A 56,945-nucleotide genomic window follows, 5' to 3' on the forward strand; every position below is an offset into this window, starting at 1 on the left:
GCCGTAACACCATCGCGCAGGGAAAGCCGGAATGCTTCGGTTGAACCTGTGGTCCTACCCCCGTGCTTTTTGTTGCACGGGACCCATGGGTGCAACCGGCACCCGGCTTTCCCTGCGCCCTCTGATCAATGAGAGGGTGGAAAGTGAAGCAAAGCTCGGGCGCATCACGCCGCGAGAACGCGAACTCACATCCTCTCACCACTACTCCACCGTCATGCCCGCGAAGGCGGGCATCCAGTATCCGGCAGCCTCTCGGCTCAAGCACTGCTGTTTCTGGAATACTGGATCGTCCGCCTTCGCGGACGATGACAGCGGAAAGCTGTTTGACAGTTGAATCAGAACCCACCCCGCGTGGGGCAGATGGCGCCCTAACCCGCGCCGACGGCTTTCTTGCGCCAGGCGAGATGGACGGCGCAGGTGCAGCCGGGTGGGTGCGAGGTGACGTCGTTGGCGGGAGTGGCGACCGGCGCGAGCGCCGGCGTTGCCTGCTTCGCGTCCTGCGAGGGGATGTAGTTCAGCACGGGCGCGAGCCAGCGCTCGATCTCGGCAACCGTCATGTCCTTGCGTGCGGCGTAGTCCTCGACCTGGTCGCGCTCGATCTTGCCGACGCCGAAATAGAAGCTCTCGGGATGGCTGAAATAGAGGCCGGAGACCGAAGAGCCCGGCCACATCGCAAAGCTCTCCGTCAGCGTCACGCCGGCCGTATTCTCGGCATCAAGCAGTGCGAACAGCGTCGCCTTCTCGGTGTGGTCGGGCTGTGCGGGATACCCTGGCGCCGGGCGGATGCCGTGATACTTCTCCAGGATCAGTTCGTCCGACGCCAGCGCCTCGTCGGGCGCGTAGCCCCAGAATTCCTTGCGCACGCGCTGGTGCATGCGCTCGGCAAAGGCTTCGGCGAGGCGGTCGGCCAGCGCCTTGCACAGGATCGAGGAGTAATCGTCATTGGCGTTCTTGAAGCGGTCGGCGACCGCGTCCTCGCCGATCCCGGCGGTGACGACGAACCCGCCGATATAGTCAGGCACGCCCGAACCGACAGGCGCGATGAAGTCCGACAGTGCGGCGTTGAAGCGGCCTTCGCGCTTCTCGAGCTGCTGGCGCAGCGTATGGAAGGTCGCGATCTTCTTTTTGCGTGTCTCGTCAGCATAAACGGCGATGTCGTCGCCCTCGGCATTAGCGGGCCAGAAACCGATGGTGGCGCGGGCCGTGAACCATTTCTCCTCGATGATGCGCTCAAGCATCTTCTGCGCATCATCGTAAAGCGAGCGCGCGACCTCGCCGACCTTGGGATCGTCGAGGATGGCCGGGAAGCGCCCGGTCAATTCCCAGGTCTGGAAAAACGGCGTCCAGTCGATGAATTTTGCAAGCTCGGCCAGATCGTAGGCGTCAAAGCTCTTGCGCCCGAAGAAGGTTGGCTTCTTCGGCGGCGCCTTGGCGAAGTCGATCTTCACGGCATTGGCGCGGGCTTGCGCGAGCTTCAGCCGCTTCTTGTCGGCTTGCGCGCGGAAATGCGCCGCGGAGATCTTTGCGTATTCGGCACGGATATCGGCGGCATAGGCCTGACGCTTCTCGGGCGAGAGCAACGAGGAGGCGACGCCGACGGCGCGGCTGGCGTCATTGACGTGCACGACCGGCCCGCCCGGATAGTTCGGGTCGATCTTCACGGCGGTATGAACGCGGCTGGTGGTGGCGCCGCCGATCAGCAGCGGCAGGTTCAGGCCCTCGCGCTCCAGTTCGCCGGCGAGAAAGCTCATCTCGTCGAGCGAGGGCGTGATCAGGCCGGAGAGGCCGATGATATCAGCGCCTTCGGCCTTCGCCGTCTCGATGATTTTTGCGGCCGGCACCATCACGCCAAGGTCGATGACCTCGAAATTGTTACACTGCAGCACGATGCCGACGATGTTCTTGCCGATGTCGTGGACGTCGCCCTTCACCGTCGCGAGCACGATCTTGCCGGCGGCGTTGCGGCCGTCGCTGGTTACGCCATTGGCGAGGTTGCGCGCCTTTTCCTCTTCCATGAACGGCATCAGATAGGCGACCGCCTGCTTCATGACGCGCGCCGACTTCACCACCTGCGGCAGGAACATCTTGCCGTCGCCGAAGAGATCGCCGACCACGTTCATGCCGGCCATCAACGGGCCTTCGATGACGTCGAGCGGACGGGAAGATGCTTGTCGCGCCTGCTCGGTATCGGCCTCGATGAATTCGGTGATGCCGTGCACCAGCGCGTGGCTGAGCCGCTTCTCCACCGGCCATTCGCGCCAGGCGAGATCGGCTTCCTTGCTCTGCTTCTCCTTGCCGCGGAATTTCTCGGCGAGCGCCAGGAGGCGCTCGGAGGCGCCGGGGTCGCGGTTGAGGATGACGTCCTCGCACACCTGCCGCAGCTCGGGATCGATGTCGTCATAGACGATCATCTGGCCGGCATTGACGATGCCCATGTCCATGCCGGCCTTGATGGCATGATAGAGGAACACGGAGTGCATCGCCTCGCGCACCGGCTCGTTGCCGCGGAACGAGAACGAGAGATTGGAGACGCCGCCGGAAATATGCGCGCCGGGGAGGTTCTGGCGGATCCAGCGCGCGGCCTCGATGAAGTCGACGCCGTAATTGTTGTGTTCCTCGATCCCGGTCGCGATCGCGAAGATGTTGGGATCGAAGATGATGTCTTCCGCCGGGAAGTCGAGCCGGTTGACCAGGATGTCATAGGCGCGCTTGCAGATTTCGGTCTTGCGCGCAAACGTGTCGGCCTGCCCGGTCTCGTCGAATGCCATCACCACGACGGCCGCGCCATGGCGCTTTGCGATCGTGGCCTCAAGGATGAATTTCTCCTCGCCCTCCTTCATCGAGATCGAGTTCACCACCGGCTTGCCCTGGATGCATTTCAGGCCAGCCTCGATCACGGCGAATTTCGAGGAATCGACCATAACAGGCACGCGGGCGATGTCGGGCTCGGCAGCGACGAGGTTGAGGAACGTCACCATCGCCTTCTCAGAATCGAGCAGGCCCTCGTCCATGTTGACGTCGATGATCTGCGCGCCGTTCTCGACCTGGTCGCGCGCAACCTGCAGCGCGGCCGTATAGTCGCCTGCGGTGATCAATTTGCGGAAGCGCGCCGAGCCCGTGACGTTGGTACGTTCGCCGATATTGACGAAAGGAATGGCGTCGGTCAGCGCGAACGGCTCGAGGCCGGAGAGCCGCAGGCGCGGCTCGATCTCGGGGACGACGCGCGGCTTGTGCGGCGCCACCGCCGCGGCGATCGCAGCGATATGGTCCGGCGTGGTGCCGCAGCAGCCGCCGACGATGTTGACGAGGCCATCGCGCGCGAACTCGCCGATCAGCCGCGCCATATATTCCGGCGTCTCGTCATACTGCCCGAATTCGTTGGGCAGGCCGGCATTCGGATAAGCGCACACCAGCGTAGCGGCGACGCGGCCGATATCGGCGATGTGGCTGCGCAGGTCCTCCGCGCCGAGCGCGCAGTTGAAGCCGATGGTGATCGGCTTGGCGTGCCGCACCGAATTCCAGAACGCCTCCGGCAACTGGCCCGAGAGCAGGCGGCCGGATTTGTCGGTGATGGTGCCCGAGATCATCACGGGCACGTCGATGCCGCGCTCTTCAGCGATCTCGGAGATCGCGTAGAGCGCGGCCTTGGCATTGAGCGTGTCGAAGATGGTTTCGACCAGCAGCAGGTCGGCGCCGCCGTCGAGCAGGCCGTTGATCTGCTCGCCATAGGCCTTGCGCAGATCGTCGAACGTCACAGCGCGATAGCCGGGATTGGAGACGTCGGGCGAGATCGAGGCGGTACGGTTGGTGGGCCCCAGGGCGCCTGCGACGAACCGCGGCCTGCCGTCCTCCGCACTCACCTTCTCGGCGGCGGCGCGCGCGAGTCTGGCGCCCTCGCGGTTGAGCTCATAGGCGAGGTCCGACATGTCGTAGTCGGCCTGCGCGATCGAGGTCGAGGAGAAGGTGTTGGTCGCGACGATGTCGGCGCCGGCGCGCAGATAGGCGGCGTGGATGTCCTCGATCGCCTGCGCTTGCGTCAGGATCAGGATGTCGTTGTTGCCCCTGATGTCGCGGTGGAAATCCTTGAAGCGTTCGCCGCGGAACGCAGCCTCGTCGAACTGGAGGCCCTGGATCATCGTGCCCATGGCGCCGTCGAGCACGAGGATGCGCTCGCGTGCAGCGGCGATGAGGGCGGTACGCTTGGGAGAAACGGGTACGGTCATTTGATCAGGCAGCTTTCTTCGCGCCGTTCGGACGGATGCCGAGCAGATGGCTGATCGCGAACACGAGATCGGCGCGGTTCATGGTGTAGAAATGGAAGGTGTCGACGCCGTGCTTGGCCAGCTTCTGCACCTGGCCGGCGGCAACGGTGGCCGCCACCAGTTTGCGGGTCTCGGGGTCGTCATCGAGGCCTTCGAATTTCGCGGCGAACCAGTCCGGCACCGTGGTGCCGGCGCGGGTGACGAAATTGCGGGCCTGCTTGAAATTGTGCATCGGCATGATGCCCGGCACGATCGGGATCTCGATGCCGCGAGCCCGCACCCGGTCGAGGTAGCGGAAATAGAGATCGTTGTCGAAGAACACTTGGGTGATGGCGCGCGTGGCGCCGGCATCGACCTTGGCCTTCAGCGTGTCGATATCGGCGTCGAAATTCGCGCTCTCCGGATGCTTCTCCGGATAGGCCGAGACGGAGATCTCGATATCGGGATGACGCTTCTTGATGCCGGCGACCAGCTCCGGCGAGCTCTGGTAGCCGTCCGGATGGGTGTAATAGGGCGTGCCGATGCCACCCGGCGGGTCGCCGCGCAGCGCCACGATGTGGCGGACACCGACCTCGTGATAGCGGTCGACGATCTCGTCGATCTCGCCGCGCGAGGCGCTGACGCAGGTCAGATGCGCCGCCGGCAACAGCGTGGTTTCGTTCAGGATGCGGGCGATGGTCGAGTGGGTGCGCTCGCGGGTCGAGCCGCCGGCGCCGTAGGTCACCGAGACGAAGGTGGGCGACAGCGGCGCCAGCCGGTTGATCGTGTCCCACAAGTTACGTTCCATCTCCTCGGTCTTCGGCGGGAAGAACTCGAAGGAAATGGCGGGAGTCCTGAACGGCGGGGCGGCAACCTCGGTCATGGCTCTCACAAACTCCACGGGACAATCGGCACAGGCTGGGTGGTCAAGACGGTAAGATAGGGCAAAGCGGGGCGGGCAAACAGCCCATCAGGAATGGGAAATGGCCCACTTTGAGTGAATCTGTTAGCTCAGTGCGAGAACTTCAATTTGCGGTGGGCAGGAGTATAGGTTTCGCGGCTTATCGCAAAAATCCAAAAATCATAGCCTGTTTCTATAACGTTCCGGTCAATTCGGTTCCCTCCTTGGGTGTGGGCAAGGAAGAATTGTTACGGATTAACGACGTTTTGTCCCACTGTCGACGTGGCCGCTCCGCTTCGGGGCGTCGCGGAGCTGATCTGCACGCGGAGGGGCTTTGTGGTTTCAATGTGCCGCCCTAGCTTACCGCGATGATTCCGCTTTCCGTCCTGGACCTTTCGGTCGTCACGACAGCCACAAAACCCGCCGCAGCGCTGCGCAACAGCATCGATCTGGCGCGCCATGTCGATGGGCTCGGCTATATCAGGTATTGGCTCGCCGAGCACCACAACCTCGCCTCCGTCGCGAGCCCCGCGCCGGACCTGATGATCGGGCAGATCGCTGCCGTCACCAGGAACATCCGCGTCGGCTCCGGCGGCGTGATGCTGCCCAACCATGCGCCGCTGGTGGTCGCCGAGCGCTTCAAGATGCTGGAGGCGCTGTTCCCCGGCCGCATCGACCTTGGCCTCGGGCGCGCGCCCGGCACTGACGGCGCCACGGCCTACGCGCTGCGGAGCCGGCTCGATCGCCGCGAGGGCGACGATTTCCTGGAGCGACTGCATGAACTGACGCTGTGGGAGACGCGCGAGTTCCCGTCCGGCCACCCCTTCAACAATGTGGTGGCGATGCCCGACGATTCGCCGCTGCCGCCGATCTGGCTGCTCGGCTCCAGCGGCTATTCGTCCGAGCTCGCTGCGCAGGTCGGCATGGGTTTCGGCTTCGCGCATCATTTCGCGACTCATGACGCGGTCGATGCGATGACCAACTACCGCGCCCATTTCAAGCCGTCGCCCTGGCGCCAGACGCCGCAGGCGATCCTCGCGGTGGCAGCCGTGGCGGCTGAGACCGATGAAGAGGCGGAAAAGCTGGCGCTATCGATGGACCTCAACCGGCTGCGCCGGGATCGCGGCCAGTATCTGCCGCTGCCGAGCGTGGAGGAGGCGCTGGCCTATCCCTACACCGACGCCGAGCGCGCTTCGATCGCCCGCAACCGCTCGCGCTTTTTCGTCGGCAGCCCGGCGACGGTGATGGCAAAGCTGCAGCCGCTGATCGCGGCGACCGAGGCGGATGAGCTGATGATCATCACTGCCGTGTATGACCACGAGGCGCGGAAGAAGTCGTACAGCCTGCTGGCGGATGCGTTCGGGCTTGCGAAGAAGGAAGCAGCTTAAGCCGTCGTCCCGGCCAAGCGAAGCTTCGTAGCCCGGGTGGAGCGGAACGCGTAACCCGGGACACCTGCGTCAATGTCTGCCAGCGGTCCCGGGTTACGCTGGCGCTCCACCCGGGCTACGTGTCCGTCCCGGGTGGACCTGGGAGAGGGCTTGCGCGCCTCAATCCGCCTTCTCGCTGAAGGTTGCGCGGAAGGGGTGGGCGGGATAGACGCCCACGATGCGGAATTCGCGGGAGAAGAATTTCAGCTCTTCGAGCGCGAAGGCCAATCCGCGATCATAGGGGTGGCCGTCGACGTCGGCATAAAATTGCGTGGCAAAGAAATTGCCGTCGACCATGTAGCTTTCGAGCTTGGTCATGTTGACGCCGTTGGTGGCGAAGCCGCCGAGCGCCTTGTAGAGCGCCGCGGGCAGGTTGCGCACCCGGAATACAAACGTCGTGACCAGCGGGCCCGAATCCTGCTCGGCCCATCTGGCTTCGCGTGCCAACACCACGAAGCGGGTGGTGTTGTGGGCCTCGTCCTCGATGTCTTCGGCCAGGATATCGAGGCCGTAGATGTCGGCGGCAAGGCGCGAGGCGATGGCGGCGACGCTTTTGTCGCCACGCTCGGAAATGTCCCGAGCGCTGCCGGCGGTGTCGCCGGCGACGATCGGCCTGACGCCGAGCTTGCGGATGATGCGCCGGCACTGGCCGAGCGCATGCACATGGCTCTCCACGCTCCTGATGTCGGCGAGCTTTGTCCCCTTCACCGCCATCAACTGATGCCGGACCGGCAGGAACCATTCGCCGACGATGAACAGGCCGGAGGCCGGCAACAGATGGTGGATGTCGGCGACGCGGCCGGCGACCGAGTTCTCGATCGGGATCATGCCGAGATCGGCCTCGCCGGAGGAAATCGCCGACAGCGCGTCCTCGAAGGTCGGGCAGGGCATCGGCTCGGCGTCGGGATAGGCCTCGACGATCGCGATGTGGGAATTGGCTCCGGGCTCGCCCTGGAAGGCGATTTTCAGCTTCTTGGTCATATCGTGTTCCTGGCGAGGTTTTAGATCATGATCCGATTCTTCGGAACCGGATCATGATCTCATCTCTTTGTTTGAGCCTGATCTTTTCGGAAAACCGGTTTCCACTTTTCCGGATCATGCTCTAGCAGCGGTTCAGGTTTTGGCCAGTATGCGCCGGGCGGTTTCGAGGTCGGCCGGGGTGTCGACGCCGCGCGGCACAGTATCGACGATGGTGACGTCGATCCGCATCCCGGCCTCCAGCGCGCGGAGCTGCTCGAGCTTCTCCTGCTGTTCCAGGGGCGAGGGCGTGAGCCCCACGAAGCGCTCCAGCGCGGCGCGGCGATAGGCGTAGAGGCCGATATGGTGGTAGCGCGGGCCGTCACCGAACGGCGCCGTGGCACGGGTGAAATAGAGCGCGCGCAGCCGCCGTGCTGTGATCGGCGAGCCGACCGCCTTCACCACGTTCGGGTTGACGCTCTCCTCCTCGGTGTGGATCTCGGAGGCGAGGGTCGCGATATCGACTGCGGGGTCGTCGAGCGGCGGCAGCACGGCGCGGATCGTGTCCGTCGTGATGGTCGGGAAATCGCCCTGCAGATTGACCACAATCCCGGCCTTGCCTTGCGGATCGAGCGTGGTTGCGGCCTCAAAGATGCGGTCGGAGCCGGAGGGGTGATCGGCGCGGGTCATCACCACCTCGCCGCCGGCCGCCGTGACGGCAGCGGCGATCTCCGGCGTATCGGTCGCGACCGCGACCCGGCCGATGTTGGCTTCTTCCGCCCGGCGCAATACGTGGACAATCATCGGCTGGCCGGCAATGTCGAGGAGCGGCTTGCCCGGCAGTCTCGTGGCCGCCATGCGGGCGGGAATCAGCACCAAAATCCGCGAGTCAGCCATCGTATCGAAACCCTGCCGGCGGCAGGAATCAGGGTGGGGACGGGGTCAAAGTCGGCGCGTTTATACGGGTTGCCAGAGCGCAGGCAAACCGATATCTCAACTCTGCTCGGGGGAGGCGCGACGAGGGCTGATTCCGAGGCTCACCCCCGCGGCCATTCGGCCCGCCTGAAGTCGACATTTTAGGCCTGGAGCCTGATCCGAAATGGACTCCTTCGAACTCAACAAAATTCTCGGTGCGATCCTCGGCACCTGCCTCATTGTCCTGGTGACGAGCTTTGGCGCGCAGGCGGTGTTCACGCCGAAGCCGCTGGAGAAGCCCGGTTTCGAGATCGCCGTGAAAGAGGCGAGCAAGGGCGGACCGGCGGAAGCCGCCGCACCCTCCGAGCCGATCGAGAAGCTGCTGCAGACCGCCTCTGTGGAAAAGGGCTCGGCGGCCGCCAAGAAGTGCGCAGCCTGCCACACCTTCGAAAAGGGCGGCCCGAACCGCGTCGGCCCCAATCTCTTTGGCATCGTCGGCGAGCCCCGGGGCGAAGGACGCGGGTTCAACTTCTCGGCCGCGATGAAGGCCAAGGGCGGCACCTGGACCTTCGACGACCTCAACAAGTTCCTCACCAATCCGAAGGGTTTCATCCCGGGTACCGCGATGGGCTTCGCCGGTATTCCGAAGGACAGCGAGCGCGCAGACGTGATCGCCTACCTGAATTCGCTGTCGGATCATCCCCAGCCGCTGCCGACCGCGTCGAAATAGCATTTCCCTCATGGATTCAATCGGAACGGCCAGGCATTGCCTGGCCGTTTCCGTATGGATCGCAGGTTGTCATCGGGACGTTTCGCCGCACACGTGATGGCCCCCAGGCTTCCAAGATGAGGAAAAAGCAACATAATCCGCCGAAACCTTGCCCTATATTACGCACTTAGTGCGTAACCCCGGTTCACGACAGGAAGCTCCCCTTGGCCATTACCCGACGACACCTTCTGCAGACCGGCGCGGTGGCCGCGCTGACCCCCATGATGGGCATGGCAGCCGGCATTCCGGCGATGTCGAGCGCGCAGGCGGACCCGGGAGGCAGTGAGCCGGCGTGGCGCCACGCGCTGTCGCTGTTCGGCGATATCAAATATCCGGCCGGCTTCCAGCGTTTCGACTATGTCAATCCGGATGCGCCGAAGGGCGGCGTCGCGCGGATCATCTCGCTCGGCACGTACGACAACTTCAACGTCGCGGTGATGGGCGTGAAGGGCTCGATCGCGCCGGCCGCGATCATGATCTATGAGACGCTGATGTCGCGCTCGCAGGATGAGATCGCGACCGAATATGGCCTGCTCGCCGAAGGCGCATCCCATCCCGACGACTATAGCTGCGTGATCTACCGGCTGCGCAAGGAAGCGCGCTGGCACGACGGCAAGCCGGTGACGCCGGAGGACGTCATCTTCTCGCTCGAGACGTTGAAGAAGCAAAGCCCGTTCTATTCCTCCTATTACCGGCACGTGACCAAGGCCGAAAAGACCGGCGAGCGCGACGTCAAATTCACCTTCGACGCTCCCGGCAATCGCGAATTGCCGCACATCGTCGGCGAATTGCTGGTGCTGCCGAAGCATTACTGGGAAGGCACCGACAGCCAGGGCCGCAAGCGCGATGTTTCGGCGACCACGCTGGAGAAGCCGCTCGGCTCGGGCGCTTATCGGATCGCTGATTTCGTCGCCGGCCGCTCGGTCCGGCTCGAGCGCGTGAAGGACTATTGGGGCGCCAAGTTGCCGGTCCAGATCGGCCAGAATAATTTCGACGAGCTGCGTTTCGAATTCTTCCGCGACAACGTCGTCGCGCTCGAAGCTTTCAAGGCCGACCAGGCGGACTGGATCACCGAGAACTCGGCGAAGCAGTGGGCGACTGCGTATGACTTCCCGGCCGTGACCGAGAAACGCGTCGTCAAGCAGGAGTTTCCAATCAACGATTCCGGCCGCATGCAGGGTTTCGTGCTCAACCTGCGCCGCGCTCAATTCAAGGACGCGCGTCTCCGGCGCGCCTTCAACTTTGCGTTCGATTTCGAGGAGATGAACAAGCAGCTCTTCTATGGTCAGTACAAGCGCATCAACAGCTATTTCGAGGGTACAGAATTGGCCTCTTCCGGCTTGCCGCAGGGGCAGGAGCTCGAGCTCCTCGAGACCGTGCGCGACAAGGTGCCGCCGGAAGTCTTCACGACGCCGTACACGAACCCGATCGGCGGCAACCCCGAAGCGGTGCGCGCCAATTTGCGCGAGGCCACCAGGCTGTTGAAGGAGGCCGGCTTCGAGGTGCGCGAGCGCAAGCTGGTCGATCCGTCGGGCAAGCCGGTGACCGTGGAGATCCTGGTGCAGGATCCTTCCTCCGAGCGGATCGCGCTGTTCTTCAAGCCGTCGCTGGAACGCATCGGCGTCACTGCCTCGATCCGTGTCGTCGACGACGTGCAGTACGAGAACCGCATCCGCAGTTTCGATTTCGACATCATCACCGACCTCTGGGGCCAGTCGCTCTCGCCCGGCAATGAGCAGCGCGAATTCTGGGGCTCGCAGGCCGCGGATCAGCAGGGATCCAAGAACACCATCGGCATCAAGAACCCGGCAGTAGATGCGCTGATCGAGAAGGTCATCTTCGCCAAGGACCGCGCCAGCCTCGTCGCCGCGACCAAGGCGCTGGACCGGGTGCTGCTCTGGAATTTCTACGTGGTCCCGCAGTTCGGCTATCCCTACGCGCGCTATGCGCTCTGGGATCGCTTCGGCCACGCGGAACTGCCGAAATACGCGCGCTCCGGCCTGCCCTCATTGTGGTGGTATGACGTGGACAAGGCAAACCGGATCGGCAAACGGTCTTGAGGGATTTTTCGGGTATGCCGCTATTCACCCGTCGGCACGCGCTCGGCCTCGGCATCGGTGCGTTTTGCGCGACGCGGCTTCGTCCGGCAGCCGCCGATAATGGCGTCGAGATGCACGGCATGTCGGCGTTTGGCGATTTGAAATATCCCGCCGATTTCCACCATTTCGACTATGTCAACGTGAATGCCCCCAAGGGCGGCATGTTCTCGCTGATCCCGTCGGTCCGCGCCTACAACCAGTCCTATTTCACGTTCAATTCGCTCAACGCCTACGTCCTCAAGGGGGAGGGCGCGCAGGGCATGGATATGACGTTTGCGACGTTGATGGGGCGCGCCACCGACGAGCCCGATGCGATGTATGGGTTCGCGGCGAAGTCGGTGCGGATTTCGCCCGACAAGCTCACCTACACGTTCACGATCCGCCCCGAGGCGCGGTTTCACGACGGCTCGAAGCTGACGGCGCAGGACGTCGCCTTCTCGCTGAACACGCTGAAGGAAAAGGGGCACCCGCTCGTCCTGGTGCAGCTCCGCGATTTCATCAAGGCCGAGGCGCTCGACGATGCGACCGTCGTCGCCAGCTTCGCGCCGAAGCGCGCGCGCGACGTCCCGCTTTATGTCGCGGGGCTGCCGATCTTCTCGAAGGCCTATTACGCCAATCGGCCGTTCGAGGAATCGACGCTCGATACGCCGCTCGGCTCCGGGCCGTACAAGGTCGGCCGGTTCGAGGTCAACCGCTTCATCGAATATGATCGCGTCAAGGACTGGTGGGCTGCCGATCTTCCGGTCTGCCGCGGCAGCTTCAATTTCGATACCGTCCGCTACGAGTTCTATCGCGACCGCGACGTCGCCTTCGAAGGCTTCACGGGCAAAAACTATCTCTATCGCGAGGAACTCACCGCCCGCATCTGGGCGACGCGCTATGATTTTCCCGCGATCAAGGACGGCCGCGTCAAGCGCGAGCTGTTGCCGGACGAGACGCCGTCGGGCGCGCAGGGCTGGTTCATCAACATGCGCCGCGACAAGTTCAAAGACCCGCGCGTGCGCGAGGCGCTGATCTATGCCTTCGATTTCGAGTGGACCAACAAGACCATCATGTACGGCGCCTATGCGCGCACCCATTCGCCGTTCCAGAATTCGGACATGATGGTCTCCGGCCCGCCGTCGCCGGAAGAGCTGGCGCTGCTGGAGCCGTTCCGCGGCCAGGTGCCGGACGAGGTGTTCGGCATGCCCTTCGTGCCGCCGGTGTCGGACGGTTCGGGACAGGACCGGGCGCTGCTGCGCAAGGCGGCGCAATTGCTGGGCGAGGCCGGCTGCGTGGTCAAGGACGGCAAACGGCTGTTGCCGAACGGCGAGCCTTTCACCATCGAATTCCTCAACGACGAAGCCTCGATCCAGCCCCATCACGGGCCGTACATCAAGAACCTTGCCGTGCTCGGCATCGACGCCACCTTCCGGCTGATCGATGCCGTGCAGTATCGCGCGCGGCTGGAGGATTTCGATTTCGACATGACCATCCAGCGCTTCTCGATGTCGGCGACCCCTGGCGATATCATGCGGGCGTTCTTTTCGTCGCAGGCCGCCAACACCAAAGGCTCCTATAACCTCGCAGGCATTTCCAGCCCGGTGATCGATGCGTTGGTCGAGAAGATCATCGCCGCCGAGACCAGGGCGGAACTGACCACCGCCTGCCGCGCTTTCGACCGCGTGTTCCGTGCCGGGCGCTACTGGGTGCCGCAATGGTACGCCAACACGCACAAGGTGGCCTATTGGGACCTGTTTGCCCATCCGCCGAAGCCGGCACGCTACGCGCAAGGCGTGGGAGCGCCAGAGAACTGGTGGATCGACCCGGCCAAGGCCGGCAACGCCGAACAGGCGAAGTAAGACATGACCGCCTATATCGCCCGCCGCATTCTCTTGATGGTGCCGACGCTGCTCGGCATCCTCTTCGTGTCCTTTGTTGTCGTGCAGTTCGCGCCGGGCGGACCGGTCGAGCGTGTGCTGGCGCAGCTCTCCGGCGCCGATACCGGCGGCACCTCGCGGGTTTCGGGTTCATCCGGCGGCGATTTTGCCGCGCGCGCGCCGGGCGGCGCCTCGGCAGACGCCGTCAACTCGAAGTACCGCGGCGCGCAGGGCCTCGATCCGGCCTTCATCAAGAATCTCGAAAAGCAGTTCGGCTTCGACAAGCCGGCGCCCGAGCGCTTCGCGCTGATGGTATGGAATTTCGCCCGCTTCGATTTCGGCAAGAGCTATTTCCGCGACGTCAGCGTGATCCAGCTCATCAAGGAGAAGCTGCCGGTGTCGATGTCGCTCGGCATCTGGATGACGCTGCTGACCTATCTGATCTCGATCCCGCTCGGCATCCGCAAAGCCGTGCAGGACGGCTCGCGGTTCGATACCTGGACCTCGGCGGTGATCATCGTCGGCTTTGCGATTCCTGGCTTTCTGTTCGCGATCCTGTTGATCATCCTGTTCGCCGGCGGCTCGTTCTTCAACGTGTTCCCGTTGCGCGGATTGACCTCGGACGGCTGGTCGCAATTCCCCTGGTACTGGAAGATCCTCGACTATTTCTGGCACATCACGCTGCCCTTGATCTCGATGGCGCTCGGGGCGTTTGCCACCATGACGCTCTTGACCAAGAACTCGTTCCTGGACGAGATCCGCAAGCAATATGTCATGACCGCGCGCGCCAAGGGCTGCAGCGAGACGCAGGTGCTGTACGGCCACATCTTCCGTAACGCGATGCTGATCGTGATCGCCGGCTTCCCGAGCGCGTTCATCCACGCCTTCTTCTCCGGCTCGCTTTTGATCGAGACCATCTTCTCGCTCGACGGGCTCGGCCTGCTCGGCTTTGAGAGCGTCCTGAACCGCGACTATCCGGTGGTGTTCGGCACGCTGTTCATCTTTTCGCTGGTCGGCCTGGTCGTGAACCTGATCTCCGATCTCGCTTACATGTGGATCGATCCCCGGATCGATTTCGAGGCGAGGGAAGTCTGATGACGATGCTCGCGCCCCAACCCGTCGAGACCACCACGCAATCGCCGCTCGGCGAGGCCGTGCCGCCGAGCCGCCATCCCTTCGAGCCGTCGCCGCTCAACAAGCGCCGCTGGCAGAACTTCAAGGCCAACCGCCGGGGCTACTGGTCGTTCTGGATCTTCCTGGTGCTGTTCGTGGTCTCGCTGTTCGCCAATTTCATTGCGAATGATCGCCCGCTGATGGTCAGATATGACGGCCGGTTCTATTGGCCGGTGCTCTTCAACTATGCGGAGACGACGTTCGGCGGCGATTTCGAGACCACGGCTGACTACCGCGATCCCTACTTGCAGAAGCAGATCGCGGCCAAGAGCGGCACCATCATCTGGCCGCCGATCCGCTATTCCTACGACACCCACAATCTCGATCTGCCGACCCCGGCGCCGTCGAAGCCGACCTGGCTGCTGACCGAAGAGCAGTGCAAGGAGGTGGTCGAGAGGAAGCATCTCAGCGGCTGCCGCGACCTCGAATACAACTGGCTCGGCACCGACGACCAGGGCCGCGACGTGGTCGCGCGCCTGATCTACGGTTTCCGGATTTCGGTGCTGTTCGGCCTCACGCTGACCATCCTGTCCTCGATCATCGGCGTCGCCGCCGGCGGCGTGCAGGGCTATTTCGGCGGCTGGATCGATCTCACCTTCCAGCGCCTGATCGAGGTCTGGACCGCGATCCCCTCGCTCTATCTGCTTCTGATCATCTCCGCGGTGCTGCCGCCGGGCTTCTTCATCCTGCTCGGCATCCTCCTGTTGTTCTCCTGGGTGTCGCTGGTCGGCCTGGTGCGTGCGGAATTCCTGCGCGGGCGCAATTTCGAGTACATCCAGGCGGCGCGCGCGCTCGGCGTCTCCAATGCGGTGATCATGTTCCGCCACCTGTTGCCGAACGCGATGGTGGCGACCATGACCTTCCTGCCGTTCATCGTCTCGTCCTCGGTGATGACGCTGACCGCGCTGGACTTCCTGGGCTTCGGCCTGCCGCCTGGCTCGCCTTCGCTCGGCGAGTTGCTGGCGCAGGGCAAGGCCAATGTGCAGGCGCCGTGGCTCGGCTTCACCGGCTTCTTCTCGGTCGCGATCATGCTCTCGCTCCTGATCTTCATCGGCGAGGCCGCGCGCGACGCCTTCGACCCACGCAAGACGTTCAGGTAGAGGGCAGCATCATGGACGCCATCAACCAGCCGCTGCTCGATGTCCGCGACCTCTCGGTCGCGTTCGGCCCGTCGATCGCGGTCGACCATGTCTCGTTCTCGATCAAGCGTGGCGAATGCCTCGCGCTGGTCGGCGAATCCGGCTCGGGCAAGTCCGTCAGCGCGCTGTCGGTCCTGAAATTGCTGCCCTATCCGGCCGCGTCGCATCCTTCCGGCACCATCCGCTTCAAGGGCCGTGACCTTCTTACCGCCTCGGAGCGAGAGATGCGCGAGGTGCGGGGCAACGACATCTCGATCATCTTCCAGGAGCCGATGACCTCGCTCAATCCGCTCCACACCATCGAGGGGCAGATCGGCGAGATCCTGTCGCTGCACAGCGGCGTGCGCGGCGCGGCGGCGCGGGCGCGCACCATTGAGCTCCTGACGCAGGTCGGCATTCCCGAGCCCGAGACGCGGCTGCAAAGCTATCCGCATCAGCTCTCCGGCGGCCAGCGCCAGCGGGTGATGATCGCGATGGCGCTCGCCAATGAGCCCGACCTTTTGATCGCGGACGAGCCGACGACGGCGCTCGACGTCACCGTGCAGGCGCAGATCCTGGCGCTGCTGGCCGAGATCCGCACCCGGCTCGGCATGAGCATGCTGTTCATCACCCATGATCTCGGTATCGTCCGCCGCATCGCTGACACCGTCTGCGTCATGAATGGCGGCAAGATCGTCGAGCACGGCCCGGTCGAGCAGGTCTTCACCGCGCCCAAGCATCCCTATACGCGCGATCTTCTCGCCGCAGAGCCGAAGCCCGATCCGGCGCCGCCACGCCCGGACCAGCCGGTGGTGATCTCGGCGGATGATCTGAAGGTCTGGTTCCCGATCAAGCGCGGATTGCTGCGCTCTACTGTCGGTCATATCAAGGCGGTCGACGGCGTCAGCATCGCGGTACGCAAGGGCGAGACGCTCGGCGTGGTCGGCGAATCCGGCTCCGGCAAGACCACGCTCGGGCTCGCGCTGCTGCGGTTGATCTCCTCCGACGGGCCGATCGTGTTTTTAGGGAGCAACATCCAGGGCCTGCGCTTCAAGCAGATGCGCCCGTTCCGCCGCGACATGCAGATCGTGTTCCAGGATCCGTTCGGCGCGCTGAGCCCGCGTATGTCGGTCGGCGACATCGTGGCCGAAGGGCTGACGGTTCATCAGCGCCAGTTATCGGCCGAAGAGCGCGAGGCGCGGGTGATCAAGGCTCTGACGGATGTCGGCCTCAAGCCGGAATGGCGCTTCCGCTACCCGCATGAGTTCTCCGGCGGCCAGCGCCAGCGCATCTCGATCGCGCGCGCGGTGGTGCTGGAGCCGAATTTTGTGGTGCTGGACGAGCCGACCAGCGCGCTCGACATGCTGTTCCAGGCGCAGATGGTCGACCTCTTGCGCGAATTGCAGCGCAAGCGCGACCTCACCTACATGTTCATCTCGCACGATTTGCGCGTGGTGGCTTCGCTCGCCAGCCATCTGATCGTGATGAAATCCGGCAAGGTCGAGGAGGAGGGGCCGGCCTCCGAGCTGTTCAAGAACCCGAAGAGCGACTACACCCGCGCCCTCTTCGCCGCCGCCTTTCGCCTGGAGACGGCAGGCAACGGTGCGGTGGCGACCTGAGTGGCAGTTGGGCCTCATGGTTCGAGACGGCGCTGCGCGCCTCCTCACCATGAGGGGCGGGCAGTTTAGCCTGCGGCAACGTCTGACCGTCCCGAGAGCACCGTGTTTCCCCTCATCCTGAGGAGCCGCGAAGCGGCGTCTCGAAGGATGAGGCCCCCGTGCTCGACACGCATTGGCGTCGTAGCCCGGGTGGAGCGTCAGCGTAACCCGGGGCCGCTGGTGGATGTTGACGCAGTTGTCCCGGGTTGCGCTGCGCTCCACCCGGGCTGCGAGTTAAAGCCGCTTGATCGCGACCACTTCGCTGCCGGCCGCCTTGATGCGGGCGATGGCCTCCGTAGTGCGCTCGATCACGGTTGCCATGTGATGCGCATTGGCGTGCACGATCGTTGTCGCATCGCGCACGATGGCGACATGGCCCTTCCAGAAGATCAGGTCGCCGCGCTGCAGCTTCCTTGTTTCCGCCGCGCTCAGCTCGCGCCCGAGGCCTTCCTGCTGCATGTCGCTGTCGCGCGGGCAGCCGGTGCCGGCGGCGGTCAGCGCGACCTGCACCAGGCCGGAGCAATCGATGCCGAGGCTGCTCTTGCCGCCCCAGAGATAAGGCGTCCCGATGAAACGTTCGGCCACAGTGACGAAATCATCCTCGATCGCGTCGATGCCGCCGACATGGCGGCGCGGCAGGTGCCAGCCTTCGCGTGTCACCGCAAACACGCCGTCTTCGCGCGCGACGTTCAGCCGGGCGCCGAGCGGCAGCGTCTCGACCGGCGGCAGCTTGATCGAGGGGCCGGGAAAGGCGAAGGTCCGCAGCGCCGTCACCTTGTGGGTCGGCGCGGCGGAAGGTTTTGCCAGCGCGGCATCGGGCAGCCAGCCGACATAGCCGTCGCTGCCAAGCTGGGCCCAGGCGAATCCCTCGCTGTTGCGGTCATAGATGGTGACGCGCTCGCCCTTCAGGGCCTGCGTCAGCAGCGTGGCGTCGGAGCGTGGCGCCTCGCGGAGCGGCGCGAGTGCGTGCGCGATCTCGAACTCCTCGCCGGCAACGAAGCGCTCAGCGCTCACCCTGCCTTCGAGGTATTTCGCGGCGATGTCGCCGCGGGAAGGTGTCAGGCGCGGATCATCCATAGCGCTGGCTCAACAGTTTGTAGATCGCGCGCGCCGCCTGGCATTCGCCGCCTTCGGGCCGCGCCGGTTTCGCGCTGGGAGTCCAGCCGTAGATATCGACATGCAGCCAGCGTTTGGCGTGCTCGACAAAGCGTTGCAGGAACAGCGCGCAGGTGACCGAACCGGCGAACGTGCCCGACGGCGCATTGGTGATATCGGCGGTCTTCGAATCCAGCCAGGCATCGTAGGCGGGCCATAGCGGCATGCGCCACAACGGATCGTGCTCGGACTTGGCGTGGGCCGCAACTTCCGCGGCTAGCGTATCATCCTGCGTGTAAAAGGGCGGCAGGTCCGGCCCCAGCGCCACGCGCGCGGCGCCCGTGAGCGTGCCGAGGTCGATCAGGAGATCCGGCTTCTCCTCGTCGGCGAGTGCCAGCGCATCGGCGAGCACCAGCCGTCCCTCGGCGTCGGTATTGCCGATCTCGACCGTCAGCCCCTTGCGCGAGGTGAAGATGTCGAGCGGGCGGAAAGCGTTGCCCGCGACCGCGTTCTCGACCGCAGGGATCAGCACGCGCAGCCTTATCTTGAGCTTCGCGTCCATCACCATCTGCGCAAGCGCAAGCACATTGGCGGCACCGCCCATGTCCTTCTTCATGATGAGCATGCCGCTCGATGGTTTCAGGTCGAGCCCGCCGGTATCGAAGCAAACGCCCTTGCCGACCAGCGTCACCTTGGGGTGATCGGGGTCACCCCAGGTGAGATCAATCAGCCGCGGCGCGCGGCTCGAGGCCATGCCGACGGCGTGGATCAGCGGAAAATTCTGTCGCACGAGCTCGTCGCCCGTGATGCAGTTGAACGTGGCGCCGAACCGCGACGCTATCTGTTCCGCCGCCTGCGCCAGCTCCTGCGGCCCCATGTCGTTCGAGGGCGTGTTGATGAGGTCGCGCGCCAGGCATGCGGCCTCCACCATGCGCGCCAGGTCTGCCGCATCAACGCCATCCGGCGGCACCAGCCGCACGTCGGGCATTTCCGCCTTGCGATAGCGGCGGAAGCGGTAGCTGCCGAGCGCAAAGGCGAGTGCGGCGAGCCGCGTATCGTGCGGCGCATTGGCGAAGCGGTAGACGCCTGATGGCAGCAATCCGGGCAGGCTGCCCGGCCGGAATGGATCATGCGACCGGCTTGCCTCATCCTCAAGTCCGAACAGCACCTGCGCGAGCGAACCGTCAGGCGCCGGCAGCGCCAGATATTTGCCGGGCTTGGCCGCAAAGCCATTGGCCTGCGCGAAGTGCCGCGCATGCGCGGGAAGCGTCTCGCGGATCTGCTCCCAATTCGTCTTGGTGATGAACGTGATGGGAATGGCGTTCGACGCGGATGCGGTTTCGAAGATGGATGGCATGCGGCTCTCATCAAATGGCAGGGGCCTTGAATCTTACTTGGGCGTGATCTCTTCGGAAAACCGGCCTCCACTTTTCCGGATCACGCCAGTTAACCAGACGTTAGGGTTAACAGTCTATTGCTGGTGCATTCGGCTCGATCTTTTCGCGCGAAATTGTGAGTTAAAGCGCTATGCGTCGACAGTCCAGTCTTGCCCGCGCGCTCGCGTCGGCTGCCCTTTCGGCGCTGCTGGCGGCAAGTCTTGGCGGCTGCCAGACGCTCTCCGATGTCGCGGGCTCGCTGACCCCACGGACGAGGACCGCCGCCGCAGCTGCGCCGGATGACCCGCGCCGCGCCGTCGAATTCTATGGCGAGCGCTATCGCGCCAACCCGAAGGATGTCGAAGCCGCGATCGGCTACGGTCAGGCGCTGCGTACGACCGGACAACGGGCGCAGGCGGTCGCAATGCTGGAGCAGGCCACCATCGCCAATCCCGGCAACCGGCCGCTGCTCGCAGCCTACGGCCGGGCGCTTGCCGACAACGGCAATGCGCAGGCGGCGTTCGACGTGCTGAGCCGCGCGCACTCCCCCGACAATCCCGATTGGCGCATCCTGTCGGTGCAGGGAACCACGCTCGACAGGCTTGGCCGGCATGACGAGGCGCGCCGCTATTATGCGAGCGCGCTGCGCCTCGCTCCGGACGAGCCGTCGGTGCTGTCTAATCTCGGCCTGTCCTACATGCTGAGCCGCGACCTGCCCAAGGCCGAAGAGAATCTGCGCCGCGCCTATGCCAGCAGCCGCGCCGACAGCCGGGTGCGGCAGAACCTTGCCCTGGTGGTCGGCCTGCAAGGGCGGTTCGCGGAAGCCGAGAATATCGTCAAGGCCGATCTGCCGGCCGAGGAAGCGGCCGCCAATGTCGCCTACCTCCGCGACATGCTAAAGGGCCGGGACAATCCACGGATTGCTGCGGCGAAACCGGTGCCGATCGTCGCGCGCGACGACTGATCCGTCTCAGGCGGTGTAGCTTAAGATACCTCTCTCGGGCCACACAATCGGTTCAGTGCATCGCCGCCATGACCTTGATGACGGCCGGGCCGAGAATGACGATGAAGAGGCAGGGCAGGAAGAAAAGGATCATCGGCACCGTCAGTTTCGGCGGCAGCGACGCGGCTTTCTTCTCGGCCTCGGCCATACGCATGTCGCGATTCTCCTGCGCCATCACGCGGAGGCTCTGGCCGAGCGGCGTGCCGTAACGCTCGGACTGCTGCAGCGCCAGGCAGACCGATTTTACGCTCTCGAGCCCGGTGCGCGTGGCGAGGTTTTCATAGGCCGTCTTGCGGTCCTGCAGGTAGGAGAGCTCCGCCGTGGTGAGCGTGAACTCTTCCGACAGCGCCACCGATTGTCCGACGATCTCGGTTGCGACTTTCCTGAAAGCGACTTCGACCGACATGCCGGATTCGACGCAGATCAAGAGCAGGTCGAGCGCGTCGGGAAAGGCGCGCCTGATCGAAAGCTGACGCTTGGTGATGGCGTTCTTCAGGAACAGCATGGGCGCCTGCAGCCCGAGATACGCCGCGCCGAGGCAGATACCGATCTTCGTCAGCAGTGACGTTTGCAGTTGCGCGATTACGAAAACATACAGTGCGGCGCCGACCAGCATCACGATCGGCGTCAGAGCGCGGAAGAACAGAAAGGTGACATAAGGAGCGTTGCCGCGATAGCCCGCCATGACGAGCTTCTCGCGAGCGCTCTCCTGCGCCACCCATTTGCTCAGGTTGAAGTCTTCCACGACCTTGGAGACCATCTGCTTCGGCGCCTGCCGCAGCGACGCCTTTTCCGATTTGGCCAGCCGCTCGCGCTCGCGCTGGCGGATGCGCTCGCGTTCGCTCGCCACTGCCTTCATTCGCTTCTGCAGGTTCTCGCCGGCGAACAACGGCATGATCAGCGAGTAGCAGGTCGCGCTCACGGCGATCGCCGCGAGCAGCATGGTCATGAACCTGACGTCGTGGAGCTTGCTGGCCAGAAGATCAATCATGCTTCACCCGTCAGAAATCGAAATTGATCATCTTCTTCATCACGAAGATGCCGATGCTCATCCAGACCAGACAGGCTACCAACATCAATTGACCGGTCGGATGGGTCCACAGCAGCGAGATGTATTGGGGCGTCGTGATATAGACGAGCAGCATAACGGTCGGGGGCAGTGCGCCGATGATACCCGCGGAAGCCTTGGCTTCCATCGACATCGCCTTGATCTTCTCTTTCATCTTCTTGCGGTCGCGCAGCACCCTGGAGAGGTTGCCAAGCGCTTCCGAGAGATTGCCGCCGGATTTCTGCTGGATCGAGACCACGATGCCGAAGAAATTCGCTTCGGGCACCGGCATGCTCTCGTAGAGGCGGGCGCAGGCATCGCCGAGCGGCATGCCGATGGTCTGTGTCTCGATGATTGCCTTGAACTCGCTCTTGAGCGGTTCAGGCGAGTCGCTGGCGACCACCTTGAGCGATTCAAACAGCGGCAGGCCGGCCTTGATGCCGCGCACGATCACGTCGACGGCGTCGGGGAGCGCCTTCAGGAACGCCGCTTCGCGGCGCTTTTTCAGGAAGCCGAGCAGCCAGCGCGGCAGTCCGAAGCCGGCGGCGAAGGCAATGCCTACTGAGCCCAACAGTCCGCCGCTGATCATGTAGGAGAGCACGAAGCCGATCGCTGCAAGGATGGCGGAAACGATCCAGAACTTCTGAGGCGTCCAGTCGAGGCCAGCCTGGGTCAGGCGCTTGCTCAGCGAGACCTTCGCCTCCTTCTGCCGGCGCGCGTCGAGCTCGCGCAAGGTCCCTTCGACCTGCTCGCGGCGCGAACGCTGGGTCCGTTCGGCCTGCCGCGTGGTTGCGGGTTCGGAGCGGCCGATGGAGGCGCGGCGCGCTTCCGCCTGCTTCTCCCCCGACAGCAACGGATAGAGGAAGACCCAGCCGAGGCCGCCGACGGCGGTTGCGGCGAGGAAGGCGAGGGCGAGCAATTGCAGGTTCATCATCGGCTTCCTTATGCCGGCGGCGGCGCTTCGGCGGCGTCGAGCGCGGCGGCGAGGCGATTCTCCTCGTTATAGTAGCGGGCGCGCTCCCAGAATTTCGGCCGGCCGATGCCAGTCGAGCGATGCCGGCCGATGATCTTGCCGTTGGCGTCCTCGCCGACGATGTCGTACAGGAAGATGTCCTGCGTGATGATGGTGTCGCCCTCCATGCCCATCACCTCGGTGATGTGGGTGATGCGGCGGGAGCCGTCGCGCAGGCGCGCCGCCTGGATGATGACGTCGATCGAGGCGCAGATCATCTCGCGAATGGTGCGCGAGGGCAGCGAGAAGCCGCCCATCGTGATCATGGATTCGCAGCGCGACAGTGCCTCGCGCGGGTTGTTGGCGTGCAGCGTGCCCATCGAGCCGTCGTGGCCGGTGTTCATCGCCTGCAACAGGTCGAACGCCTCGGGTCCGCGGACTTCGCCGACGATGATGCGCTCAGGGCGCATACGCAGGCAGTTGCGGACCAGTTCGCGCATCGTGACCTGGCCTTCGCCTTCGATATTAGGCGGCCTGGTTTCCAGCCGCACCACATGCGGCTGCTGCAGCTGCAGCTCGGCGGCGTCCTCGCAGGTAATGATGCGTTCGTCGTGCTCGATATAGTTGGTCAGGCAGTTGAGCAGCGTGGTCTTGCCGGAGCCGGTGCCGCCGGAGATCAAGACGTTGCAGCGGACGCGGCCGATAATCTGCAGAATGCTCGCGCCATCCGGCGAGATCGCGCCGAACTTGACGAGCTGCTCCAGTGTCAGCTTGTCCTTCTTGAATTTGCGGATGGTGAGCGCGGGTCCATCGATCGCGAGCGGCGGCACGATGGCGTTGACGCGCGAGCCGTCGGCGAGGCGGGCGTCGCAGATCGGCGAAGATTCGTCGACGCGGCGGCCGACCTGGCTGACGATGCGCTGGCAGATGTTGAGAAGCTGCTGGTTGTCGCGGAAGCGGATGCCGGTGCGCTGGATCTTGCCGGCGACCTCGATGTAAACCGTGCCGGCGCCGTTGACCATGATGTCGGCGATGTCGTCGCGCGACAACAGCGGTTCCAGCGGGCCGTAGCCGAGCACGTCGTTGCAGATGTCGTCGAGCAGGTCTTCCTGCTCGGCGATCGACATCACGATGTTCTTGATCGCGATGATCTCGTTGACGATGTCGCGGATTTCCTCGCGCGCGGAATCGCCGTCGAGCTTGGCGAGCTGAGCGAGGTCGATTGCCTCGATCAGCGCGCCGAAGATGGTGGCCTTGACCTGGTAGTAAGTGTCGGATCGGCGCGTGTCGACGGTCGGCGTCGGCGGCGGCTTGGGCGGGGCGATCGGGGGCGAAGGCATGGTCGGAGGAGCCATCTCGCGCGCCGGCGCGGCTGCGGCCGAAGGTTCCGGCGCGTGAACGGCGGGCCTCAATGCCCGCACTTCACTGTCATTTGCGCTACGCTTGCCAAACACGACTCTACTCCAGACCGGCTATTTCGCCCGCAGCTTCTCCAGCAAGGGCGACAGGAACGACCCTTTGGTTTTTTTGGTCTCGCCGCGGCCGGTCAGCCGCTGCGCGATCTGCAGGAACATCTCGATGGTGCGATGATTGGCGGAGATCTCCGCGATCATCTGGCCGTTATTGGCGGCCGAGCCGAAGATCTGCGGATCGAACGGAATCGTCGCGATCGGCTCGGCCTCGATTGCCTTGGCGAATTCGGCGGCGTTGATCTCGGGGCGCTTCGGCACGCCGACCTGGTTGAGGCAATAGAGCGGCGCGCGGTCGTTCGGCCGCGAGGCCTTCAAGAGGTCGACCAGGTTCTTGGTGTTGCGCAGGTTGGCAAGGTCGGGGACTGCGACCACCAGGATGTCGTCGGCGGCGATCAGCGCCCGCTTGGTCCAGCCCGACCATTGGTGCGGGACGTCGAGCACGGTGCAGGGCATGGTGGTGCGAAGCGTGTCGAAGATCGCATCGAACGCCTCGGCGCCGAAATCGTAGACGCGGTCGAGCGTGGCGGGCGCCGCGAGCAGACTCAAGTGATCGGTGCATTTCGACAGCAGCCGGTCGATGAAGGCGGTGTCGACACGGTCGGGCGAGAACACGGCCTCGGCGATCCCCTGCGGCGGATCCTGGTTGTAGTCGAGGCCGGCCGTGCCGAAGGCGAGATCGAGATCGGCGACGACGGAATCCAGCGCCAGGTCGCGCGCGATCGCCCAGGCGACGTTGTGCGCCACGGTGGACGCGCCGACACCACCCTTGGCGCCGACCACGGCCAGGATGCGCCCGACCGCCTTGGCCTCGGGCGCCGAGAACAGGTTGCAGACCGAGCGCACCACGTCGATGGTGACAACAGGCGCGATCATGTAGTCGCTGACGCCGCGGCGCACCAGCTCGCGATAGAGCGCGACATCGTTGAGGCGGCCGATCACGATCACGCGCGTGCCGGCGTCGCAGACCGCGGCGAGTTGGTCGAGACCGGCGAGGATGTCGCTATTGGTTCCGGTTTCCAGGATGATGACGTTTGGCGTCGGCGCCGAGCGATAGGCCTCGATGGCGGCGGCCATGCCGCCCATCTGGATCTTCAGATGCGCCTTGGCGAGCCTGCGGTCCTCGCCGGCTGACTGCACCGCGGCGGCGGTCTCCACCGTATCGCAGAACGCCTGCACCGACACCCGCGGCGCCGGGGCAATATGCTCCTCCACCTGCGACGGGACGTCAGGCTGGGCGTCGGAGTTCTGGCGCGCGTAACTGATCATTTGCCGAGATTGCTCAGTTTGGCCGCGTCGGCCTCGGGATAGGTCGTCGTTGTCGCCACGCCCTTGCGGTACTTTTCGAAGGCCACGTCACGCCGCTCGGTGTAAGGCGGCGTCTCCGCGCGCGGTTGCACCAGATCGCTCGGATTGTCGACCATGGAGGCGAGGTTGCGCTGGCTGGCGCAGCCGAAATTGTAATAGGGCTTGTTGTCGAAATAGCTCTTGTTGTTGATCGACGGTCCGAGGTCCTCCGGCCAGGTGCCGCATGGGCCGGCCACCGCCGAGATCCGCGCATAGTTGATACGGATCGCCGCGAAATGGCGCGGATCCTCGGGACGATACTGGCGCACGGCGACCGCGCGCGGTGGCACGCCGGCGGCGGCGAAGGTCGCCTGGATCTCGCGTAGGGACTCGGCGGCGGCGCGCGCATTCCGCGTGCCGAGCGGCGTGTCGATGCTGATCGCGCCGGTGCCTTCGCGCAGCCAGGTCTGCGCCAGCCCCATCACGTCGGCGCGCTGTTCGGCGGTGAGGCCGCCGCGACCGCTGCCGACGAACACCACGATGGAGCGGTCGGCTTCCTGGACCGCGATCGGATGACGCAGGCGATAATCGTCGGGAAAGCTCGCCAGCGGCGAATCTTCCGTGTGCCGACAGGCGCCGAGCGCCACCGCAATGCCGATCAGCGCCCCGAGGCGAGCGAGGGTGCGGTTGCGATCGGCGGATCGTTTGGATGTCAGCTTGGGTGTCATCGTCCCGCCTCAGTCGGTAATGAAGCCGTAAGTGCCACGGTAATTTCGCCCCGGCTCGGTACGGCCCGGCACGCCATAGATGCGATTGATGCTGCCGAGGAAGTCCGCTTGCGGGTCGGATGCATTGGCAAAACCATCGTCCGGCCGCGACAGGTCCTTCTGCGCGACCGCGCGCACGACATAGGGGGTCACCAGCACCATCAGCTCGGTCTGGTTGTTGACGAAGTCGCGGCTGCGGAACAGCGTGCCGAGGATCGGCAGTTGGGCAAGGCCCGGAAAACCGTTGATCGCCTGCTTGGTCTGCTCCTGGATCAGGCCGGCCATCGCCATCGCGCCGCCGGAGGGGATTTCCAGGGTCGTTTCCGCGCGGCGGGTCTTGATCGAGGGAATGGTCAGCGCGTTGACCTGATTGGCGGTGACGGATTGCGAGATCGTGATCGAATTGTCGTTCGACAGTTCGGACACCTCGGTCATCACCCGCAGGCTGATGCGGCCCTCGGTCAGCACGATCGGCGTGAAGTTCAGCGAGATGCCGAATTTCTTGAACTGGATCTGCGTTGTACAGACATGGGTTGTGGGGTCGCAGGAGTAGCCCGCTGGAATTGGGAATTCGCCGCCCGCGATGAAGGTCGCGGACTCTCCGGAGATGGCCGTCAGATTCGGCTCGGCCAGCGTCCGCACCACGCCCGCGCTTTCCATCGCGCGCAGCGTCGCCCTCACCGAGGGGGTGGCGCCGAACGAGGTTGTCGCCGTGTTGTCGGGCACCAGCGCGCGGCCATAGGCGGTGAAGGGATTGGCGTTGCTGAAATTCACCACCGCCGTGCCGTAGTTCAGGTTGGCGGTGAGATCGATGCCGAGCTGCTTGACGATGGAGCGTGCGACCTCGGCGACGGTGACCTTGAGCATCACCTGGTCGCGGCCGCGGACCACGATCGAATTGACCACCTTTTCAGGGCCGCCGGCAAGCCGCGCGGCGAGATCGCCGGCCTGCTGCGCCTCGATCGGGCTCGAAGCCGTGCCGGTCAGCACCACGCCGTCGCCGACGCCGTCGATCTGGATGTCGGCATTCGGCAACGCCTGGCGGAGCGCGGCGCGTAGCCCATTGAGGTCGCGCTTCACGGCGATGTCATAGGCGGCGATCTGTGCGCCGGCGGAATCGAAGAACACGATGTTGGTCTGGCCGATCGCGGCGCCGATGATATAGGCGCGCTGCGACGAGCGGATCACGGCATTGGCGATCTTGGGATCGGCTACCAGTACATCCTTGATATCGCGGGGCAGGTCGACCACGACCGATTTGCCGACCCCGAGCGACAGGAAGCGCGCGTTGGCCTGGCCGTCCGCCGTTGGCGGCGCCGTGACGCGGTAATCGCTCGCCACCACCGGCGTCAGGGCCGGGTTGAGCGCGAACGCAACGGCGGCCGAAAACGACAGGGCGCGAACGACGAAAGCCCGCAGCATCGATCGATTCCCCCAGCCTCTCATTCCCCGCGCCCTTTCGCTCACTTCTGTACCGTTTGCGGACTGGCGATGCCGTAGCGGATGACGTTGATGGTTTGGCCACGCCTGCGCATTTGATTGTCGGCGTTGGCTTCGACGATATTGACGTCGGCGATGCTGCGCAGCGCCAGCGTCAGCGTGCCGCTCTGGCGGGCACGTGCCAGCGTCTCCGCCTGTTCGGGCTTGAGCTCGAGTGTCACGGTCTTGCCGATCAGCGCGCTGGTGCCGTCCTTTTCCTTCGGCGCCTGGTCGATCGCAAGCACGCGGACATTGCTCAGGATGATCTCCGAATTGACGACGTCGGGGCCATTGCTGTCCGGATTCTTGCTGCGTTTGGAGAGAATGACGTCGACCCGGTCGTTCGGCAGGATGAAGCCGCCGGCAGCGGTCTCCGGCGAGATTTCGGTCGATATCGCGCGCATGCCGGACGGCAGGATCGCGGCCATGAAGCCGCTGCCATCGGCTCTTACCAACTTCTGCTCGCGGATCGGCTCGCCGGCGATAAAGGGCGCTCGCGCAATTGAGCCGATGGCGTCCTTCATGGCATCGGCCTTACTGTCGCGCCGCATGAACGAGCTGCTCGCGCTCGAGGCCGGCCAGCTCTGCCACTGCAAGTCGTCGGCCTTGACCGACTGGCCGAGGCCGATATCGGACTTCGCGACCAGGATGTCGACGGTCGGCAGTTGCGCCACCGGCTCGGTCTTGGGAGCGGGTCGGTCGCCACCTCCGCTCGCCAGATACAGCGCCGCGAGGCCGGCAACGCCGGCAATAGCCAGGACCACGATGCGGGCGGTATTCATTACGCTTCACTTTCCACAGGACGACGCGACGGTTCCCGCCGCTGTGATCGGCAGTTGACCAGCTATTCGTCAAAGCATGGTTAATGAGGCGTATCTAAATCGCCTTAACGGGCAGTTACTTCTGCCCGTTCAACGCGTTGCGAAATGCGCCACGTCGACCGCCTTCATCCAGTCGGTCTCGGGATAGATCACGAGCGCGCCAAGCGCGAGCGCGATGCCATAAGGGATGCCGGTCTCCTTGGCGTGCAGCCGCAGCAGCCAGGCTTGGCTCAGCAGCGGGTAGGGCAGCGGCCATCGTCGAAACTGCAGCAGAAGCAGCGTCAGTGCGCCACCGAACAGGGACGCATAGAGCAGATAGGGCAGCAGATGGTCGAAGCCGAGCCAGAGCGCGGCGCCGGCCGCAACCTTGGCGTCGCCGCCGCCAATCCAGCCGAACGCAAAGCAGGCAAATCCGGCCGCGAGCACGGCGGCGCCGGCGCCGGCATGTGAAAGCACCTCGTGGAGCCCCATGCCGCTCGCGAGCGCGAGCACGACAAACCCCGCCATGAGCGCCAGCGACACGCGGTTTGAAATTGTCATGCTGACAAGGTCGCTTGCTGCGGCGAACGCCATCAGTGCGGGAAACAGCAGCAGGCGAAGAATGTCGAGGATCATGTGATTACGCAGCCCGTGCGGTCCAGATGAGGTCGCCTCGAATCTAGCCGCGAGAGGTGAACAATCGGCGAAGGCAGCGTACTCACCATACTGCCGCTATCCGGCCGGCGAGCGTGACAACTGCCAGTATCAGGGCGACGCAGATGATCTGCGCGGACGCGTCGTTTGGATTACCTACCCGAAAGCAGGCCTTGGCTGCCGCAAGACGTGGAACAGTTGATCTACGCATGCTTTCCGCCGTCCAACTCGACGAATAAGACAAAGGCCCCGGATCGCCGGGGCCTTTGTGCGGGCCACATCGGCTGACTACTTCAGCCCCTCCGACACGGCCTGCAACTTGGTGTCGAGGCGAGTGCCGATGGTCGTAAGAGTGCCAATGATCACGACGGCAATGAGCGCGGCGATCAGACCGTACTCGATGGCGGTCGCGCCGGACTCGTCCTTAATGAAACGCGAAACGAGGTTCTTCATAGATTACTCCTGGTGTGCACGTGGCTGGTCGAACTATCGTTTGGTCACACCGGCGTTCTCAGCACCGTGACCATGCACGCGACCGTAGGGGTGCGACAATTGCGCAGCAGTTAATTCGATTGCAGAAAGATCGCCCCAAATTTGACAGTTCCGACGCAGAGTCAACGCGGGCTTAAGACGTTCGGTAAAACTTGAATCTTTTGGATGCCAACGTGATTGGATCAAACCCTGTATCGAGGTGCGCTCGGTTACGAGAGGATTGGGTAGGCGGCCGCGGCGATGCAGCGGGCAGGCCGCCCGTCCGCTCCGGAAACGAATGCGGGTGCAATTGCGGAAGCGCTTTTTGCACTTCGTTCATGAATTGTTGTCAGTTTAGCTCTGTCGGGCGCCGCTTCCGCTGCGTATCGCGGTTGCCGGCTTGTCAGTGTCCCGGGGTAGAGCATGTCGTTCAAGTCAGAGCGTATCCGTACGTTGGCGGGTCTCGCCTTCAGCCTTCTCGCAGCCGCCGTCACGGCCTGGCCTTCCGCGGGCTTTGCCGCGGCCGATCCTGATCGGATCGAGGTCAATGTCGACCAGGCCAAGCTCGTCAAGCTCCCGACCGGCATCGCCACCATCGTGGTCGGCAACCCCATGATCGCCGACGTGACGCTGCAGACCGGCGGCGTCGTGGTCGTCACCGGCAAGGGTTATGGCGCCACCAATTTCATCGCGATGGACCGCAACGGCCAGGTGCTGGTCGATCGCCAGATCCAGGTCCAGGGCCCGAGCGACCAGCTCGTCACCGTCTATCGCGGCATCGAGCGGGAATCCTATAGCTGCATGCCGACCTGCCAGCGCCGCGTGACGCTCGGCGATGGCGAGAACTACTTCAAGTCCGCGATCGATCAGGCCGGCACGCTCAGCACCCAGGCAAGCGGGCAGGGCGGGTCCGCCTCCAAATCGTCCAACTGACAAATCGTCCAACTGACGAAAGCTGCAGAGGCGTTGGTGGCGGCGTCCTTGCGCTGTCCCGTCCATACTTAACGCCGGCCTAACGGAACGGGTCGTGCCGTCTGGTTCCGGCGAAACATTTCGACAATCAGTTTCGGTTAGTCCTTGCGGGGTCATTCCCGCGAGACTCCCCCGATGCCGCAGCCCCTTGGCTCTTTCCGGAACCTGTTGCGCCGGTTTCGCCGCGATCGTCGCGGTGTAACCGCCGTCGAATTCGCCCTCGTCGCGCCGGTGTTCTTCGCGCTGTTGTTTGCGATCATCGAGACGGCGCTGGTCTTCTTCGCCAGCCAGGTGCTCGAGACGATCACCCAGGATACCGCGCGCATGGTCCAGACCGGCCAGGCGCAAAGCGGTTCGCTCAGTCAGGCGCAGTTCAAGGATCTAGTCTGCGGCCACAAGCTCAGTTTCATGTTCGACTGCAAAAACGGCATCTCTGTCGACGTTCGCAGCTACGCGCAGGCCAACGTGGTCAAGATTCCCAACCAGATCAATGGAAGCAGCACCTTCATCAATGACATGAAATATTGTCCTGGCCAGGACAGCAACATCGTCGTGGTCAGGTTGTTCTATGAGTGGCCGGTCTACATCATCAAAATCCTCAACGTCGGATACGATCTCGAATACGACCTGTCCAATCTCAACGGCAGCAAACGCCTGTTGTCGGGAACGGCGGTCTTCAAGAACGAGCCCTTTCCGACTGGTGGGGCGACGTGCTCATGAGCGAAGCAATGAGAATGAGTTTGCTCTCATCGACGTGGCGCGTGCGCCGCAAGATCGGCGATCTCGTGCGCGATTGCCGCGGCGTGGCGGCTGTCGAATTCGCGATGATCGTGCCCATCATGCTGGTGCTGTTCTTCGGAACGGTCGAGCTCAGCTCTGCCATCGCCATCAAGCGCAAGCTGACGCTGGTGGCACACGCGACGTCCGACCTGACCTCGCAATCGCCGGACAGCGTCAAGAACACGGATATGCAGAATGTCTTCGCCGCGAGCGGGGCAATCATGCTGCCCTATTCGCTGACGCCGTTGTCCGCGACCGTCTCGGAAATATTCATCGACAAGAACAAGATCGCGAAGATCCAGTGGAGCCAGTCGGCCACCGTCGCAATGGTCAGCGGCTCGCCACAGGCGACGCTCAAGGCTTCGCCGCACAACCGGGGGGATACGGTGACGGTTCCTGAGGGGTTGCTGATACCGAACACCTGGCTGATCTGGAGCGAGGTCAGCTACACCTACACGCCGACGGTCGGCTATGTGGTCAAGACCGACCTTTCGATGGAAGACGAGGCTTATACCCGCCCGAGGCACTCGACCTGCGTCGACTATCCTCCGCCCGCCAATGCCGGCAGCAGTTGCACGCCGGTTTCCTAGAGCGTGATGTCATTTGGTTGAATCGCGCGGCAGGTTCCGGTTCACCTCTCCCGCAAGCGGAGAGGTGGGGATTCAGCCTGATCGGATCATGCCTTAACGCGCGGTCTGCGCGCATAACCAAAACAAGAAGCCGCGCGGTGAGCGCGGCTTCTTTCTTATCTAATGCTCTTGCTTCCGAGCGCTTGACGCACTCGCTAACGCTGCGGACGCAGGCCCGTCGTCGGTCAGCCCGCCGAGCGCAGATTGTCGGCGGCGGATTTGCCGGAGCGACGATCGGACACGATCTCGTAGGAGATCTTCTGGCCTTCGCGCAGCGTGCCCAAGCCAGCGCGCTCGACAGCGCTGATGTGCACGAACACGTCGCTGCCGCCGTCATCGGGCTGAATGAAGCCGTAGCCCTTGGTTGCGTTAAACCACTTCACGGTTCCCATGCTCACGGGATAGTCCCTTCTCAGATAGACAAGTCAAAGCCCGCTTCTGGCAGGCTGGTGGATCGAATTTTGGAAGGGTCGTCAGCACCTGAACCGGGATACCGGTGGATGGCTAATGTCGTCCGGCCGAAAATCGATTAGCCCGATATTATGCGAAAAACGGCCCTAAAACAATCCTGACGTGCGCGGATTTCGTTCGAACGTGCAAACCGCCGGGATCGCGCAAGACGTCAGGGTGTCGTGCGCGATTCCGGACGGCTTCGGGGCGCGTCAGCGGCGGCGGAACTGGCCGCCCCGCGGCGCCTGGCCGCGCGGCGGGCCGCCGGGCGAACTCGGACGTTCGTCCTTGTGACGGAAAATCAGCCGCCCCTTCTCGAGATCGTAGGGCGACATTTCAATCGTAACCCGGTCGCCGGCCAGCGTCTTGATGCGGTTCTTCTTCATCTTGCCGGCCGTATAGGCGACAATCTCGTGTCCGGTATCGAGTTGCACGCGATAGCGTGCGTCGGGGAGGATTTCGGTCACCAGCCCCTCGAACTGGATCAGCTCTTCCTTAGCCATGTGGTTCTCCAGAATCGATTGACGGCTAGTGCTGCGTTTGGTTGTTGCGTTTGGGCTGCGGTTTCGCCCGGCTTTCGCGGTGCAAGAAGGCGACGCCTTGAATGCCGCTGCCCTGGTTGCCCTCGCTCTTGCCGATCTGCGGCGGACGTGGCGACTCGCCCCGGTTCGCCTGCGGCGCGCCATTCTTACCACCTCCACGGCGGCGGCGGCGAGGGCCTTTTGCTGCCTGAGGCGATTCATTTCCCTTGGCCATATGGGGCCGCTGCGCCGCTCGTCCAGCCGCCCGATGCGGGGCGGCGGCGGCGGCAGGCGCCTGCTCGCGATTGCCCGGTGTACGGCGATCTTCGCGCGGCAGCGCCACCCGGATCAGCCGTTCGATGTCGCGCAGATATCCCATCTCCTCTGCGCCCGCGATCAGCGAGATCGCAACGCCGTCGGCGCCGGCGCGTGCGGTGCGGCCGATGCGGTGCACATAAGTCTCCGGCACGTTGGGCAGGTCGTAATTGACGACATGGCTGATGCCGTCGACGTCGATGCCGCGCGCGGCGATGTCGGTCGCGACCAAGGTGCGGATTTCGCCGGAACGAAAGGCCGCTAGCGTGCGCTCGCGGTGATTCTGCGACTTGTTGCCGTGAATCGCGTTAGCCGCGATGCCGGCCTTCTCCAGCCCCTTCACCACCTTGTCGGCACCGTGCTTGGTGCGGGTGAACACCAGCGCGCGGTTGACCGGTTCCTGCTTCAACAGTTGCGCCAGTATGGCGGGCTTGGCGGTGAAATCGACCTGGATGATGCGCTGTGTGACGCGCTCGGCGGTCGAGGACACCGGTGTCACCGCCACGCGGGCCGGATCACGCAGCATCGCTTCGGCGAGTTCGGCGATATCCTTCGGCATCGTCGCCGAGAAGAACAGCGTCTGTCGCCTCTGCGGCAGCTTGGCGACGATCTTCCTGATGTCGTTGATGAAGCCCATGTCGAGCATGCGGTCGGCTTCATCGAGCACCAGGAACTCGACCTGATTGAGCTTCAAGCCGTTGCTCTGCACGAGGTCGAGCAGGCGGCCGGGGGTGGCGACCATGACCTCGACTCCCTGCATCACCGAGCGGACCTGCCGGCCCATCGGTACGCCGCCGATCGCGAGTGCGGAAGAAAGGCGGATGTGGCGGCCATAGGCATTGAAGCTGTCGAGGATCTGGCCCGACAATTCGCGGGTCGGCGACAGCACCAGCACGCGGCACGACTTCGGCTGCACCTTGGTGCGGTTCTGCAGCAGGCGGTTGAGGATCGGCAGCGCAAAGGACGCGGTCTTGCCGGTGCCGGTTTGCGCAATGCCGATCACGTCGCGGCCTTCGAGCGCGAGCGGAATGGTCTGGGCCTGGATCGGAGTGGGGGTTACGTAGTTCTCTTCCCGAAGTGCGCGGGCGATGGGATCGGCAAGGCCGAAATCCTGAAAGGAGGTCAAAAGGGAGGTCTTTCCATCAAAACGTCAGGCGCGCCGGCCATGCCGGCCGGGCGCGTGAGGGCATCGGTGATACCCTCGTGTTTGGGGCATCGGTGCTGTTGGCTGATCAAAGGCAAGCCAAAAGCCGCCGAGGCTGGTTGGAACCAAGGCGGCTTAGAACACGCAAGCTTGCGCCGACCCGGCGATTCGCGCGGATCATGGCATCCATATGGAACATGAACGCGGCGCTTTCAAGGTAAACTCTCTCGGATTCGGCCGGCCTCCGGAGCGAAGTCGCTATTGCAGGGTGCGAGCCCGATGTCGCGATAGCGTCACAATTGGCTGCCGGAAATTTAGCCAAATAAGTCTGATTGCCTAAAAAACGAACTGATTGCCGCTTTGGCATACATTTTTGTCGCCTAATAATTGGGCTGTCGTCCTCTGCATTCTCCCGGAAATGCCAAATTTCATTGTGATAGCAGTGACTTAAGCGGTGCTTCGACCGTGGCATGGTTCTTGCGATTCCTTGACCGCAGGCGGCCGTGGGGCCGTTCGCATGCGTTCACGCCTGCGTCAGGGAGATGACATTTCATGATCACACAGCTTACTCACGATATAGCGACGCTGAGCCGCCGTGGCTGGCTCGCTGCCGCCGCGGGTCTGGTTTTGGGCCTGGCGTCGTCGCCATTTTCTCCGGCCAAAGCCGCCGACGACACCATCAAGATCGGCGTCCTGCATTCACTCTCCGGCACCATGGCCATCAGCGAGACCACGCTGAAGGACACGATTCTCTTCCTGATCGACGAGCAGAACAAGAAAGGCGGCGTGCTCGGCAAGAAGCTCGAGGCTGTCGTCGTCGATCCCGCATCGAACTGGCCGCTGTTTGCGGAAAAGGCCCGCGAACTCATCACCAAGGACAAGGTCGCGGTCGTGTTCGGCTGCTGGACCTCGGTGTCGCGCAAATCCGTGCTTCCGGTGTTCAAGGAGCTGAACAACATCCTGTTCTACCCCGTGCAGTACGAGGGCGAAGAGTCCGAGCGCAACGTGTTCTACACCGGCGCCGCTCCGAACCAGCAGGCGATCCCCGCGGTCGACTACCTGATGAAGGACGAGAAGGTGAAGCGCTGGGTGCTGGCGGGCACCGACTATGTCTATCCGCGCACCACCAACAAGATCCTGGAAGCCTACTTGAAGTCGAAGGGCGTCAAGCAGGAAGACATCATGATCAACTACACGCCGTTCGGTCATAGCGACTGGCAGACGATCGTGGCCGACATCAAGAAGTTCGGCTCGGCCGGCAAGAAGACGGCGGTGGTCTCCACCATCAACGGCGACGCCAACGTTCCCTTCTACAAGGAGCTCGGCAACCAGGGCATCAAGGCGACCGACATCCCGGTGGTGGCGTTCTCGGTCGGTGAGGAAGAGCTCGCCGGCATCGACACCAAGCCGCTGGTCGGCCATCTCGCCGCCTGGAACTACTTCGAGTCGATCAAGACGCCCGCCAACGAGAAGTTCATCAAGGATTGGCAGGCCTACACCAAGAATCCGAAGCGCGTGACCAACGACCCGATGGAAGCGCACTACATCGGCTTCAACATGTGGGTGAAGGCGGTCGAGAAGGTCAAGTCGACCGATCCGGACAAGGTGATCGACGCGCTGCCCGGCACCGAGGCGCCGAACCTGACCGGCGGCGTCTCCAAGATGCTGCCGAACCACCACATCACCAAGCCGGTGTTCATCGGCGAGATCAAGGGCAACGGCCAGTTCGATGTGGTGTGGAAGACCCCTGGCCTCGTCGCGGGCGATGCCTGGTCGAAGGAGCTGGAAGGCTCCAGGGACCTGATCGGTGACTGGGTCGGCAAGAAGTGCGGCAACTGGAACACCAAGACCAACAAGTGCGGCGGTCAGGGCTCCTGATCTAAGCCGTCCATTTAAACAGTCTTCCAAGAGACTGGGGAAGGCGGCGGCGTTCGCCGCCTTCTCCTCACCACTCCTGCCGGGGTCGTCACGTGTTTGGCTATTTCCTTGATCGTTTTCGCGCGATCGTCCTTTCAGTCTTGCTGATTGCCTGCTTCGCGCTGCCGGCCTTCGCGGGTCCGTTCGAGGACGCGGTCGCCAAATTCGCCAATGACGAATTTTCCGATACCGAAGCAGCGATCGAGGCGGTCGCAAGCTCGGGCAATCCGCTCGCCTTCCCGATCATCTCGGCGCTCCAGGAGGAGCGGCTGTCGGCCGATCCCGAGAGCAAGAAAGTCTTCATCACGCAAACGGACGGCAAGATCATCGATGCCGCCACCGGTGCCGCCGTCGACAAGCTGCCGGACAATGCGGCGTCCGTCCGTCTCAACAACCGCCTGCGCCGCACGGTGGAGGCCGCACTCGGCAGCCTGACGCTGCTCTCGCCCGATCCCGCCAAGCGCGTTGCCGCCGCGCAATCCGTCTTCAAGAGCCATGACGAGAACGCACTCTCCGTGGTCGAGGGCGCGCTCGCCAAGGAGACCGACAAGGCGGCCAAGCAGGCATTCACCGAGGCCCGTGCGGCGATCATCCTGTTCAAGTCTGACGCCTCCGACAACGACAAGCTCGAGGCGGTCGGGGTCATCAAGTCGCGCGGCGACCAGGAAGCGCTGGCGCTATTGACCAGCGCCGGCCCCGACCAGCCGCCGCTGGTGGCGCAAGCCATCACCGGCGCGATCTCCTCGATCCAGAGCAATCTGGCGATGTGGTCGGCGGTGCAGAACGCCTGGTATGGCCTGTCGCTCGGCTCGGTGCTGCTGCTGGCGGCGATCGGGCTTGCCATCACCTTCGGCGTGATGGGCGTCATCAACATGGCCCATGGCGAGATGGTGATGCTGGGCGCCTACACCACCTTCGTGGTGCAGGAGGTGATCCGGACGCGCTATCCCGGCCTGTTCGACTATTCGCTCCTGATCGCGGTGCCGCTCGCCTTCCTGGTCGCGGGCGGGATCGGAGTCCTGATCGAGCGCGGCATCATCCGCTTCCTCTATGGTCGTCCGCTGGAGACGCTGCTGGCGACCTGGGGCCTGTCGCTGGTGCTGCAGCAGGCGGTGCGCACAATGTTCGGCCCGACCAATCGCGAAGTCGGCAATCCCTCCTGGATGAGCGGCGCCTTCGAGCTCGGCCAGATCACCATCACCTATAACCGGCTCTGGATCCTCTGCTTCACGCTCGCGGTGTTCGTGATCCTGCTTGCGATGCTGCGCTACACCGCGCTCGGGCTCGAGATGCGCGCGGTGACCCAGAACCGCCGGATGGCGGCCTCGATGGGTATCGCCACCTCGCGCGTCGACGCGCTGACCTTCGGCCTCGGCTCGGGGATTGCCGGCATCGCGGGCGTGGCGCTGTCGCAGATCGACAATGTCAGCCCCAATCTCGGCCAGAGCTACATCATCGACAGTTTCATGGTCGTCGTATTCGGCGGTGTCGGCAATCTCTGGGGCACGCTGGTCGGCGCCTTCACGCTGGGGATCGCCAACAAGTTCCTGGAGCCGGTCGCCGGCGCCGTGCTCGGCAAGATCGCCATCCTGGTCCTGATCATCCTGTTCATCCAGAAGCGGCCACGCGGCCTGTTCGCGCTGAAAGGGCGGGCGGTGGAAGCATGAGCGCGCATATCCTCACCCGCTCGCTGGACCGCGCCGCGACCGCCTTCATCCTTATCGTCGCGGCCGCCGGCATCCTGATCCCGCTGTCGAACCTGCTGCTGCCTCAAGGCTCGTTCCTGCAGGTGCCGACCTATCTGGTCGCGCTCTGGGGCAAATATGTCTGCTACGCGATCCTGGCGCTCTCCATCGATCTGATCTGGGGCTATTGCGGCATCCTCTCGCTCGGCCATGGCGCCTTCTTCGCGCTCGGCGGTTACGCCATGGGCATGTACCTGATGCGCCAGATCGGCAGCCGCGGCGTCTATGGCAACCCGATCCTGCCTGATTTCATGGTGTTCCTGAACTGGGACAAGCTGCCCTGGTACTGGTACGGCTTCGACATGTTCCCCTTCGCCGCCCTGATGGTGCTGGTGGTGCCGGGCCTGCTCGCCTTCTGCTTCGGCTGGCTCGCCTTCCGCTCCCGCGTCACCGGCGTCTATCTCTCGATCATCACCCAGGCGATGACCTATGCGCTGCTGCTTGCCTTCTTCCGCAATGATTTCGGCTTCGGCGGCAACAATGGCCTGACCGACTTCAAGGACATCCTGGGCTTCAACGTCCAGGCCGACGGCACGCGCGCCGCCTTGTTCGCGCTGAGCTGTCTTGCGCTAATTGTTGGTTTCCTGATCTGTCGGGCGATCGTGACCTCGAAGCTTGGCAAGGTGCTGATCGCGGTGCGCGACGCCGAAAGCCGCACCCGCTTCCTCGGCTATCGCGTCGAATCCTACAAGCTGTTCGTGTTCACGCTGTCGGCCTGCATGGCCGGCGTCGCCGGTGCGCTCTACGTGCCGCAGGTCGGCATCATCAATCCAAGCGAATTCGCGCCGGGCAATTCGATTGAGGCCGTGATCTGGGTAGCGGTCGGCGGACGCGGCACGCTGGTGGGCGCAGCCCTCGGCGCCGTCGTCGTCAACTATGCCAAGACGTTCTTCACCTCAGGTCCACTCGCGCCGTACTGGCTGTTCATGCTGGGCGCGCTGTTCATCCTGGTGACGCTGCTGCTGCCGAAGGGCATCGTCGGCACCTTCAATTCCTGGTGGGAGCCATGGAGGGCGCAGCGCGACGCGGCCGCGGAAAGCGCCGCACGCGAAGACGGCATCAGCGAACCCAATCCGGCGGAGCAGGCGCGATGAACGTGATGGACACCCGTGCCACTTCCGCAATGCTGTATCTCGACGGCGTGCACGTCTCCTTCGATGGCTTCCACGCCATCAACAACCTCTCGATCGCGCTCGAGCCGGGCGAGATGCGCGCGATCATCGGCCCGAACGGCGCTGGCAAGACCACGATGATGGACATCATCACCGGCAAGACCAAGCCGGACGAGGGCACCGTGCTGTTCGACGGCGTCACCGACCTGACCCGGCTCGACGAGACCCGCATCGCCGAGCTCGGCATCGGCCGCAAATTCCAGAAGCCGACGGTGTTCGAAAGCCAGACCGTGCAGGACAATCTCCTGCTCGCACTCAATGTCGACCACAGCGTCAGGGGCACGCTGTTCTGGCGCGAGAGCAGGGCCGAGACCGAGCGCATCCAGAAAGTGCTGGAGACCATCCGGCTGACCGACGCGCGCAACCGGCTCGCCGGCAGCCTCAGTCACGGCCAGAAGCAGTGGCTGGAGATCGGCATGCTGCTGGCGCAGGATCCGAAACTGCTATTGGTCGATGAGCCCGTCGCTGGGATGACCGATGTCGAGACCCACCAGACCGCGGAGCTTCTGAAGGAGATCAACAAGGACCACACCATCATGGTGGTCGAGCACGACATGACCTTCGTGCGCGAGCTTGGCGTCAAGGTGACCTGCTTGCATGAAGGCACGGTGCTGGCGGAGGGGAGCATCGACCAGGTCTCATCGAACGAGCGGGTCGTTGAGGTCTACTTGGGTCGATAGGCCGTAGTGCGAATAGCGAATGGCGAGTAGCGAATAGGGAAGCGTGGAGACTATGAGCGCGACAATTCTAACCATTCGCCATTCGCTATTCGCCATTCGCTGCGTCGCGATAGGAGATCGCTGATGCTCAAAGTCGACAACATCAACCTCTTCTACGGCGCGGCACAGGCGCTGCGCGGCGTCTCGCTGTCGGCCGAGCCCGGCAAGGTCACCTGCGTGCTCGGACGCAACGGCGTCGGCAAGACTTCGCTGCTCCGCGCGATGGTCGGCCAATATCCGATCGCGTCAGGTACGATCGAGTTCGACGGCAACGATATCACCGGCCTGAAGCCGTATGAGCGCGCGCGGCGCGGCATCGGCTTCGTGCCGCAGGGGCGCGAGATCTTTCCGCTGCTCACGGTGGAGGAGAATCTCAAGACCGGCTTCGGCCCGCTCAAGCGGGAAAACCGCTTCATCCCCGACGACGTGTTCTCGCTGTTTCCGGTGCTGCAATCGATGCTCGGCCGCCGCGGTGGCGACCTCTCCGGCGGACAACAACAGCAATTAGCGATCGGCCGTGCGCTGGTGATGCGGCCGAAATTGTTGCTTTTGGACGAGCCGACCGAGGGCATCCAGCCCTCGATCATCAAGGACATCGGCCGCGCCATCTCCTATTTGCGCAATCTCGGCAACATCGCGATCGTGCTGGTCGAGCAATATCTCGATTTTGCCTGCGAGCTCGGCGACTCCTTCGCGGTGATGGACCGTGGGGCGGTGAAATATGCCTGCGACCGCTCCAATCTCGATCCCGCTGAAATCTCCCGCCAAATGGCGCTATAAGGGACGCAACCGGCCAACAGGGGGGACGGATGCGCACCGAGATTGCACGCGCTGATGCAGCGACCTTTGCGGCCAACCGCGCCCGCGGTGCGGTGCGGTTTGGGGCGCACGTGCAGGACGGTGTCACCCGCCGCGGCGACTTGCACGAATCCGGCTCGCTCCGCGTACGTTTCCCTTCGCCGGAGGGCGAAGGGCTGTCGGCCGTGTTCGTCAATACCGCCGGTGGCGTGGCCGGCGGCGACCGCTTCGACATCGATATCGCGGCCGGCGAGGGCGCGCGGCTGACGCTGACGACAGCCGCCGCCGAAAAAGTCTATCGTGCGGCCGGACCGGCTGCCCAGCTCAACATCGCGCTGAAGGCCGAATCCGGCTCGCATCTGTCCTGGCTGCCACAGGAGACCATCCTGTTCGACCGCGCTCGGATTTCGCGACGGATCGACATTGATCTGGCCGAAGGTGCGTCTCTGCTGCTGTGTGAGATCGTGGTGTTCGGCCGCTCAGCCATGGGCGAGACCATGCGCCATGGCGAATTTGTCGACCGCTGGCGGATGCGTCGCGGCGGTAGATTGGTGTTTGCCGAGACCGTCAGGCTCGACGGCAATATCGGTGAAAAGCTGGCGCGGCCTGCGGTCGCGAGTGGCGGTGTCGCCATCGGCACCGCGCTGATCGTGCCCGGCGATGATGCGGTCGTGGAGCGGATACGCGAGGCGCAAGATTCCTTCCGCGGCGAAGTCGGCATCTCCTGTTGGAATGGGTTTGCAATGGCGCGCTTCTGTGCCCAAGATGCGATGAGGCTGCGCGCCGACATGATGACGGTGCTCGGCCGCGCCTCTGCCGTCCCGCTGCCGAGGCTGTGGCTCAACTAGATCATTTGAAAACCATCAGAGTGCTCGCATGAATTTGTCTCCCCGCGAAAAGGACAAGCTCCTGGTCTCGATGGCCGCCATGGTGGCGCGCCGCAGGCTCGAGCGCGGCGTCAAGCTGAACCACCCCGAGGCCATCGCCCTGATCACCGACTTCATCGTCGAAGGCGCGCGCGATGGCCGCACCGTCGCCGACCTGATGCAGGCCGGCGCACAGGTCCTGACCCGCTCGCAGGTGATGGAAGGAATCCCGGAGATGATCCACGACATCCAGGTGGAGGCGACATTCCCGGATGGGACCAAGCTCGTCACCGTGCACGAGCCGATCCGTTGAGGAATGCAGGTCCATCAACGTCGTCATGCCCGGGCTTGACCCGGGCATCCACGTCCCTTGGGCTGAGTGGTGAGACGTGGATGGCCGGGTCAAGCCCGGCCATGACGCAGCAGAGCGATACGAGGTAGCAAGAATGATCCCCGGCGAACTCTTCATCCAGGACGGCGAGATCGAGCTTAATGCCGGCCGCAAGACCGTGACGCTCACGGTCGCCAACACCGGCGACCGCCCGATTCAGGTCGGCTCGCACTACCATTTCTTCGAGACCAACCCGGCCCTCAAATTCGACCGCAAGAAGGCCCGCGGCATGCGCCTCGACATCGCCGCCGGCACCGCGGTCCGCTTTGAACCGGGCCAGACCCGCGAGGTCCAGCTCGTTGCGCTTGCGGGTAAACGCGTCATCCACGGCTTCCGCGGCGAGGTGAAGGGCAAGCTGTGATCCCTGGTGTCACGATGGCTGCCGTTCTCTTCGCGAGACAGGAACGGACTGTGCGGCGGCGCAGTTGAGGCGAAAAAGGAGTCTTGCCATGCTGCAGCCAATTCGCCTCGTCTCCGAAGCTGCCGAACTTGCCGCTCGCCGCCATAACGGCATGGCCCGCAAGGGCCGCGGCAACGAGCCTTACATCAATCACCTCGCCGAGGTCGCAAACCTGCTCGCGACAGCCACCGATGGCGCAGACGCCGAGCTCGTGGCAGCCGGCTGGCTGCACGACACGGTCGAGGACACCGACACCACGCGCGAGGAGCTGGCGCAGAAATTCAGCGAGCGCGTCGCCGGGCTCGTAGTGGAGGTGACCGACGACATGTCGCTGCCCAAGCCACAGCGCCGGCAAAAGCAGATCGAGGACGCCCCGCATAAATCGCCCGGCGCCAAGATGATCAAGATCGCCGACAAGATCAGCAATACCCGCGCGCGCATCGTGCCGAATCCGAGCAGAGAAGAGCGCGACGATCTCGCCGACTATGCCGCTTGGGCCGAAAAGGTTGTGGCCGGATGCCGTGGCGTCAATCCGCTACTCGACGCTAAATTCGATGAGGCCGTCAAAGCCGCTAAAAGCGCGTTTTGAAGGCAAGGGAAATGGGGGGCTAGTATGTCCGTGAAGATCAAACGTTCTGTCTATGCCGACATGTTCGGGCCTACCACCGGCGATCGGGTGCGGCTCGCCGATACCGATCTCATCATCGAGGTCGAGAAGGATTTCACCACCTATGGCGAGGAGGTGAAGTTCGGTGGCGGCAAGGTGATCCGCGACGGCATGGGGCAGTCGCAGGTGACGAACCGGCAAGGAGCCGCCGACACCGTCATCACCAACGCGCTGATCGTCGACCATTGGGGCATCGTGAAGGCTGACGTTGCGATCAAGGAGGGCATGATCTCCGCAATCGGCAAGGCCGGCAATCCCGACATCCAGCCCAATGTGGACATCATCATTGGTCCCGGCACCGACGTGATCGCGGGCGAGGGCAAGATCCTCACCGCCGGGGGCTTCGACAGCCACATCCATTTCATCTGCCCGCAGCAGATCGAGCACGCGCTGATGTCCGGCGTCACTTCGATGCTGGGCGGCGGCACTGGCCCCTCGCACGGCACCTTTGCCACGACCTGCACGCCGGGGCCCTGGCACATGGGTCGGATGATCCAGTCGTTCGATGCCTTCCCGGTCAATCTCGGCATTTCTGGCAAAGGCAATGCCTCGCGGCCGGCGGCGCTGGTCGAGATGATCAAGGGCGGCGCCTGTGCGCTGAAGCTGCATGAGGACTGGGGCACGACGCCGGCGGCGATCGACAACTGCCTTTCGGTCGCCGACGATCATGACATCCAGGTGATGATCCACACCGACACGCTGAACGAATCCGGCTTCGTCGAGGATACGGTGAAGGCGTTCAAGGGCCGCACCATCCACGCCTTTCACACCGAAGGCGCCGGCGGCGGCCACGCGCCTGACATCATCAAGATCGCCGGCCTGAAGAACGTGCTGCCGTCCTCGACCAACCCGACGCGTCCCTTCACGCGCAACACCATCGACGAGCATCTGGACATGCTGATGGTGTGCCACCATCTCGACCCCTCGATCGCCGAAGATCTCGCCTTCGCCGAAAGCCGCATCCGCAAGGAGACGATCGCGGCGGAAGACATCCTGCACGATCTCGGCGCGCTCTCGATGATGTCCTCGGACTCCCAGGCCATGGGCCGGCTCGGCGAGGTCATCATCCGCACCTGGCAGACCGCCGACAAGATGAAGAAGCAGCGCGGCTCGCTGCCCGAGGAGAAGGGCAACAACGACAATTTCCGCGTCAAGCGCTACATCGCCAAATACACCATCAACCCCGCGATCGCGCATGGCGTCTCGAAGCTGATCGGCTCGGTCGAGAAGGGCAAGCTCGCGGACCTCGTGCTGTGGTCGCCGGCGTTCTTTGGTGCCAAGCCGGACCTGATCATCAAGGGCGGCTCGATCGCGGCCGCGCCCATGGGCGATCCCAATGCCTCGATCCCGACCCCGCAGCCGGTGCATTACCAGCCGATGTTTGCGTCTTACGGAAAATCGCTCACAGCATCCTCGGTGGTATTCACGTCCAAGGCGGCGGTCGCCGGCGGGCTGGCGCGAAAGCTTGGCATCAGCAAAAAGCTCTACGCGGTCCAGAATACCCGCGGCAAGATCTCCAAGAAGAGCATGATCCACAATGACGCCACGCCCAGGATCGAGGTCGATCCGGAGACCTATGAAGTGCGCGCCGACGGCGAGCTTCTGACCTGCGCGCCCGCCGAGGTGCTGCCGCTGGCGCAGCGCTATTTCATGTTCTAAAAACTCCCCTGGCAGTCACGCCCAGAACCAAAATCGGGAGAAAATTCCGTGATTTATGTTGTTGCCACGCTGACCGTGAAACCTGAAACTCGCGCCGAATTCATTGCGGCCGCCACCGCCTGCATCAAGGAGACGCGGAAAGAGCCCGGCAATATCGCCTATGACCTGCACGAGAGCGTCACCGATCCGACCAAAATGGTGTTTGTCGAGCAGTGGGATAATGCCGAGGCGCTGGTGCCGCACCGCACGGCCGAGCACATGAAGACCTTTGGCCGCGTCGCCGTGAAGTGCTTCTTGGCGCCGCCGAAGATCGAAGTGATCACGCCTGAGAAGGTTGAAGTCCGCTAAGAGAGCGAGGCCACATGATCCGCGCGACGTCCGTCAAGCCGCAACACCGCTGGAACGAGCCGGCGGCCGATACCGTGGTGCTCGATTTCGACGACCGCCACCGCCGGCGGATGGCGATGACGGGCACGCGCGGATTGGAATTCCTGCTCGATCTCGAGAACGCGATCGCCCTGCGCGGCGGTGACGCGCTGGTGCTGGAGGATGGGCGGCTGATCGAGGTGGTCGCCGCGCCCGAGCCGCTCCTGGAGATCCGCGGCGCCGACCCGCATCATCTGATCCGTGTCGCCTGGCATCTCGGCAACCGCCATCTTCCGACGCAGATCATGAAGAAGGGCCTGCGCATCCGGCGCGACCATGTCATCGAGACGATGGTGAAGGGGCTGGGTGCGCGCGTGATCGAGATCGAGGCGCCATTCGATCCCGAAGGCGGCGCCTATGCCGGCCATGCGCATGAAGGCGACGCGGCCGCGCATCACCACACCGGCCATGACCATGCGCATGATCACGGCCATGGTCATGATGATCATCACCATCACCACAGTGATCACGATCACGATCACCACGGTGATCATCATCACCACGACGAGCATTGCGACCACGACCATCACCACCATCACGACCACTCCCATGCTCATGACCACAAATGAGCCGCCGCGAAGCGAGGCGTGGGGCGGGATGACGGAGGGCGAGGCCGCCTCGCTCTACCGTTTGATGACCTGGCTGTCGCCGTCGTTCCCGGTCGGCGCCTTCTCCTATTCCAGCGGCATCGAATGGGCGGTGGAGGCGGGCGACATCAAGGATGCCGCCTCGCTGCGCGACTGGCTTGCCGCGATGCTCAGCGAGGGCTCTGGCTTCTGCGATGGCGTGTTCCTCGCCCAGACGCATCAGGCGACCATGGCGCGTGACTTTGCAAGGCTGCGCGAGATCGCCGAGCTTGCTGCGGCCTTCGTGCCCTCGCGCGAGCGCCAGCTCGAGACCACGACGCAGGGCCGCGCGTTCATCGATGCCGCGTGCGCCGCCTGGTCTTCGCCTGATCTCGACGAGATCATCGCCGCCTGCGCCGGCGCGATCGTCTATCCCGTCGCGATCGGCCTGGTCAGCGCCACGCATGACATTCCGCTTGCGCCAGTGCTGCACGCGTTCTTCCATGCGGTGGTCTCGAACTGGATCTCCGCCGGCGCCCGCCTGATCCCGCTCGGCCAGACCGATAGCCAGCGCCTGCTCGCCGCTCTCGAACCCGTGGTCAGTGCGACCGCAATCCGCGCGCGCGACGCCTCGCTCGACGATCTCGGCAGCACGACCTTCCGCGCCGATCTCGCAAGCCTGCGCCACGAGACGCAATATACGAGGCTGTTCCGGTCATGATGCGATTTCCGCCTCACACGTCGTCCCGGCGAAGGCCGGGACCCGGTGTTCGTGGTTACGTCGGGCTGAAGCCGCAGCGTCGCCCAACAATCAACTCTGGTGGTTATGGGTCCCGGCCTTCGCCGGGACGACGGTGGAAGGACTCCTGACATGTCCAAATCTCACGGCCCGCTTCGCGTCGGAGTCGGTGGTCCGGTCGGATCGGGCAAGACCGCGCTGATGGACCTGCTCTGCAAATCGATGCGCGAGCGTTACGATATCGCCGCGATCACCAACGACATCTACACCAAATGGGACGCCGAGTTCCTGGTGCGCTCGGGTTCGTTGACGCCGGACCGCATCGCCGGCGTCGAGACCGGCGGCTGTCCGCACACCGCGATCCGCGAGGACGCCTCGATGAATCTGGCCGCGGTCGCCGACATGCGCGCGAAATTCCCTAGCCTCGATCTCGTGCTGATCGAGTCCGGCGGCGACAACCTGGCCGCAACCTTTTCGCCGGAGCTTGCCGACCTCACGATCTATGTCATCGACGTCGCCGCCGGCGACAAGATCCCGTCCAAGGGCGGCCCCGGCATCACCCGCTCCGACCTGCTCGTGATCAACAAGATCGACCTCGCGCCTTATGTCGGCGCGTCGCTCGAGAAGATGGAGACCGATGCGAAGCGGATGCGCGGCGAGCGTCCCTTCGTCATGACCAACCTGAAGAAGAGCGACGGGCTTGAGCGCATCATCGCCTTCATTGAGGCCAAAGGCGGCCTGCGACCGAAAGCCTCTGCCAAGGCCAAGGACAAAGCAAAGGCGGGTTGAACGATTTGTTAATATGATATGCCGTTCGTTAAGATTTTAACGCGCCTCGTAGCCCGGGTGGAGCGGAACGCGCAACCCCGGACATCTGCGTCGACGTCCACGAGCGGTCCCGGGTCACGCTGGCGCTTCACCCGGGCTACGCCACTCTCACGCAAGCGGCAAACGGCGGGTGCGACGAAATATTCCATGCCGCAATGGGAACAAAATCCAGCCACTCCCATTAGCCAACTCTGACGCTGCTTTCGCCAGCCGGCGCCAGCCGTCGTTCACGTTAATTGCCGCCTTCCGTTGCGTACCGATGCTCGCCACTCCATATTCCGCCGCGGTTGGCGTTCACCCCGTATCCAATCGTTGTCGCCCCCGCAGACGCCAGATGTCCGCTGTTCATCTTCGCCAACCCACAGTCTCCGAGTAACAGCGTGGTCCGGCTGGGTTTCATTATCGCCTTCATTGCGCTGATCGGGGTGGTGCTCTCCGGTCTCGCGGCCTATCGCGTGCACGAGCAGGAGCTGACGCTCGACGGCATCGCGCTGGCGCGGGCGATCGACGTCCACGCTAGCCTGGTGCAGGACCGGCTTACCGAGCGCGAACTGCTCGCCCGCGTCTCCTCGGGCCTGTTTCGCGCGCCGTCGGTGGTGAAGGCCGACATGCTGCAGCCGCTGCGCTCCTCGATCTATGCCTTCAAGACCGATTTCGTGATTGCCGCCTGGATTGCGCGGCTCAGGCCCGACGAGCTGGTGGCGGCGGAGCAGGAGCTGAAGAAGGCCGGCTTCCCCAATCCGACCATCCGCGACTTCGACGACCAGCCCCTCGACATCAAGGCGCTCGACAAGCCCGTCAACGTGATGATGGACTTGGAGCCGCGGACGCCGGAGACCATCATCCTGCCGGGCCGCAGCTTCGACCACCATTCCGTGATCGGGCCGATGCTGGCGCAGGGGATGGCGGATGGCAAGCCGGTGGCCTCGGATCCGATTCCGCTATTGCGCCAGAACGGGCCGGTCGGTGTCGCGCTCGCCGCGCCGGTGTTTCAGCAGGGCGCCTCGGAGCCCGCGGGATTCGTCACATTTTCGTATGAGCTCGGCCCCTTGATGCTGGCGAACGACGATATGTCGCTGTTCTCGGTGGTGCTGAAGGACCCGCGCGATTCCAACGACGAACTGGTCGCCAACGACCAGGGTGTCATCACCTCGCGCGCGGTGCGGCCGGATGGGCCGGCACCGTCGATGGTTCGGACGGTGACATTCGGCGGCCGCGACTGGTCGCTCGCCTATTACGCCAAGACCTCCGCCGCCGCGCGGGCGAACCAGACCGCGGCGATCGTGGCGGCGATCGGCCTCGCGCTGACCGGCATCGTCTGCGGCCTGTTCGGCTATGTCGCCTACAACAACCTTCGGCTCAGCCGCGAGATCGAGGTGAGGATCGGGTTCGAGCGGCGGCTGACCGCTGTGATCGACGAGCTCAACCACCGGGTCAAGAACATCCTGGCCGTGATCCAGTCGATCGTCACCCGCACATTGCGCCATGGCTCGGACATCGATGCTGCGCGCGATCTCCTGATCGGTCGCATTCACGCCATGTCGAACGTGGTCACGCTGCTCAGCGAGAGCCAGTGGCAGGGCGTGAAGCTCAAGGGATTGTTCGAGGCCCGCGCCATCCCGCATGCCGAGCGCATCGCGATCTCCGGCCCCGATATCGCGGTCAGCGCCCGCGCCGCGCAGTCGCTGTCGCTGTTGTTCTTCGAGCTCGCCTCGCATTCAGACGAGGGCCTGTCCCTGGTGGGCAAGCATCCGCACATCGTCGCGAACTGGGAAGTCAACGGCAAGGAGTCGGAGGCGATCTTTCATTTCCGCTGGGAGGAGTTCAACACCAGCGAAGCCACCCGCCGCCCCGATTCCGATTTCGGCCTGATCCTGCTCGACCGCGTCGCCCCCGAAGCGCTCGGCGGGACGGCGAAACGTTACTTCACCGACATCAGCTACGTCTACGAGCTGACGGCGCCGATGGAGACCGTCATCGACATGAACGAGCGCGACCGCACCGAGAAATTTTCCGCACCGGTGAGGCCGGCGCGCTGAACGCGTCATTGCGAGCGAAGCGAAGCAATCCACAGCACCGCTTGCTGAGGCATGGATTGCTTCGCTTCGCTCGCAATGACGGCGGATGCGGCACGGCCGTAGGGTGGGCAAAGCGCAGCGTGCGCACCATCCACGGGCGGTGCAAGAGAAGGTGGGCACGCTTCGCTTTGCCCACCCTACACACTGCTCTCGCCGTCATTGCCGGGCTTGACCCGGCAATCCATCACTCCTCAGAAAATCGCTTTTCCGGGATGGATGCGCGGGTCGAGCCCGCGCATGACGATCAAGAGTTGGCGAGCATCAGCCGCCGTTGCCGCCGATCACGGCGCGCACGGTGTCATCAGGGCCGAAATCTTCCGCGCCTTCGACGTAGAGCAATGCGCTCAATTTCGATCGCGCGCGGTTGACGCGGCTCTTGATGGTGCCGACGGCGCAGCCGCAGATCGCAGCCGCGTCCTCGTACGAGAAGCCGGACGCGCCGACCAGGATCAAAGCTTCACGCTGGTCTTGCGGCAGCTTGTCGAGTGCGGCGCGAAACTCCTCGAACTCCAGATGCGCATTCTGCGCAGGCTGGGTCTTCAGAGTCTTCGCATAGTTGCCCTCGGCGTCCTCCACCTCGCGCCGCCGCTTGCGATAGTCGGAGCGGAACAGGTTGCGCAGGATGGTGAACAGCCAAGCCGGCAGGTTCGAGCCGGGCTGGAATGAGTCGATGTTGGCGATTGCGCGCAACAAGGTCTCCTGCACCAGATCGTCGGCGCGGTCACCATTGCCGGAGAGCGAAATCGCGAACGCGCGTAGGCTTGGCACCGACGCCAAAATATCGTCGCGAAGTTGGTCGGTGAGAGGCATTAGTCCCTCCCGTCATTTTTTGCTGCTTGCTGCTCGTCAGTCTCTGCCAAATGCTTGGCGGCCTCCGCGGGATCATCGAGCTTGCGGATAAGCTCCGCAAAGCGGTCCGGCACCCCCTGTCGCACCACATCATCATACATGGCGCGAAGCTGGTGGCCGATTCTCGATTGGATCTCAGCGTTGAGACCGCCCTGCTTCTTGGTTTCCTTCATGATCTGATCCACGTTTCCCCGAGAGGTTAAGTCCCTGTGTTTCAAGCAGTTTCCTCGAAATTTCGGTCTTGGCCGCGTTTGCTGCCGGTCGTACGCTAATTCGAAGTTCGCCTGAAAGTTCCGAATGTCCGGAACTTTTTGTGGAACTTTATCGACGCTCAAGCGTAGTCCGGGCGTAACAAACTCAAGGGGAAGGCGGGTCGCCCACGGACGGATGTGCCGGCCCGAGAGATATAGGTCGTTTCAGGCGATTGCCTCGAACACAAGGATGGAGTGGGAATGTCCCGATCGCAGCTCGTTGCCGAACACTTGCCATTGTTGCGGCGCTACGCCCGCGCGCTGACCGGAAACCAGGCGTCGGGCGACGCCTATGTCGCGGCCATGCTGGAGGCCCTGCTTCAGGACCCCTCGCTTCTGGACGAAACGCACGGGCCGCGTGCCGGCCTGTTCCGGCTGTTCACTCAAATCTGGAATTCGGTCTCGATCAACGACAATGCCGATGTGGCGACGTTGGCGCTGCCGCCGGAGCGCCGGCTTTCCAACATCACGCCGCTGCCGCGGCAGGCCTTCCTCCTGCTGTCGCTGGAGGGCTTCTCGGAAGAGGAGGTGGCCTACATCCTCAACATCGACATCGGCGAGACGCGCAAGCTCACGGACGCCGCCGGCCGTGAGATGGCCGCCGAGATCGCGACCGACGTCCTGATCATCGAGGACGAGACCTTCATCGCGATGGATCTGGAAAGCCTCGTGCGAAATCTCGGCCACAACGTGATCGGCGTCGCCCGCACCCATTCGGATGCAGTGGCGCTCGCCAAGAACAAGAAGCCCGGCCTGATCCTCGCCGACATCCAGCTCGCCGATGGTTCGTCGGGCCTGGACGCGGTGAACGAGCTATTGCGCGTGTTCGAGGTGCCGGTGGTGTTCATCACCGCCTATCCCGAACGCTTCCTGACCGGGGAGCGCCCGGAGCCGGCGTTCCTGATCTCAAAACCATTCCAGCCCGCGATGGTCTCGGCCGTTGCGAGCCAGGCGCTGTTCTTCCAGCGCAACTCGCGCAACCGCGCGCCGCGCGCCGCCTCGGCGTGAACGGACTCTCTGGTTAGGTCGACTGATCCGGCGTGCCGCACGGCGCGCCGGATTTTTGCGCCGAGATATCCGCCTTTCATGTGACCCCTGCGCTGGACGAACTGGAGCCGCCATTGCGTAGCTGTTAAGCGGAAGCATGAATGCTGCGCCGCGCGACAGACAAATCGGCTTTCTCTGCCTCGGCGTGACGGCGGCTGGATGGGCGCTCAACTGGCCGCTCATCAAGCTGCTGCTGCAGCAATGGCCGCCGCTGTTCGCCCGGGGTCTTGCCGGCGTCTGCGCCTCGCTCATCCTCGGGCTCATCGCCTTCGGAAGCCGCCAATCGCTCGAGGTCCCACGCGAAGCCGTGCCGCGGCTATTGTTCGCGTCCTTCACCAATGTGTTCGCCTGGATGGGCTTTGGCACCATCGCCATGAAATTCGTCACCGTCGGCGAAGGCGCGCTGATCATCTATACGATGCCGATCTGGGCGATGCTGTTCGCCTGGCCGTTTCTGCATCAGCGCCCGACCATCGGGGATGTTGCCGCGCTGGTATTGGGTGTGGCCGGTGTTGCGCTGCTTCTTGGCGCCAACGGTTATGGCTTCGATCGGGGCAAGCTGATCGGGATCGCGCTTTCCCTGTCTTGCGCGATCCTGTTCGCGCTCGGCAATGTCCTTAACCGCAAACCGTTGCCGATGCCTCCGCTCGCGGTCGTCGCCTGGCAGGTCGGCCTCGGGTGCCTCGCGATGCTGATCCTCGGCGTCCTGTTCGAGCGCCCGAACTATGCGGCAATATCGCCGGGCGGAATTGCCTCGTTCGTCTACATGACGCTGGTGCCGATGGGCATCTGCTATCTCACCTGGTTCGAGACCCTGCGCCGCCTGCCGCCGGTGTCGGCTTCGACCGGTATGCTGCTCGTGCCCGTGCTGGCCGTGATCGCGGCGGCCGCGATCCTCGGCGAGCCGCTGGGCCTGAGGGAAGTTGCCGCAATGGCGCTGACTCTCGGCGGTGTCACGCTGGCATTGCAGAAAGTGTGACCGGGACAAAAAAGTAGAGCGCGACCGGCATCACCACGGTCGCGCCCTACATCGCCGGTCAATGGGGCAGGGGGAATAACCGGCTTCCAGAACGACGCGGATCGCGAAAAAACGTTCCGAGATTCCGGAAATAATTTTGAACACGGTTAAGTGATCCGCAGACATACGAACGGGGGCGTTTCGTTCGAGTTGTGTTCGTGATCGCCATGGGGCGAGGGATGAATCGTCATGTCACAGATATTGAAGGGAATTTTAGGTGCGCTCGCCGTTTCTCTGACCTTCGGCGCCGTGCAATTTGCCTCCGGGCATGATCTCATCGGGGGCCACAGCCTCATTACCTCCACCAAGGCGGAACACGACGTCAACCGTACGGCGAAGGCCGACCGGGCGGCAGTTCCGGCAGCCACCGGCAAAACCGAAACCATTTCGCTGAAGCTCGACAGCCTGGCCGAGACCTCGGTCGTGATCCGCGTTCCTGTCGTCAGAGACGAGGCGCGCAGCCGTCCTAAGCCGCCCGCGCTAATCAAATCCGGCGAGCGCAGGATGACGGTCGCCTGCGAGCCCGTGGTGAGCGTGCTGACCGAAGTAGCAAAGCGCCTGCAGCCTGGCCGCTGCGTCACCTGAGCTGATCGTTCTCTCGCTCCATCCGTCACTCCGGGGCGCGGCATAGTCTCCGTTTAATTTACTACGTCATTCCGGGGCGCGCCTTTTGGCGCGAGCCCGGAATCCATCTGGCCGCAGGCGCAGGTGGAGAAATGGATTCCGGGCTCGTCCTTCGGACGCCCCGGAATGACGAGTGCAATTGGGGCGAATTTCTTCAACCCAATCAAGGTGATTTGCCCTGTCCACTCCTGCGGGAAAAAATAAACCGCTTAACCCGTCGGGCAAATCAGTGATTTAACTCCGCGCGTCTCACCCAGATGAGGGGCGGCTCGCGATCGTCACGAACGTTGCGGTGAGATGCGGTGGACGCGGGTGTCGCGACTGACGAGCGTGACATCAGCGGACGGCGAAGTCGTGTGGTCCTGGCGCCCCGACGCTGGCGCTAAGTTTTTCGCGCGAAACAAGTTCGCGCGAGAGATGACGGTGGCAAGAAAGCCCGGTCACCGGGGAGAGCGCGAAGGAAACCGTTAAAACCACTGCGCAGGGAAAGCCGGAATGCTTCGGTTGAACCTGTGGTCCTACCCCCGTGCTTTTTGTTGCACGGGACCCATGGGTGCAACCGGCACCCGGCTTTCCCTGCGCCCTCTGCTGATTGAGAGGGCGGAAAGTGACGCAAAGCTCGGGCGCAACGCGCCGCGAGAACGCGAACTCACATCCTCTACGCTGTTTGAAAATTGAATCCGAACTCGCAGCGACGCCGTAGGGTGGGCAAAGCGAAGCGTGCCCACCATCGCGAGCGCGGCGCTGGATGGTGGGCACGGCGCGAAGAGCGCGCCTTTGCCCACCCTACGGCTCCGCAACCGCGACATCCTACAGCAGCTCCGGCTGCTCCGCCGCGATCGCATCGCCGAGCGCTACGCGGCCATCCGCGACCACCTCGGCATAGACGCCGCATTCGTTGTGGCCGAGGCGCTGCATCAGGGTGTGCGGGATGGTGAGGTCGCGCGCGCCGGTGTCGGGATCGACATTGACGGCGGCGCAGCGGGTGATGCGCTTGACCACCTTGGCCCGTGCGCTGCCGATCGCGATCGTCTGGTCGAGCAGCTCGAATTCGTGCCAGGCCGGCCAGCCCTCGACATAGAGGTTGGCGCGGAAGCGCAGCGGATGCACTGATTGCCCGACCATCTCCTCGATCGCGCGCAGGCTGTTGAGGTTGATGATCGAGACCACCTTGCGGGCGACGTCGGAGAAGCTGTGGCCGGGGCTGGTCAGGACCTTTGGCGGCCCCTTGATCTGGCCGGCATGGTGGAGTGCGAAATATTGCTCGATCGCGGCGCGCCCGGCGGCCGTTTCGAGGTCGCCCTGGGCCACCATCTCGCCGTTCCGGCGCAGGGTCAGGACGTGGCTGTCGTCGTCGAACTCGGCGCGGAGCGGCACCAGCCACTCGTCCCGCTGCAGCATCAGGAAATGCGGCTTCGGCAGCCATTTGGGCTGCTCGGGCTCGAAGCCGCTCGGGCCGTTCTCGATGGCGTAGCGGCGGTCGGACAGCAGCGTCTGGCCGGCCCTGAGCTCGGCCCGCGGCAGCGCCTCGGGCGTCAGGCCCTTGACGGGATAGCGGTAGATGCCGGCGATCTGTGCGGGGGAGGTGGAGGACATCAGACCTTTTAGGAGATTTCCATCGATCGGGCCACCGAACCCTTACGAATTCATTGCGGAAAGCTCTTCCGTTTCGGAACCCGATGCCCACATTGTGATCAAGCCTGAAACGAGGGCGACGACCACCGGTCGGTTGACGGATATCAACACGGTCGGGCGGAAACCCAATGAAGATGCCTTCCACGGTGCCTATCGCGTGATCCGCGAAAGTGTGCGTGCGGTTTCGCGAAAAGATCACGCGCTAATTTAAGAATTGGGCGCGATCAGACGCAAAACCGGTACCCACTTTTGCTGATCGCGCCCAGGGCCGGGAGGGCAGGCCGAGGGAAAGCAAACGATGAATATAGAAAAATACACCGAGCGGGCGCGCGGCTTCATCCAGTCGGCGCAGTCGCTTGCGGTACGCGAGGGGCACCAGCAGTTCTCGCCGCTGCATCTGTTGAAAGTGCTGCTGGACGACAGCGAAGGCCTAGCCGGCGGCCTGATCGATCGCGCCGGCGGCAATTCCCGCGCCATCCTCAAGGCAACCGAGGATGCGCTTAACAAGCTGCCGAAAGTGTCGGGCAGCGGCGCGGGGCAGGTCTACCTTTCACCCGAACTGGCGCGGGCGTTCGATGCGGCCGAAAAGGCTGCCGACAAGGCCGGCGATAGTTTCGTCACGGTCGAGCGTCTCCTGCTCGGGCTTGCGCTCGAGAAGAACAGCGAGGCCGGCTCGATCCTGAGCAAGGGCGGCGTCACCCCGCAGAACCTGAATGCGGCGATCGAGTCGCTGCGCAAGGGTCGAACGGCCGACAGCGCCACCGCCGAGAACGCCTATGACGCGCTTAAGAAATATGCCCGCGACCTGACCCAGGCCGCGCGCGACGGCAAGCTCGATCCGGTGATCGGCCGCGACGAGGAGATCCGTCGCACCATCCAGGTGCTGTCCCGTCGCACCAAGAACAATCCCGTCCTGATCGGCGAGCCCGGCGTCGGCAAGACCGCGATCGTCGAAGGCCTGGCGCTGCGCATCGTCAATGGCGACGTGCCGGAGAGCCTGAAGGACAAGCGGCTCCTGTCGCTCGACCTCGGTGCGCTGATCGCGGGCGCGAAATACCGCGGCGAGTTCGAGGAGCGGCTGAAGGCCGTGCTGCAGGAGGTGACCTCGGCCGAGGGCACCTTCATCCTGTTCATCGACGAGATGCACACGCTGATCGGCGCCGGCAAGGCCGACGGCGCGATGGACGCCTCCAACCTGTTGAAGCCGGCGCTGGCCCGCGGCGAGCTGCACTGCATCGGCGCGACCACGCTCGATGAGTACCAGAAGCATGTCGAGAAGGACGCCGCGCTCGCCCGCCGCTTCCAGCCGATCTTTGTCAGCGAGCCCACGGTCGAGGACACGATCTCGATCCTGCGCGGGTTGAAGGACAAGTACGAGCAGCACCACGGCGTTCGGATCTCCGATTCCGCGCTTGTGGCGGCCGCGACCCTGTCCAACCGTTACATCACCGACCGTTTCCTGCCCGACAAGGCCATCGACCTGATGGACGAAGCGGCGGCGCGGCTGAAGATGCAGGTCGATTCCAAGCCGGAAGAGCTCGACACGCTGGACCGCGAGATCATCCGCCTCAAGATCGAGCAGGAGGCGCTGAAGAAAGAAAGCGATCTGGGCTCGAAGAGCCGGCTGCAGGCGCTGGAGAAGGAACTCGCCGATCTCGAGGAGAAATCGAAGGCGCTGACGGCGCGCTGGAGCGCGGAAAAGAACAAGCTCTCCAATGCCCAGAAGCTGAAGGCCGAGCTCGACGCGCTGCGTGTGGAACTGGCCAACGCCCAGCGCCGCGGCGAATTCCAGCGTGCCGGCGAGCTTGCCTATGGCAAGATCCCGGCGCTGGAAAAACAGCTCGCCGATATCGAGGCCAGCGAGAACCAGGGCGCGACGATGGAGGAGGCGGTCACCGCCAACCACATCGCGCAGGTGGTCTCCCGCTGGACCGGTGTTCCGGTCGACCGGATGCTGGAAGGCGAGAAAGAGAAGCTCCTGAAGATGGAGGATGCGCTCGGCCGGCGCGTCGTCGGCCAGGCCGAGGCGGTGCGTGCGGTGGCGACCGCCGTGCGCCGCTCGCGTGCCGGCCTGCAGGACCCGAACCGGCCGATGGGCTCGTTCATGTTCTTAGGGCCGACCGGCGTCGGCAAGACCGAGCTGACCAAGGCGCTGGCCGAGTACCTGTTCAACGACGAGACCGCGATGGTCCGCCTCGACATGTCCGAATACATGGAGAAG

General features: G+C 63.9%; 52 protein-coding genes (1 of these 52 running past the window's edge). 31 read left to right on the top strand and 21 right to left on the bottom strand.

What is annotated here, in order from left to right:
* The first annotated feature begins 85 nt into the window (after positions 1-85).
* Positions 86-334, top strand: coding sequence for a hypothetical protein (locus ACZYOF_RS09065; protein WP_282530391.1), 249 nt, complete (start codon positions 86-88; stop codon positions 332-334).
* 34 nt (positions 335-368) lie between these two features.
* Here the strand turns inward: ACZYOF_RS09065 and metH are convergent, their stop codons facing one another.
* On the bottom strand, positions 369-4,223 hold the full coding sequence (gene metH, locus ACZYOF_RS09070; RefSeq protein ID WP_463715527.1) for a methionine synthase: 3,855 nt from the start codon (positions 4,221-4,223) through the stop codon (positions 369-371).
* Positions 4,224-4,227: 4 nt separating this feature from the next.
* Positions 4,228-5,124 (bottom strand): methylenetetrahydrofolate reductase [NAD(P)H], encoded by an 897-nt coding sequence (gene metF / locus ACZYOF_RS09075; RefSeq protein ID WP_463715528.1) that lies wholly within the window; start codon positions 5,122-5,124, stop codon positions 4,228-4,230.
* 386 nt (positions 5,125-5,510) lie between these two features.
* On the opposite strand from metF, the gene ACZYOF_RS09080 reads away from it, so the two are divergent.
* Entirely contained in the window at positions 5,511-6,530 is a 1,020-nt protein-coding gene (locus ACZYOF_RS09080) for an LLM class flavin-dependent oxidoreductase (RefSeq protein WP_463715529.1), read from the top strand.
* A 159-nt stretch (positions 6,531-6,689) separates the two neighbouring features.
* Here the strand turns inward: ACZYOF_RS09080 and ACZYOF_RS09085 are convergent, their stop codons facing one another.
* Both ACZYOF_RS09085 and ACZYOF_RS09090 read right to left on the bottom strand, forming a co-directional pair.
* Entirely contained in the window at positions 6,690-7,550 is an 861-nt protein-coding gene (locus tag ACZYOF_RS09085) for a prephenate dehydratase (RefSeq protein ID WP_394568709.1), read from the bottom strand.
* A 132-nt stretch (positions 7,551-7,682) separates the two neighbouring features.
* Positions 7,683-8,423, bottom strand: coding sequence for a 3-deoxy-manno-octulosonate cytidylyltransferase (locus ACZYOF_RS09090; RefSeq protein WP_463715530.1), 741 nt, complete (start codon positions 8,421-8,423; stop codon positions 7,683-7,685).
* Between the two features lie 202 nt (positions 8,424-8,625).
* Here ACZYOF_RS09090 and ACZYOF_RS09095 point away from each other — a divergent pair, with 202 nt between their 5' ends.
* The 6 genes from ACZYOF_RS09095 (at position 8,626) to ACZYOF_RS09120 (ending at position 17,078) form a co-directional block, all read left to right on the top strand.
* Entirely contained in the window at positions 8,626-9,171 is a 546-nt protein-coding gene (locus ACZYOF_RS09095) for a c-type cytochrome (protein WP_130581476.1), read from the top strand.
* Between the two features lie 269 nt (positions 9,172-9,440).
* Positions 9,441-11,270 carry an extracellular solute-binding protein gene (locus ACZYOF_RS09100; protein ID WP_463715570.1) on the top strand — a complete coding sequence of 610 codons (1,830 nt, stop codon included), beginning with the start codon at positions 9,441-9,443 and terminating at the stop codon, positions 11,268-11,270.
* A gap of 14 nt (positions 11,271-11,284) precedes the next feature.
* Positions 11,285-13,150: an extracellular solute-binding protein gene (locus ACZYOF_RS09105; RefSeq protein WP_463715531.1), complete on the top strand. Its 1,866-nt coding sequence runs from the start codon at positions 11,285-11,287 to the stop codon at positions 13,148-13,150.
* A gap of 3 nt (positions 13,151-13,153) precedes the next feature.
* A complete protein-coding gene (locus tag ACZYOF_RS09110) occupies positions 13,154-14,263 on the top strand; it encodes a microcin C ABC transporter permease YejB (protein ID WP_463715532.1) in 1,110 nt (369 codons plus the stop codon).
* Complete coding sequence (locus tag ACZYOF_RS09115) at positions 14,263-15,441, top strand: ABC transporter permease (RefSeq protein WP_394568705.1); 1,179 nt, start codon at positions 14,263-14,265, stop codon at positions 15,439-15,441. The genes ACZYOF_RS09110 and ACZYOF_RS09115 overlap by 1 nt, the downstream gene beginning before the upstream one ends.
* A gap of 11 nt (positions 15,442-15,452) precedes the next feature.
* The gene (locus ACZYOF_RS09120; protein ID WP_463715533.1) at positions 15,453-17,078 is read left to right on the top strand and encodes an ABC transporter ATP-binding protein; all 1,626 of its coding nucleotides are present in this window, start codon (positions 15,453-15,455) and stop codon (positions 17,076-17,078) included.
* Between the two features lie 273 nt (positions 17,079-17,351).
* On the opposite strand, the gene ACZYOF_RS09125 is transcribed toward ACZYOF_RS09120, so the two are convergent.
* Entirely contained in the window at positions 17,352-18,194 is an 843-nt protein-coding gene (locus ACZYOF_RS09125) for a C40 family peptidase (protein WP_463715534.1), read from the bottom strand.
* On the bottom strand, positions 18,187-19,569 hold the full coding sequence (locus ACZYOF_RS09130) for a leucyl aminopeptidase family protein (protein WP_463715535.1): 1,383 nt from the start codon (positions 19,567-19,569) through the stop codon (positions 18,187-18,189). Before ACZYOF_RS09130 ends, ACZYOF_RS09125 begins: the two co-directional genes overlap by 8 nt.
* 170 nt (positions 19,570-19,739) lie before the next feature.
* Between ACZYOF_RS09130 and ACZYOF_RS09135 the strand changes: the two genes are divergently transcribed.
* Entirely contained in the window at positions 19,740-20,552 is an 813-nt protein-coding gene (locus ACZYOF_RS09135) for a tetratricopeptide repeat protein (RefSeq protein WP_463715536.1), read from the top strand.
* A 52-nt stretch (positions 20,553-20,604) separates the two neighbouring features.
* On the opposite strand, the gene ACZYOF_RS09140 is transcribed toward ACZYOF_RS09135, so the two are convergent.
* From ACZYOF_RS09140 to ACZYOF_RS09180, 9 genes are all read right to left on the bottom strand, one after another.
* A complete protein-coding gene (locus ACZYOF_RS09140; protein ID WP_282530378.1) occupies positions 20,605-21,582 on the bottom strand; it encodes a type II secretion system F family protein in 978 nt (325 codons plus the stop codon).
* Positions 21,583-21,592: 10 nt separating this feature from the next.
* Positions 21,593-22,570, bottom strand: a complete 978-nt coding sequence (locus ACZYOF_RS09145; protein ID WP_463715537.1) for a type II secretion system F family protein — start codon at positions 22,568-22,570, stop codon at positions 21,593-21,595.
* Between the two features lie 11 nt (positions 22,571-22,581).
* Positions 22,582-24,045, bottom strand: a complete 1,464-nt coding sequence (locus ACZYOF_RS09150) for a CpaF family protein (RefSeq protein WP_463715538.1) — start codon at positions 24,043-24,045, stop codon at positions 22,582-22,584.
* 18 nt (positions 24,046-24,063) lie between these two features.
* Positions 24,064-25,329 carry an AAA family ATPase gene (locus tag ACZYOF_RS09155; RefSeq protein WP_463715539.1) on the bottom strand — a complete coding sequence of 422 codons (1,266 nt, stop codon included), beginning with the start codon at positions 25,327-25,329 and terminating at the stop codon, positions 24,064-24,066.
* The gene (locus ACZYOF_RS09160; RefSeq protein WP_463715540.1) at positions 25,326-26,075 is read right to left on the bottom strand and encodes a CpaD family pilus assembly protein; all 750 of its coding nucleotides are present in this window, start codon (positions 26,073-26,075) and stop codon (positions 25,326-25,328) included. The genes ACZYOF_RS09155 and ACZYOF_RS09160 overlap by 4 nt, the downstream gene beginning before the upstream one ends.
* A gap of 9 nt (positions 26,076-26,084) precedes the next feature.
* Positions 26,085-27,536, bottom strand: coding sequence for a type II and III secretion system protein family protein (locus ACZYOF_RS09165; protein WP_463715541.1), 1,452 nt, complete (start codon positions 27,534-27,536; stop codon positions 26,085-26,087).
* Between the two features lie 41 nt (positions 27,537-27,577).
* The gene (gene cpaB / locus ACZYOF_RS09170) at positions 27,578-28,375 is read right to left on the bottom strand and encodes a Flp pilus assembly protein CpaB (RefSeq protein ID WP_463715542.1); all 798 of its coding nucleotides are present in this window, start codon (positions 28,373-28,375) and stop codon (positions 27,578-27,580) included.
* A 129-nt stretch (positions 28,376-28,504) separates the two neighbouring features.
* Positions 28,505-29,029 carry an A24 family peptidase gene (locus ACZYOF_RS09175; RefSeq protein ID WP_282530371.1) on the bottom strand — a complete coding sequence of 175 codons (525 nt, stop codon included), beginning with the start codon at positions 29,027-29,029 and terminating at the stop codon, positions 28,505-28,507.
* A gap of 306 nt (positions 29,030-29,335) precedes the next feature.
* A complete protein-coding gene (locus ACZYOF_RS09180; RefSeq protein ID WP_282530370.1) occupies positions 29,336-29,500 on the bottom strand; it encodes a Flp family type IVb pilin in 165 nt (54 codons plus the stop codon).
* Between the two features lie 441 nt (positions 29,501-29,941).
* Between ACZYOF_RS09180 and ACZYOF_RS09185 the strand changes: the two genes are divergently transcribed.
* The 3 genes from ACZYOF_RS09185 to ACZYOF_RS09195 all read left to right on the top strand — a co-directional run bounded on the left by ACZYOF_RS09185 (position 29,942) and on the right by ACZYOF_RS09195 (position 31,860).
* On the top strand, positions 29,942-30,451 hold the full coding sequence (locus ACZYOF_RS09185) for a pilus assembly protein N-terminal domain-containing protein (RefSeq protein WP_463715543.1): 510 nt from the start codon (positions 29,942-29,944) through the stop codon (positions 30,449-30,451).
* Positions 30,452-30,625: 174 nt separating this feature from the next.
* On the top strand, positions 30,626-31,210 hold the full coding sequence (locus tag ACZYOF_RS09190) for a TadE/TadG family type IV pilus assembly protein (protein WP_463715544.1): 585 nt from the start codon (positions 30,626-30,628) through the stop codon (positions 31,208-31,210).
* Positions 31,211-31,224: 14 nt separating this feature from the next.
* Complete coding sequence (locus ACZYOF_RS09195) at positions 31,225-31,860, top strand: TadE/TadG family type IV pilus assembly protein (protein ID WP_463715545.1); 636 nt, start codon at positions 31,225-31,227, stop codon at positions 31,858-31,860.
* 224 nt (positions 31,861-32,084) lie between these two features.
* Here the strand turns inward: ACZYOF_RS09195 and ACZYOF_RS09200 are convergent, their stop codons facing one another.
* The 3 genes from ACZYOF_RS09200 to ACZYOF_RS09210 all read right to left on the bottom strand — a co-directional run bounded on the left by ACZYOF_RS09200 (position 32,085) and on the right by ACZYOF_RS09210 (position 34,311).
* Positions 32,085-32,297 carry a cold-shock protein gene (locus ACZYOF_RS09200; protein WP_130582419.1) on the bottom strand — a complete coding sequence of 71 codons (213 nt, stop codon included), beginning with the start codon at positions 32,295-32,297 and terminating at the stop codon, positions 32,085-32,087.
* A 264-nt stretch (positions 32,298-32,561) separates the two neighbouring features.
* Complete coding sequence (gene infA, locus ACZYOF_RS09205) at positions 32,562-32,852, bottom strand: translation initiation factor IF-1 (RefSeq protein WP_130582418.1); 291 nt, start codon at positions 32,850-32,852, stop codon at positions 32,562-32,564.
* 25 nt (positions 32,853-32,877) lie between these two features.
* The gene (locus ACZYOF_RS09210) at positions 32,878-34,311 is read right to left on the bottom strand and encodes a DEAD/DEAH box helicase (RefSeq protein WP_394567308.1); all 1,434 of its coding nucleotides are present in this window, start codon (positions 34,309-34,311) and stop codon (positions 32,878-32,880) included.
* A gap of 570 nt (positions 34,312-34,881) precedes the next feature.
* Here ACZYOF_RS09210 and urtA point away from each other — a divergent pair.
* From urtA to ACZYOF_RS09285, 15 genes are all read left to right on the top strand, one after another.
* Positions 34,882-36,207: an urea ABC transporter substrate-binding protein gene (urtA, locus tag ACZYOF_RS09215; RefSeq protein WP_282530365.1), complete on the top strand. Its 1,326-nt coding sequence runs from the start codon at positions 34,882-34,884 to the stop codon at positions 36,205-36,207.
* Between the two features lie 92 nt (positions 36,208-36,299).
* Entirely contained in the window at positions 36,300-37,913 is a 1,614-nt protein-coding gene (gene urtB, locus ACZYOF_RS09220) for an urea ABC transporter permease subunit UrtB (protein ID WP_463715546.1), read from the top strand.
* Positions 37,910-39,085 (top strand): urea ABC transporter permease subunit UrtC, encoded by a 1,176-nt coding sequence (gene urtC, locus ACZYOF_RS09225; protein WP_282530364.1) that lies wholly within the window; start codon positions 37,910-37,912, stop codon positions 39,083-39,085. The genes urtB and urtC overlap by 4 nt, the downstream gene beginning before the upstream one ends.
* The gene (gene urtD, locus ACZYOF_RS09230) at positions 39,082-39,843 is read left to right on the top strand and encodes an urea ABC transporter ATP-binding protein UrtD (RefSeq protein WP_282530363.1); all 762 of its coding nucleotides are present in this window, start codon (positions 39,082-39,084) and stop codon (positions 39,841-39,843) included. The genes urtC and urtD overlap by 4 nt, the downstream gene beginning before the upstream one ends.
* Positions 39,844-39,966: 123 nt before the next feature.
* Positions 39,967-40,662 (top strand): urea ABC transporter ATP-binding subunit UrtE, encoded by a 696-nt coding sequence (gene urtE, locus ACZYOF_RS09235; RefSeq protein WP_130583587.1) that lies wholly within the window; start codon positions 39,967-39,969, stop codon positions 40,660-40,662.
* Between the two features lie 29 nt (positions 40,663-40,691).
* On the top strand, positions 40,692-41,528 hold the full coding sequence (locus tag ACZYOF_RS09240; RefSeq protein ID WP_463715547.1) for an urease accessory protein UreD: 837 nt from the start codon (positions 40,692-40,694) through the stop codon (positions 41,526-41,528).
* A gap of 28 nt (positions 41,529-41,556) precedes the next feature.
* Positions 41,557-41,859 carry an urease subunit gamma gene (locus ACZYOF_RS09245; protein WP_130583589.1) on the top strand — a complete coding sequence of 101 codons (303 nt, stop codon included), beginning with the start codon at positions 41,557-41,559 and terminating at the stop codon, positions 41,857-41,859.
* Between the two features lie 133 nt (positions 41,860-41,992).
* Positions 41,993-42,298 (top strand): urease subunit beta, encoded by a 306-nt coding sequence (locus tag ACZYOF_RS09250; protein WP_130583590.1) that lies wholly within the window; start codon positions 41,993-41,995, stop codon positions 42,296-42,298.
* 88 nt (positions 42,299-42,386) lie between these two features.
* Positions 42,387-42,926, top strand: a complete 540-nt coding sequence (locus ACZYOF_RS09255; RefSeq protein ID WP_463715548.1) for an HD domain-containing protein — start codon at positions 42,387-42,389, stop codon at positions 42,924-42,926.
* A 24-nt stretch (positions 42,927-42,950) separates the two neighbouring features.
* Complete coding sequence (ureC, locus tag ACZYOF_RS09260) at positions 42,951-44,663, top strand: urease subunit alpha (RefSeq protein WP_463715549.1); 1,713 nt, start codon at positions 42,951-42,953, stop codon at positions 44,661-44,663.
* Between the two features lie 48 nt (positions 44,664-44,711).
* A complete protein-coding gene (locus tag ACZYOF_RS09265; RefSeq protein WP_463715550.1) occupies positions 44,712-45,011 on the top strand; it encodes a putative quinol monooxygenase in 300 nt (99 codons plus the stop codon).
* Positions 45,012-45,025: 14 nt separating this feature from the next.
* The gene (locus ACZYOF_RS09270) at positions 45,026-45,658 is read left to right on the top strand and encodes an urease accessory protein UreE (protein ID WP_463715551.1); all 633 of its coding nucleotides are present in this window, start codon (positions 45,026-45,028) and stop codon (positions 45,656-45,658) included.
* Positions 45,639-46,376, top strand: a complete 738-nt coding sequence (locus ACZYOF_RS09275; RefSeq protein WP_463715571.1) for an urease accessory protein UreF — start codon at positions 45,639-45,641, stop codon at positions 46,374-46,376. The genes ACZYOF_RS09270 and ACZYOF_RS09275 overlap by 20 nt, the downstream gene beginning before the upstream one ends.
* 150 nt (positions 46,377-46,526) lie before the next feature.
* Positions 46,527-47,183 carry an urease accessory protein UreG gene (gene ureG / locus ACZYOF_RS09280; protein ID WP_463715552.1) on the top strand — a complete coding sequence of 219 codons (657 nt, stop codon included), beginning with the start codon at positions 46,527-46,529 and terminating at the stop codon, positions 47,181-47,183.
* Positions 47,184-47,602: 419 nt separating this feature from the next.
* Positions 47,603-49,261, top strand: coding sequence for a CHASE domain-containing protein (locus tag ACZYOF_RS09285; RefSeq protein ID WP_463715553.1), 1,659 nt, complete (start codon positions 47,603-47,605; stop codon positions 49,259-49,261).
* A gap of 300 nt (positions 49,262-49,561) precedes the next feature.
* Here the strand turns inward: ACZYOF_RS09285 and ACZYOF_RS09290 are convergent, their stop codons facing one another.
* A complete protein-coding gene (locus tag ACZYOF_RS09290) occupies positions 49,562-50,110 on the bottom strand; it encodes a sigma-70 family RNA polymerase sigma factor (RefSeq protein ID WP_027579243.1) in 549 nt (182 codons plus the stop codon).
* Positions 50,110-50,322 carry a NepR family anti-sigma factor gene (locus ACZYOF_RS09295; RefSeq protein WP_028165127.1) on the bottom strand — a complete coding sequence of 71 codons (213 nt, stop codon included), beginning with the start codon at positions 50,320-50,322 and terminating at the stop codon, positions 50,110-50,112. The genes ACZYOF_RS09290 and ACZYOF_RS09295 overlap by 1 nt, the downstream gene beginning before the upstream one ends.
* 279 nt (positions 50,323-50,601) lie before the next feature.
* On the opposite strand from ACZYOF_RS09295, the gene ACZYOF_RS09300 reads away from it, so the two are divergent.
* From ACZYOF_RS09300 to ACZYOF_RS09310, 3 genes are all read left to right on the top strand, one after another.
* Positions 50,602-51,408, top strand: coding sequence for a response regulator (locus ACZYOF_RS09300; RefSeq protein WP_130583579.1), 807 nt, complete (start codon positions 50,602-50,604; stop codon positions 51,406-51,408).
* A gap of 136 nt (positions 51,409-51,544) precedes the next feature.
* Positions 51,545-52,426: a DMT family transporter gene (locus tag ACZYOF_RS09305; RefSeq protein WP_463715554.1), complete on the top strand. Its 882-nt coding sequence runs from the start codon at positions 51,545-51,547 to the stop codon at positions 52,424-52,426.
* 228 nt (positions 52,427-52,654) lie between these two features.
* On the top strand, positions 52,655-53,050 hold the full coding sequence (locus ACZYOF_RS09310; RefSeq protein ID WP_463715555.1) for a hypothetical protein: 396 nt from the start codon (positions 52,655-52,657) through the stop codon (positions 53,048-53,050).
* Between the two features lie 849 nt (positions 53,051-53,899).
* Here ACZYOF_RS09310 and ACZYOF_RS09315 read toward each other — a convergent pair.
* Complete coding sequence (locus ACZYOF_RS09315; RefSeq protein ID WP_463715556.1) at positions 53,900-54,685, bottom strand: MOSC domain-containing protein; 786 nt, start codon at positions 54,683-54,685, stop codon at positions 53,900-53,902.
* Positions 54,686-55,022: 337 nt separating this feature from the next.
* On the opposite strand from ACZYOF_RS09315, the gene clpB reads away from it, so the two are divergent.
* Positions 55,023-56,945, top strand: partial view of an ATP-dependent chaperone ClpB gene (gene clpB, locus ACZYOF_RS09320; protein ID WP_463715557.1) — the 5' portion only. It continues 717 nt past the right edge of the window; the window shows 1,923 of its 2,640 coding nt (coding positions 1-1,923); the start codon lies at positions 55,023-55,025; its stop codon lies off the right edge, out of view.

The sequence above is a fragment of the Bradyrhizobium sp. LeoA1Lang genome (assembly GCF_055413685.1).

Bases quoted from the DNA above. Each gene is read 5' to 3' on its own strand.
- ACZYOF_RS09065 (WP_282530391.1), top strand. From the start codon at position 86: ATGGGTGCAACCGGCACCCGGCTTTCCCTGCGCCCTCTGATCAATGAG.
- metH (WP_463715527.1), bottom strand. From the start codon at position 4,223: ATGACCGTACCCGTTTCTCCCAAGCGTACCGCCCTCATCGCCGCTGCA.
- metF (WP_463715528.1), bottom strand. From the start codon at position 5,124: ATGACCGAGGTTGCCGCCCCGCCGTTCAGGACTCCCGCCATTTCCTTC.
- ACZYOF_RS09080 (WP_463715529.1), top strand. From the start codon at position 5,511: ATGATTCCGCTTTCCGTCCTGGACCTTTCGGTCGTCACGACAGCCACA.
- ACZYOF_RS09085 (WP_394568709.1), bottom strand. From the start codon at position 7,550: ATGACCAAGAAGCTGAAAATCGCCTTCCAGGGCGAGCCCGGAGCCAAT.
- ACZYOF_RS09090 (WP_463715530.1), bottom strand. From the start codon at position 8,423: ATGGCTGACTCGCGGATTTTGGTGCTGATTCCCGCCCGCATGGCGGCC.
- ACZYOF_RS09095 (WP_130581476.1), top strand. From the start codon at position 8,626: ATGGACTCCTTCGAACTCAACAAAATTCTCGGTGCGATCCTCGGCACC.
- ACZYOF_RS09100 (WP_463715570.1), top strand. From the start codon at position 9,441: ATGGCAGCCGGCATTCCGGCGATGTCGAGCGCGCAGGCGGACCCGGGA.
- ACZYOF_RS09105 (WP_463715531.1), top strand. From the start codon at position 11,285: ATGCCGCTATTCACCCGTCGGCACGCGCTCGGCCTCGGCATCGGTGCG.
- ACZYOF_RS09110 (WP_463715532.1), top strand. From the start codon at position 13,154: ATGACCGCCTATATCGCCCGCCGCATTCTCTTGATGGTGCCGACGCTG.
- ACZYOF_RS09115 (WP_394568705.1), top strand. From the start codon at position 14,263: ATGACGATGCTCGCGCCCCAACCCGTCGAGACCACCACGCAATCGCCG.
- ACZYOF_RS09120 (WP_463715533.1), top strand. From the start codon at position 15,453: ATGGACGCCATCAACCAGCCGCTGCTCGATGTCCGCGACCTCTCGGTC.
- ACZYOF_RS09125 (WP_463715534.1), bottom strand. From the start codon at position 18,194: ATGGATGATCCGCGCCTGACACCTTCCCGCGGCGACATCGCCGCGAAA.
- ACZYOF_RS09130 (WP_463715535.1), bottom strand. From the start codon at position 19,569: ATGCCATCCATCTTCGAAACCGCATCCGCGTCGAACGCCATTCCCATC.
- ACZYOF_RS09135 (WP_463715536.1), top strand. From the start codon at position 19,740: ATGCGTCGACAGTCCAGTCTTGCCCGCGCGCTCGCGTCGGCTGCCCTT.
- ACZYOF_RS09140 (WP_282530378.1), bottom strand. From the start codon at position 21,582: ATGATTGATCTTCTGGCCAGCAAGCTCCACGACGTCAGGTTCATGACC.
- ACZYOF_RS09145 (WP_463715537.1), bottom strand. From the start codon at position 22,570: ATGAACCTGCAATTGCTCGCCCTCGCCTTCCTCGCCGCAACCGCCGTC.
- ACZYOF_RS09155 (WP_463715539.1), bottom strand. From the start codon at position 25,329: ATGATCAGTTACGCGCGCCAGAACTCCGACGCCCAGCCTGACGTCCCG.
- ACZYOF_RS09160 (WP_463715540.1), bottom strand. From the start codon at position 26,075: ATGACACCCAAGCTGACATCCAAACGATCCGCCGATCGCAACCGCACC.
- ACZYOF_RS09165 (WP_463715541.1), bottom strand. From the start codon at position 27,536: ATGCTGCGGGCTTTCGTCGTTCGCGCCCTGTCGTTTTCGGCCGCCGTT.
- cpaB (WP_463715542.1), bottom strand. From the start codon at position 28,375: ATGAATACCGCCCGCATCGTGGTCCTGGCTATTGCCGGCGTTGCCGGC.
- ACZYOF_RS09175 (WP_282530371.1), bottom strand. From the start codon at position 29,029: ATGATCCTCGACATTCTTCGCCTGCTGCTGTTTCCCGCACTGATGGCG.
- ACZYOF_RS09180 (WP_282530370.1), bottom strand. From the start codon at position 29,500: ATGAAGAACCTCGTTTCGCGTTTCATTAAGGACGAGTCCGGCGCGACC.
- ACZYOF_RS09185 (WP_463715543.1), top strand. From the start codon at position 29,942: ATGTCGTTCAAGTCAGAGCGTATCCGTACGTTGGCGGGTCTCGCCTTC.
- ACZYOF_RS09190 (WP_463715544.1), top strand. From the start codon at position 30,626: ATGCCGCAGCCCCTTGGCTCTTTCCGGAACCTGTTGCGCCGGTTTCGC.
- ACZYOF_RS09195 (WP_463715545.1), top strand. From the start codon at position 31,225: ATGAGTTTGCTCTCATCGACGTGGCGCGTGCGCCGCAAGATCGGCGAT.
- infA (WP_130582418.1), bottom strand. From the start codon at position 32,852: ATGGCTAAGGAAGAGCTGATCCAGTTCGAGGGGCTGGTGACCGAAATC.
- urtA (WP_282530365.1), top strand. From the start codon at position 34,882: ATGATCACACAGCTTACTCACGATATAGCGACGCTGAGCCGCCGTGGC.
- urtC (WP_282530364.1), top strand. From the start codon at position 37,910: ATGAGCGCGCATATCCTCACCCGCTCGCTGGACCGCGCCGCGACCGCC.
- urtD (WP_282530363.1), top strand. From the start codon at position 39,082: ATGAACGTGATGGACACCCGTGCCACTTCCGCAATGCTGTATCTCGAC.
- urtE (WP_130583587.1), top strand. From the start codon at position 39,967: ATGCTCAAAGTCGACAACATCAACCTCTTCTACGGCGCGGCACAGGCG.
- ACZYOF_RS09240 (WP_463715547.1), top strand. From the start codon at position 40,692: ATGCGCACCGAGATTGCACGCGCTGATGCAGCGACCTTTGCGGCCAAC.
- ACZYOF_RS09245 (WP_130583589.1), top strand. From the start codon at position 41,557: ATGAATTTGTCTCCCCGCGAAAAGGACAAGCTCCTGGTCTCGATGGCC.
- ACZYOF_RS09250 (WP_130583590.1), top strand. From the start codon at position 41,993: ATGATCCCCGGCGAACTCTTCATCCAGGACGGCGAGATCGAGCTTAAT.
- ACZYOF_RS09255 (WP_463715548.1), top strand. From the start codon at position 42,387: ATGCTGCAGCCAATTCGCCTCGTCTCCGAAGCTGCCGAACTTGCCGCT.
- ureC (WP_463715549.1), top strand. From the start codon at position 42,951: ATGTCCGTGAAGATCAAACGTTCTGTCTATGCCGACATGTTCGGGCCT.
- ACZYOF_RS09270 (WP_463715551.1), top strand. From the start codon at position 45,026: ATGATCCGCGCGACGTCCGTCAAGCCGCAACACCGCTGGAACGAGCCG.
- ACZYOF_RS09275 (WP_463715571.1), top strand. From the start codon at position 45,639: ATGCTCATGACCACAAATGAGCCGCCGCGAAGCGAGGCGTGGGGCGGG.
- ureG (WP_463715552.1), top strand. From the start codon at position 46,527: ATGTCCAAATCTCACGGCCCGCTTCGCGTCGGAGTCGGTGGTCCGGTC.
- ACZYOF_RS09290 (WP_027579243.1), bottom strand. From the start codon at position 50,110: ATGCCTCTCACCGACCAACTTCGCGACGATATTTTGGCGTCGGTGCCA.
- ACZYOF_RS09295 (WP_028165127.1), bottom strand. From the start codon at position 50,322: ATGAAGGAAACCAAGAAGCAGGGCGGTCTCAACGCTGAGATCCAATCG.
- ACZYOF_RS09300 (WP_130583579.1), top strand. From the start codon at position 50,602: ATGTCCCGATCGCAGCTCGTTGCCGAACACTTGCCATTGTTGCGGCGC.
- ACZYOF_RS09305 (WP_463715554.1), top strand. From the start codon at position 51,545: ATGAATGCTGCGCCGCGCGACAGACAAATCGGCTTTCTCTGCCTCGGC.
- ACZYOF_RS09310 (WP_463715555.1), top strand. From the start codon at position 52,655: ATGTCACAGATATTGAAGGGAATTTTAGGTGCGCTCGCCGTTTCTCTG.
- ACZYOF_RS09315 (WP_463715556.1), bottom strand. From the start codon at position 54,685: ATGTCCTCCACCTCCCCCGCACAGATCGCCGGCATCTACCGCTATCCC.